45 protein-coding genes and 8 pseudogenes (1 of these 53 cut by a window edge) are annotated in these 56,857 nt (G+C 70.9%); 29 read left to right on the top strand and 24 right to left on the bottom strand.

The genetic code is table 11. From position 1 onward, the window contains the following. Both ACWCP0_RS22025 and ACWCP0_RS22020 read right to left on the bottom strand, forming a co-directional pair. A pseudogene (locus ACWCP0_RS22025) lies at positions 1-5 on the bottom strand (helix-turn-helix domain-containing protein); its annotated part reaches 166 nt to the left of the window's first position; the annotation flags it as partial. Then, a complete protein-coding gene (locus ACWCP0_RS22020; protein ID WP_451080495.1) occupies positions 2-1,918 on the bottom strand; it encodes an AMP-dependent synthetase/ligase in 1,917 nt (638 codons plus the stop codon). The pseudogene ACWCP0_RS22025 and the gene ACWCP0_RS22020, both read right to left, overlap by 4 nt. A 202-nt stretch (positions 1,919-2,120) precedes the next feature. Here ACWCP0_RS22020 and ACWCP0_RS22015 point away from each other — a divergent pair, with 202 nt between their 5' ends. Continuing rightward, positions 2,121-2,378: a hypothetical protein gene (locus tag ACWCP0_RS22015; RefSeq protein WP_351230754.1), complete on the top strand. Its 258-nt coding sequence runs from the start codon at positions 2,121-2,123 to the stop codon at positions 2,376-2,378. Between the two features lie 54 nt (positions 2,379-2,432). On the opposite strand, the gene ACWCP0_RS22010 is transcribed toward ACWCP0_RS22015, so the two are convergent. Further along, positions 2,433-3,386 (bottom strand): GlxA family transcriptional regulator, encoded by a 954-nt coding sequence (locus tag ACWCP0_RS22010; protein WP_451080494.1) that lies wholly within the window; start codon positions 3,384-3,386, stop codon positions 2,433-2,435. Positions 3,387-3,540: 154 nt separating this feature from the next. Between ACWCP0_RS22010 and ACWCP0_RS22005 the strand changes: the two genes are divergently transcribed. Further along, positions 3,541-3,990, top strand: coding sequence for a hypothetical protein (locus ACWCP0_RS22005; protein ID WP_451080493.1), 450 nt, complete (start codon positions 3,541-3,543; stop codon positions 3,988-3,990). Between the two features lie 16 nt (positions 3,991-4,006). On the opposite strand, the gene ACWCP0_RS22000 is transcribed toward ACWCP0_RS22005, so the two are convergent. Beyond that, the gene (locus ACWCP0_RS22000) at positions 4,007-4,930 is read right to left on the bottom strand and encodes a phosphotransferase (protein WP_451080492.1); all 924 of its coding nucleotides are present in this window, start codon (positions 4,928-4,930) and stop codon (positions 4,007-4,009) included. Positions 4,931-5,238: 308 nt separating this feature from the next. On the opposite strand from ACWCP0_RS22000, the gene ACWCP0_RS21995 reads away from it, so the two are divergent. After that, positions 5,239-5,904, top strand: a complete 666-nt coding sequence (locus tag ACWCP0_RS21995; RefSeq protein ID WP_451080491.1) for a GntR family transcriptional regulator — start codon at positions 5,239-5,241, stop codon at positions 5,902-5,904. Positions 5,905-5,956: 52 nt separating this feature from the next. Here the strand turns inward: ACWCP0_RS21995 and ACWCP0_RS21990 are convergent, their stop codons facing one another. Beyond that, positions 5,957-6,382, bottom strand: a complete 426-nt coding sequence (locus tag ACWCP0_RS21990; protein ID WP_451080490.1) for a YchJ family protein — start codon at positions 6,380-6,382, stop codon at positions 5,957-5,959. A 125-nt stretch (positions 6,383-6,507) separates the two neighbouring features. Between ACWCP0_RS21990 and ACWCP0_RS21985 the strand changes: the two genes are divergently transcribed. Further along, positions 6,508-8,274, top strand: a complete 1,767-nt coding sequence (locus ACWCP0_RS21985; RefSeq protein ID WP_451080489.1) for a hydroxysqualene dehydroxylase — start codon at positions 6,508-6,510, stop codon at positions 8,272-8,274. Positions 8,275-8,333: 59 nt separating this feature from the next. Here the strand turns inward: ACWCP0_RS21985 and ACWCP0_RS21980 are convergent. Continuing rightward, positions 8,334-8,447: pseudogene (locus ACWCP0_RS21980) on the bottom strand (beta-galactosidase small subunit-related protein); the annotation flags it as partial. 497 nt (positions 8,448-8,944) lie between these two features. Here ACWCP0_RS21980 and ACWCP0_RS21975 point away from each other — a divergent pair. Then, a pseudogene (locus ACWCP0_RS21975) lies at positions 8,945-9,223 on the top strand (family 4 glycosyl hydrolase); the annotation flags it as partial. A gap of 37 nt (positions 9,224-9,260) precedes the next feature. After that, positions 9,261-12,377 carry an alpha-mannosidase gene (locus tag ACWCP0_RS21970; RefSeq protein WP_451080488.1) on the top strand — a complete coding sequence of 1,039 codons (3,117 nt, stop codon included), beginning with the start codon at positions 9,261-9,263 and terminating at the stop codon, positions 12,375-12,377. 14 nt (positions 12,378-12,391) lie between these two features. Here ACWCP0_RS21970 and ACWCP0_RS21965 read toward each other — a convergent pair whose 3' ends face one another. Continuing rightward, positions 12,392-12,586: a hypothetical protein gene (locus ACWCP0_RS21965; RefSeq protein ID WP_451080487.1), complete on the bottom strand. Its 195-nt coding sequence runs from the start codon at positions 12,584-12,586 to the stop codon at positions 12,392-12,394. Positions 12,587-12,860: 274 nt separating this feature from the next. Between ACWCP0_RS21965 and ACWCP0_RS21960 the strand changes: the two genes are divergently transcribed. The 4 genes from ACWCP0_RS21960 (at position 12,861) to ACWCP0_RS21945 (ending at position 17,241) form a co-directional block, all read left to right on the top strand. After that, a complete protein-coding gene (locus tag ACWCP0_RS21960; protein WP_451080486.1) occupies positions 12,861-13,364 on the top strand; it encodes a DinB family protein in 504 nt (167 codons plus the stop codon). A 53-nt stretch (positions 13,365-13,417) separates the two neighbouring features. Then, positions 13,418-13,927 (top strand): mycothiol transferase, encoded by a 510-nt coding sequence (locus ACWCP0_RS21955; RefSeq protein ID WP_451080485.1) that lies wholly within the window; start codon positions 13,418-13,420, stop codon positions 13,925-13,927. Between the two features lie 53 nt (positions 13,928-13,980). Further along, a complete protein-coding gene (locus ACWCP0_RS21950) occupies positions 13,981-14,970 on the top strand; it encodes a D-cysteine desulfhydrase family protein (RefSeq protein ID WP_451080484.1) in 990 nt (329 codons plus the stop codon). A gap of 360 nt (positions 14,971-15,330) precedes the next feature. Further along, a complete protein-coding gene (locus ACWCP0_RS21945; protein ID WP_451080483.1) occupies positions 15,331-17,241 on the top strand; it encodes a M64 family metallopeptidase in 1,911 nt (636 codons plus the stop codon). Here the strand turns inward: ACWCP0_RS21945 and ACWCP0_RS21940 are convergent. The 3 genes from ACWCP0_RS21940 to ACWCP0_RS21930 all read right to left on the bottom strand — a co-directional run bounded on the left by ACWCP0_RS21940 (position 17,234) and on the right by ACWCP0_RS21930 (position 19,230). After that, positions 17,234-18,043, bottom strand: coding sequence for an SAM-dependent methyltransferase (locus ACWCP0_RS21940; RefSeq protein WP_451080482.1), 810 nt, complete (start codon positions 18,041-18,043; stop codon positions 17,234-17,236). The two genes, ACWCP0_RS21945 and ACWCP0_RS21940, sit on opposite strands and share 8 nt — an antisense overlap. A gap of 89 nt (positions 18,044-18,132) precedes the next feature. Continuing rightward, the gene (locus ACWCP0_RS21935) at positions 18,133-18,369 is read right to left on the bottom strand and encodes a DUF397 domain-containing protein (RefSeq protein ID WP_093657991.1); all 237 of its coding nucleotides are present in this window, start codon (positions 18,367-18,369) and stop codon (positions 18,133-18,135) included. Further along, entirely contained in the window at positions 18,370-19,230 is an 861-nt protein-coding gene (locus ACWCP0_RS21930) for a helix-turn-helix domain-containing protein (protein WP_451080481.1), read from the bottom strand. 212 nt (positions 19,231-19,442) lie between these two features. Between ACWCP0_RS21930 and ACWCP0_RS21925 the strand changes: the two genes are divergently transcribed. From ACWCP0_RS21925 to ACWCP0_RS21915, 3 genes are all read left to right on the top strand, one after another. After that, complete coding sequence (locus ACWCP0_RS21925) at positions 19,443-19,904, top strand: ATP-binding protein (protein WP_451080480.1); 462 nt, start codon at positions 19,443-19,445, stop codon at positions 19,902-19,904. Positions 19,905-19,909: 5 nt separating this feature from the next. Further along, positions 19,910-20,317, top strand: coding sequence for a hypothetical protein (locus ACWCP0_RS21920; protein WP_451080595.1), 408 nt, complete (start codon positions 19,910-19,912; stop codon positions 20,315-20,317). Positions 20,318-20,644: 327 nt separating this feature from the next. Further along, entirely contained in the window at positions 20,645-21,466 is an 822-nt protein-coding gene (locus tag ACWCP0_RS21915; RefSeq protein WP_451080479.1) for a metallophosphoesterase family protein, read from the top strand. 117 nt (positions 21,467-21,583) lie between these two features. On the opposite strand, the gene ACWCP0_RS21910 is transcribed toward ACWCP0_RS21915, so the two are convergent. Then, positions 21,584-22,357 (bottom strand): VOC family protein, encoded by a 774-nt coding sequence (locus ACWCP0_RS21910; RefSeq protein WP_451080478.1) that lies wholly within the window; start codon positions 22,355-22,357, stop codon positions 21,584-21,586. Positions 22,358-22,490: 133 nt separating this feature from the next. On the opposite strand from ACWCP0_RS21910, the gene ACWCP0_RS21905 reads away from it, so the two are divergent. Further along, a complete protein-coding gene (locus ACWCP0_RS21905) occupies positions 22,491-23,057 on the top strand; it encodes a nucleotide triphosphate diphosphatase NUDT15 (RefSeq protein ID WP_451080477.1) in 567 nt (188 codons plus the stop codon). After that, on the top strand, positions 23,054-24,664 hold the full coding sequence (locus tag ACWCP0_RS21900) for a sigma-70 family RNA polymerase sigma factor (protein WP_451080476.1): 1,611 nt from the start codon (positions 23,054-23,056) through the stop codon (positions 24,662-24,664). The genes ACWCP0_RS21905 and ACWCP0_RS21900 overlap by 4 nt, the downstream gene beginning before the upstream one ends. A gap of 6 nt (positions 24,665-24,670) precedes the next feature. Here the strand turns inward: ACWCP0_RS21900 and ACWCP0_RS21895 are convergent, their stop codons facing one another. Beyond that, the gene (locus ACWCP0_RS21895; RefSeq protein WP_451080475.1) at positions 24,671-26,431 is read right to left on the bottom strand and encodes a nuclear transport factor 2 family protein; all 1,761 of its coding nucleotides are present in this window, start codon (positions 26,429-26,431) and stop codon (positions 24,671-24,673) included. Positions 26,432-26,959: 528 nt separating this feature from the next. On the opposite strand from ACWCP0_RS21895, the gene ACWCP0_RS21890 reads away from it, so the two are divergent. The 4 genes from ACWCP0_RS21890 to ACWCP0_RS21875 all read left to right on the top strand — a co-directional run bounded on the left by ACWCP0_RS21890 (position 26,960) and on the right by ACWCP0_RS21875 (position 33,276). After that, the gene (locus ACWCP0_RS21890) at positions 26,960-27,187 is read left to right on the top strand and encodes a type A2 lantipeptide (protein WP_451080594.1); all 228 of its coding nucleotides are present in this window, start codon (positions 26,960-26,962) and stop codon (positions 27,185-27,187) included. A 95-nt stretch (positions 27,188-27,282) separates the two neighbouring features. After that, on the top strand, positions 27,283-28,173 hold the full coding sequence (locus ACWCP0_RS21885) for a hypothetical protein (protein WP_451080474.1): 891 nt from the start codon (positions 27,283-27,285) through the stop codon (positions 28,171-28,173). Further along, positions 28,170-30,407: an NHLP family bacteriocin export ABC transporter peptidase/permease/ATPase subunit gene (locus ACWCP0_RS21880; RefSeq protein WP_451080473.1), complete on the top strand. Its 2,238-nt coding sequence runs from the start codon at positions 28,170-28,172 to the stop codon at positions 30,405-30,407. The genes ACWCP0_RS21885 and ACWCP0_RS21880 overlap by 4 nt, the downstream gene beginning before the upstream one ends. Positions 30,408-30,450: 43 nt before the next feature. After that, positions 30,451-33,276: an NHLP bacteriocin export ABC transporter permease/ATPase subunit gene (locus tag ACWCP0_RS21875; RefSeq protein ID WP_451080593.1), complete on the top strand. Its 2,826-nt coding sequence runs from the start codon at positions 30,451-30,453 to the stop codon at positions 33,274-33,276. 83 nt (positions 33,277-33,359) lie between these two features. Here the strand turns inward: ACWCP0_RS21875 and ACWCP0_RS21870 are convergent. Then, a pseudogene (locus ACWCP0_RS21870) lies at positions 33,360-33,828 on the bottom strand (TSUP family transporter); the annotation flags it as partial. Positions 33,829-34,213: 385 nt separating this feature from the next. On the opposite strand from ACWCP0_RS21870, the gene ACWCP0_RS21865 reads away from it, so the two are divergent. Beyond that, positions 34,214-36,172, top strand: a complete 1,959-nt coding sequence (locus tag ACWCP0_RS21865; RefSeq protein ID WP_451080472.1) for a SpoIIE family protein phosphatase — start codon at positions 34,214-34,216, stop codon at positions 36,170-36,172. A 268-nt stretch (positions 36,173-36,440) separates the two neighbouring features. On the opposite strand, the pseudogene ACWCP0_RS21860 reads toward ACWCP0_RS21865, so the two are convergent. Then, a pseudogene (locus ACWCP0_RS21860) lies at positions 36,441-36,956 on the bottom strand (AMP-binding protein); the annotation flags it as partial. 465 nt (positions 36,957-37,421) lie between these two features. Between ACWCP0_RS21860 and ACWCP0_RS21855 the strand changes: the two are divergent. Then, positions 37,422-38,408, top strand: a complete 987-nt coding sequence (locus ACWCP0_RS21855) for a 3-hydroxyacyl-CoA dehydrogenase NAD-binding domain-containing protein (protein ID WP_451080471.1) — start codon at positions 37,422-37,424, stop codon at positions 38,406-38,408. Further along, positions 38,405-39,292, top strand: coding sequence for a 3-hydroxyacyl-CoA dehydrogenase (locus ACWCP0_RS21850; RefSeq protein WP_451080470.1), 888 nt, complete (start codon positions 38,405-38,407; stop codon positions 39,290-39,292). The genes ACWCP0_RS21855 and ACWCP0_RS21850 overlap by 4 nt, the downstream gene beginning before the upstream one ends. A gap of 81 nt (positions 39,293-39,373) precedes the next feature. Here ACWCP0_RS21850 and ACWCP0_RS21845 read toward each other — a convergent pair. Together ACWCP0_RS21845 and merB are read right to left on the bottom strand one after the other, a co-directional pair. Then, positions 39,374-39,838 (bottom strand): annotated as a pseudogene (locus ACWCP0_RS21845) (DUF5990 family protein); the annotation flags it as partial. An 8-nt stretch (positions 39,839-39,846) separates the two neighbouring features. Next, complete coding sequence (merB, locus tag ACWCP0_RS21840; protein ID WP_451080469.1) at positions 39,847-40,848, bottom strand: organomercurial lyase; 1,002 nt, start codon at positions 40,846-40,848, stop codon at positions 39,847-39,849. An 84-nt stretch (positions 40,849-40,932) separates the two neighbouring features. On the opposite strand from merB, the gene ACWCP0_RS21835 reads away from it, so the two are divergent. Continuing rightward, on the top strand, positions 40,933-41,391 hold the full coding sequence (locus ACWCP0_RS21835) for a heavy metal-responsive transcriptional regulator (protein WP_451080468.1): 459 nt from the start codon (positions 40,933-40,935) through the stop codon (positions 41,389-41,391). 274 nt (positions 41,392-41,665) lie between these two features. On the opposite strand, the pseudogene ACWCP0_RS21830 reads toward ACWCP0_RS21835, so the two are convergent. The 3 genes and pseudogenes from ACWCP0_RS21830 to ACWCP0_RS21820 form a co-directional block, all read right to left on the bottom strand. Continuing rightward, positions 41,666-41,980: pseudogene (locus tag ACWCP0_RS21830) on the bottom strand (transposase); the annotation flags it as partial. Between the two features lie 566 nt (positions 41,981-42,546). Then, positions 42,547-43,053: a hypothetical protein gene (locus ACWCP0_RS21825; RefSeq protein ID WP_451080467.1), complete on the bottom strand. Its 507-nt coding sequence runs from the start codon at positions 43,051-43,053 to the stop codon at positions 42,547-42,549. Next, on the bottom strand, positions 43,050-46,211 hold the full coding sequence (locus ACWCP0_RS21820) for a M36 family metallopeptidase (RefSeq protein ID WP_451080466.1): 3,162 nt from the start codon (positions 46,209-46,211) through the stop codon (positions 43,050-43,052). Before ACWCP0_RS21820 ends, ACWCP0_RS21825 begins: the two co-directional genes overlap by 4 nt. A 272-nt stretch (positions 46,212-46,483) precedes the next feature. Between ACWCP0_RS21820 and ACWCP0_RS21815 the strand changes: the two genes are divergently transcribed. From ACWCP0_RS21815 to ACWCP0_RS21805, 3 genes and pseudogenes are all read left to right on the top strand, one after another. Further along, positions 46,484-47,293 carry an N-formylglutamate amidohydrolase gene (locus tag ACWCP0_RS21815; RefSeq protein ID WP_451080465.1) on the top strand — a complete coding sequence of 270 codons (810 nt, stop codon included), beginning with the start codon at positions 46,484-46,486 and terminating at the stop codon, positions 47,291-47,293. Between the two features lie 98 nt (positions 47,294-47,391). Beyond that, positions 47,392-47,934, top strand: a complete 543-nt coding sequence (locus tag ACWCP0_RS21810; RefSeq protein ID WP_451080464.1) for a nucleotidyltransferase domain-containing protein — start codon at positions 47,392-47,394, stop codon at positions 47,932-47,934. A 74-nt stretch (positions 47,935-48,008) separates the two neighbouring features. After that, positions 48,009-48,137 (top strand): annotated as a pseudogene (locus tag ACWCP0_RS21805) (sensor histidine kinase); the annotation flags it as partial. 61 nt (positions 48,138-48,198) lie between these two features. Here ACWCP0_RS21805 and ACWCP0_RS21800 read toward each other — a convergent pair. Then, positions 48,199-48,798, bottom strand: a complete 600-nt coding sequence (locus ACWCP0_RS21800) for an HD domain-containing protein (protein ID WP_451080463.1) — start codon at positions 48,796-48,798, stop codon at positions 48,199-48,201. A gap of 320 nt (positions 48,799-49,118) precedes the next feature. Between ACWCP0_RS21800 and ACWCP0_RS21795 the strand changes: the two genes are divergently transcribed. Together ACWCP0_RS21795 and ACWCP0_RS21790 are read left to right on the top strand one after the other, a co-directional pair. After that, positions 49,119-50,189, top strand: a complete 1,071-nt coding sequence (locus tag ACWCP0_RS21795) for a Dyp-type peroxidase (protein ID WP_451080462.1) — start codon at positions 49,119-49,121, stop codon at positions 50,187-50,189. Next, positions 50,170-50,988 carry a family 1 encapsulin nanocompartment shell protein gene (locus ACWCP0_RS21790; protein WP_451080461.1) on the top strand — a complete coding sequence of 273 codons (819 nt, stop codon included), beginning with the start codon at positions 50,170-50,172 and terminating at the stop codon, positions 50,986-50,988. The genes ACWCP0_RS21795 and ACWCP0_RS21790 overlap by 20 nt, the downstream gene beginning before the upstream one ends. Positions 50,989-51,099: 111 nt before the next feature. Here ACWCP0_RS21790 and ACWCP0_RS21785 read toward each other — a convergent pair whose 3' ends face one another. Both ACWCP0_RS21785 and ACWCP0_RS21780 read right to left on the bottom strand, forming a co-directional pair. Then, positions 51,100-51,684, bottom strand: a complete 585-nt coding sequence (locus ACWCP0_RS21785; protein ID WP_451080460.1) for a DUF421 domain-containing protein — start codon at positions 51,682-51,684, stop codon at positions 51,100-51,102. A gap of 180 nt (positions 51,685-51,864) precedes the next feature. Beyond that, entirely contained in the window at positions 51,865-52,605 is a 741-nt protein-coding gene (locus tag ACWCP0_RS21780) for a YoaK family protein (protein ID WP_451080459.1), read from the bottom strand. A gap of 479 nt (positions 52,606-53,084) precedes the next feature. Between ACWCP0_RS21780 and ACWCP0_RS21775 the strand changes: the two genes are divergently transcribed. Then, entirely contained in the window at positions 53,085-54,326 is a 1,242-nt protein-coding gene (locus ACWCP0_RS21775) for a ricin-type beta-trefoil lectin domain protein (RefSeq protein WP_451080458.1), read from the top strand. Positions 54,327-54,517: 191 nt separating this feature from the next. On the opposite strand, the gene ACWCP0_RS21770 is transcribed toward ACWCP0_RS21775, so the two are convergent. Both ACWCP0_RS21770 and ACWCP0_RS21765 read right to left on the bottom strand, forming a co-directional pair. Further along, positions 54,518-54,910: a hypothetical protein gene (locus ACWCP0_RS21770; protein ID WP_451080457.1), complete on the bottom strand. Its 393-nt coding sequence runs from the start codon at positions 54,908-54,910 to the stop codon at positions 54,518-54,520. Between the two features lie 926 nt (positions 54,911-55,836). Next, positions 55,837-56,157 (bottom strand): hypothetical protein, encoded by a 321-nt coding sequence (locus ACWCP0_RS21765; protein WP_451080456.1) that lies wholly within the window; start codon positions 56,155-56,157, stop codon positions 55,837-55,839. Positions 56,158-56,857: the final 700 nt, after the last annotated feature.

Below are 56,857 nucleotides of genomic sequence, written 5' to 3'. Positions count from 1 at the left end.
GTCAGCCGTACAGCGCCTCGATCTCCCTCGAGTACGCCGCCGTCACCGCATACCGTTTGATCTTCAGCGAGGGCGTCAGCAGCCCGTTCTCCTCGGTGAACTCCCCCGCCACGAGGCGGAATTCACGGATCGACTCCGCCCTCGACACGGCCTTGTTGGCGTACTCGACGGCCTTACGGACCTCGGCGATCATCGCCGGGTCGTCGCACAGGTCGGCGAGCGGGGTGTCCGCGGGACGTCTGCGGACCGTGAGCCAGTGCTGGACGGCGTCCGGGTCGAGGGTGACGAGCGCGGCGACGAAGGGGCGGTTGTCCCCGACGACGATGCACTGGCCGACGGGCGGGCGGCTGCGCAGCCGGTCCTCGAGCACGGCGGGCGAGACGTTCTTGCCGCCGGAGGTGACGAGGATGTCCTTCTTCCGCCCGGTGATCGTGAGATAGCCGTCCTCGTCCAGTGACCCGAGATCGCCGGTGGCGAACCATTCGTCGTGCAGCACGTCGCCGGTGGCCGCGGGGTTGTTCCAGTACGCGCCGAAGACGATGCCGCCCTTGATCAGCACCTCACCGTCGTCGGCGATCCGCACGGCCGTGCCGGGGACGGGCAGCCCGACGGTACCGGGGCGTGGGCTGAGCGGCGGGGTGATCGTGGCGGCCGCAGTGGTCTCCGTGAGGCCGTACCCCTCGTAGATGATGATCCCGGCGGCGTAGAAGAAGAGGTTGAGACGGCGGTCGAGCGGGGAGCCGCCGCTGATGGCGTACCGCAGTCTGCCGCCGAGCTCCTTGCGGATGCGACGGTAGACGAGCAGGTCGTACAGCGCCCAGCCGAGGTACAGGCCGGGCCCCGGTCCCTTGCCGCGGCCGAGGAACGCGTCGAGGTACGCCTCGCCGAACCGCACGCCGATCCGGTCGGCCCGGTCGAAGGACGAGCCGCGGCCGATCTTCTCCGCGGTGGCCCGGCCGGTGTCGTGGATCTTCTCGAAGAGATACGGCACGCCGACGACGAAGGTCGGCCTGAACCGCTGGAGCTCGGGGCGGAGTTCGTCGGGCTTGATGCTCGGGCAGTGGCCGAGTTCGATGCGCGCGAGGAGGCAGGCGATCTGGAGGGTGCGCCCGAGGATGTGCGCGAGCGGAAGGAAGAGGAGGGTGGCCGCCGTCTGGCCGGTGACCTCCTTGAAGACCGGGTGCAGCAGCTCGACGGTGTTCGCGGCCTCGGCGTGGAGATTGCCGTGGGTGAGCACGCAGCCCTTGGGGCGGCCGGTCGTGCCCGAGGTGTAGCAGAGGGTGGCGATGGTGTCGGGAGTGAGCGCGGCCCGGCGCTTGGTGACCTCGTCGTCCGGTACGTCGCGGCCGAGCGCGGCGAGGTCCCGCAGCGCGCCGCTGTCGATGCGCCACTCACGAGGCGGTTCGGGGAGCTGCTGGGCGGCTTCGGCGACGGTCGCGGCGTTGTCGTCGTTCTCCACGACGACGAAGCGGGCGCCGGAGTCGCGCAGGATCCAGGCGATCTGCTCGGCGGACGAGGTGGCGTACACGGGCACGGACTGTCCGCCCGCGGCCCAGACGGCGAAGTCGAGGACGGTCCACTCGTAGCGGGTGCGCGACATCAGGGCGACCCGGCCGCCGGGCTCCTGACCGGACGCGATCAGGCCTTTCGCCACGGCCGTGACCTCCTGGGCGAAGGCGGCCGCCGTGACGGGCCGCCAGCTGCCGGCCTCCTTGCGCCTGAGGACGACCGCGTCGGGCGCCTCCTCGGCATGGGCGTAAGGTATGTCGGCGGTGGACCCGGAGGCCACTGGCCCGACGAGCGGCGCGGCCCGCACCTCCCGAACGGTTCCGTCCTGGTCCCTGATCAGCTCGACCACGGTGCGTTCCGCCAGGTCGGAGCGGTGTTTGGCCTTCTTGAGATCCTTGCGCACGCCCATGGTCGGCTCCCGTTCGCGGACTTGGAGCTTACTGCGGAGTCAACTTACTCCCGCGTAACGAGAAATCAACGGGCAGTTCCGAACGGTTGCAGCACAGAGACATCCCGGCGGGCGAACCGTGAAGCCCATCCGGTACCTATAGAGGACAACACACCCCACATGCCCGGCGACCCCGGAGCAAGCAGCAGCGAAGGACCTCACCGTGACCGCGTCGAACCTCGTCCCCGTCCCGATCCCCGATGGCGTAGCAGCCCTGATCGGGTCCTGCATGCCGCTCGGCATCCTCCAGGCGGAGATCGACGCCGAATGCGCCGCCCGCGAGGCCCGTCGCTTCCGCGCGCCCTTCTGCCCCGAGGACCAGGCGGACCGCGAGCACGCGCTCGCGGCGCTGGCCAGGGCGAACAAGGTCCTGGCAGCGTACAACCCAGGCCTGGTGCTGCGGCACGGCAGGGGGTTCTGACGGTCGGTCCCGCGTGATCCACAAAGGCCGGACGGGCTCGGAACGAGGCGCCGCCTAGGACGCCCCGGTGCCGCGAAAGGCGCGGCGGTAGGCGTGCGGACTGGTCCCGACCTGGCGTTTGAAGCGGTCACGGAAGGACGTCGAAGACCCGAAGCCCACCTGCGTGGCGATGCGGTCGACCGGGTGGGCGGTCGTTTCCAGCAGGTGCTGGGCCTGGCGGATACGGGCCCGGTGGAGCCACTGCAGCGGAGTCGTGCCGGTCTGCTCGCGAAAGCGACGGTTGACCGTGCGCGCGCTCATCCCGGCGTGCTCGGCGATGTCGGCGAGGGCGAGCTCACGACCGGCGTTCTCCTCCATCCAGAGCAGCAACGGCTCGAGTGTGGCGCCGGCCGGAGCCGGAGGCTGTTCATGGACGATGAACTGGGCCTGGCCGCCCTCGCGTTCGAGGGGCATGACCGAGAGGCGGGCCGCGTCCGCGGCGACCGCCGAGCCGTAGTCACGGCGGATCATGTGCAGGCACAGATCGAGTCCCGCGGCCGACCCCGCCGAGGTGAGGAACTGGCCGTTGTCGACATAGAGCACGTCCGGGTCGACCTGGATCTTCGGATACATACGGGCGAGAGCCTCGGTGCCCAGCCAGTGCGTGGTGGCCCTCAGGCCGTCGAGCAGCCCGGTCGCGGCGAGGATGAAGGAGCCCACGCAGATCGAGGCGATCCGGGTGCCGTCCGCCGCGGCCTGCCGCAGGGCGTCGATCACCTCGCCCGTCACCTGCGTCGCCGGGTCGGCACAGCCGGGCAGCATGATCGTGTCCGCCTCGGTGAGCGCGTCGAGGCCCCACGGTGCGCGCAGCGTGAAGGCACCCGCGTCGATCTCGTCGGCCGGCGAGCAGACCTTCACCCGGTAGGCGGGCCGGCCGTCGGGCAGCCGGGCGCGCCCCATGGCATCGATGGGGGTGGACAGATCGAAGGGGATGACGCCGTCGAGGGCGAGTACGGCCACGGTGTGCATGGCCACAACGTACGCCGTCACCGTGTTCCGGCCAACAGCGGTGAGCTGCCACGCAGCGCTCGGATGTCGCACCGTACCGCCCTGGCGAGAATCCGTTGGTACATGGCATGACCGCCACTGGTCCCCTCTCGCCGCCCCTCGCTAGCGTCCCCCCGTGACCAAGTTCCTCCTCATCGTCCATGTCCTGGCCGCGATCATCGCCATCGGTCCCGTCACCGTGGCCGCCAGCATGTTCCCGGCGGCCGCCCGCCATGTCCTCGCCGAGCCGGACGACGAGCGGGCCCGCGCCGTGCTCCAGAACCTCCACCGCGTGTGCCGGGTGTACGCCGTCGTCGGCGTCGTCGTCCCCGTCTTCGGTCTCGCGACCGCGAACAGCCTCCACGTCCTGGGCGACACCTGGCTGATCGTCTCGATGGTGCTCACCGCCGTCGCGGCCGCCGTGCTCGCGGCGCTGGTGCTGCCACGGCAGAGCGCGGTCCTGGAAGGCCCGGCCGAGGTCGCGGACACCAGGCGGCTCGCGATGTACACCGGCATGTTCAACCTCCTCTGGGCCACGGTCACCGTGCTGATGATCGTGCGGCCCGGGTCGACGACGAGCGTCTGATCCCGTCGGGCGGGCGTCAGGCGGTGGCGAACCAGGACTCCGCAAGCGACTCCAGGGTGCCCTCCGACAGCGAAGCGGGCAGCTCCCGCAGGTACCAGGGGAGGTTGCTGTACACGTGGAGCAGCGTGTACGCGAGGAGCTCGGACGGCTCGAAGGCGCGGCCGTACGCCGTGCACAGCCGGCCCAGCAGCCGAGCGTCGCGCGTGACGAACAGTCCGGCCCCGACGAAGTCGTACGCCCGGTCGCCGATCATCGCGGGCTCGAAGTCGAAGAGGCCGGTGAGCCGCCACCCGTCCGGATCGACGAGCAGATGCTGACGCATGAACTCGGTGTGCAGCAGGACGGGTTGCGGGTCCGGCGTCAGTGGCACGGCGTCGAGGAATCCGGGGATCTGTTCCAGCCAGAACTCCGGCAGTCCGCGCTCCCGTTGCTGCTCGACGGCGCCCGCACGCTGTCGGTCGACGAAGCCGCCCCAGTCGCCGGGGCCGAGCACGTCGGCGAGCGGCCGCGGGTCGAGGGCGTGCAGGGCGGCGAGGGCCTCGCCGGCCTCGGTGACGATCCGCTCCCGGCCGGCCTGCGGAATGCGCTCCCAGGCGACGGCCAGGCCCTCGCCCGGGAGGCGTGACATCAGGACGTACTGCCAGCCGTTCTCGTACGGCCCGAAGGACCTCACCTGCGGGGTCGGGATCGGCAGCCGCCCTTCGAGGTGGGTCAGGACCCGCCCCTCGGCGATGCCGTCCTGCGCCGCGGCCCCGGGGAAGAGCTTCAGCACGTGCTCGTCACCGACCGCGTAGACCGGCTGGGAGCCTTCGGTGTACCGGACCAGCGAGGCTCCGGCGAGGCCGAGGCGGGCGCAGAGGTCCTGTGCCCCGGGGCGCATCACCGTCTCGTCGGGAACGACGGCGTCCCACTGTTCGTCCGTTTCCACCTCGGGCAGCATGACCGCAACCGTAGGACGTCGGGCGTCCGGCAACAACTGATCAAGAGAGCCCGGCAGTAGGCGTGCGTGGGCAGTTGACGGCGGGATCACCTTCCGGGTGTCACGCCTGTTCGCGAACGCCGGGGCCGCGCGGGCGCCGGTGAGAAGGGGAATCTGCCGGGACAACGGTCGAGCCCTCTCACCGCCAGGGGTGTCGTGCCTGACGGGCGTACGACCCTGGACCACGATCCGTTCTCGCGTTCATAATCTCCCCCACGCCGGGTGACGTCCGTAGATTGACGGAACAAGAGAGGTCAGTGGAGGCCGACATGCTGTTCAACGGGCTGCCGCAAGGATCAGTGCCCAAACTGGAGCGCCCGGCACCGCTGCGCGAGCGGGTGTACGAGGCTCTGCTGGAGCTGATCAGTTCACAGTCGCTGCACCCTGGCCAGCACCTGGTGGAGGGCGAGCTCGCGAGCCACCTCGGGGTCTCCCGCCAGCCCGTACGCGAGGCGCTGCAGCGGCTGAACACGGAAGGGTGGGTGGACCTCCGCCCCGACCAGGGTGCATTCGTCCACGAACCGACCGGGGACGAGACCGACCAGCTCTTCGTCGTCCGCACTCTGCTGGAGACCGAGGCGGCGCGCCTGGCCGCGGTCGGCCCCTCGGCCGAGGGACTTGAGCGGCTGGACGAGCTGTGCGCGACGGGCGAGGCCGCGGTCGCCGCCGACGACGTGGAGACGGTGGTGATCGCGAACGCCACGTTCCACGCTTGTGTCATGGAACTGGCCGGGAACGCGGTTCTCGCGGAGCTGGCCGCGCATGTCGAGCACAGGGTGCGCCGGTACTACACACCCATCGTCCACCAGGCTTGGGTGGAGCACCGCGAGCTGATCGCGGCCATCGCCGCCCGCGATGACGCACGCGCCCAGCAGGTCATGCGCGCCCACACCGAGGACGCGAGGACACGCTTCCCCCCGAGGCCGCGTGGTTGACGTATTCACGCTGATAGCGAGGGAGCCGGAGATCCCGGCACTTCACTGCCGCTCACTCCTCGAACGTGCCGTCCACATACACCCAGGCGCCTTCGTGGCGTGCGAAGCGGCTGCGCTCGCGCAGTGCGCCGGGCTCTCCGCCGTGGGTGTAGCGGGCGACGAAGGTGACGGTGCCGGTGGTGTGGAACACGCTGCCGTCGGTGGTGTCCAGGATCTCCAGACCGCTCCAGCGCATGCCGGGGTCGAAGTCCACGGACGGCGGCCGGGTGGCGGGGTGCCAGGTGCGCAGCAGATACGCCTCGTCGCGGACGACGAAGGCGCTGTAGCGGGACCGCATCAGCAGCTCGGCGGTCGGGGCCGCGGACCGGCCCGTGTGGAAGCGGCCGCAGCATGCGCCGTACGAGGCGGGCAGCCCACAGGGACAGGGCGATTCGGCGGTGACGGTGGGCCGGGCGGGGCGGGTGGTGCGTCGGGGCATGGCCTCATTGTGTCGCGCGCCGTGTCGCGCTGGGTGAATGGGCCCGCGCACGGCTTCCGGGTCGCGGGGGTCGTCCGTATGCTCCTGCGCCGGACGTGACAGTTACCGCTGAGTAGGGGCTGGACATGGATCGGTCGGGAACCACACGGCGCACCTTCATCGCAGGAGCCGCGGCGGCCGGGTCCGCCGCGGCACTCACCACGGGAGGCGGGGCGTCGGCGGCGCCCCGCTCGGCTTCCCCGTCCGTCGCCGTCCTGGGCGGCGGTGTCGCGGGTCTCACCGCGGCGCATGAACTCGCGGAGCGCGGCTTACGCGTGACGGTGTACGAGAGAAGGGCCCTGGGCGGCAAGGCCCGCAGCATGGACGTACCCGGCACGGGGAAGGGCGGCCGCAGGCCCCTGCCCGCCGAGCACGGCTTCCGCTTCATCCCCGGCATCTACCACAACCTGCCGGACACGATGCGGCGCATCCCCTTCCCCGGAAATCCGAACGGCGTCTGGGACAACCTCGTCGCCCCGCCCGAGATGTCCTTCGCCCGCACCGGGCGCGAGGACCTGCGGATCCCGCTGCCCTGGCCGGGCCACCGTCCCGCCGAGCTCACCCTGGACGAGATCCGCCGCGCCCTCACCGCGTTCTTCGACACGGCCGCGGGCATCCCGCCGCACGAGACGGCGTACTTCGTGAACCGCGGACTCGTCTTCCTCACCAGCTGCGACGAGCGGCGCAACGAGGCTTGGGAGCGCACGCCCTGGTGGGACTTCATCCGGGCCGAGGAGATGTCGTACGACTACCAGCGCATCCTCGCCGTCGGCCTGACCCGCAACATCGTGGCGACGAAGGCCGAGGAGGCGAGTACCCGGACGGTCGCCACGCTGCTGGAGGCGTTCGTCTTCAACGCGCTGGGCCGCGGTGCGGACGGTCCCCTGGACCGGATCCTCAACGCCCCGACCAACGAGGCCTGGATCGACCCCTGGGTCGATCATCTGCGCTCGCTGGGCGTGGAGTTCAAGGTCGGCTGGACACTGCGCGAGCTCGCGTACGGCTCGGGCCGGATCACGGAGGCGGTGTTGGAGGACCCGGCCGGGGCACGGCGGTCCGTCACCGCCGACCACTACATCTCGGCCATTCCGGTGGAGCACGCCCGGCGCACCTGGGGCGCGGCGCTGCGGGCCGCCGATCCTCAGCTCGCGCGGTGCGACAGGCTGGAGACGGACTGGATGACGGGCATCCAGTTCTATCTGAGCGAGCGGGCGCCGTTGCTCCACGGGCATCTCAACTGCATCGACTCGCCCTGGTCGCTGACCGCCATCCAGCAGGCCGGCCACTGGCCGCACCGCGACTTCCCGCAGGACTACGGCGACGGGGCCGCGGTCGACTGCGTCTCCGTGGACATCTCCGAGTGGGACAGGCCGGGCATCCTGTACGGGAAGACGGCCAAGCAGTGCACGCGCGAGCAGGTCGCCCGCGAGGTGTGGGCCCAGCTCAAGGCGGCCCTCAACGACACGGGCCGTACGGTCCTCAAGGACAGCGCCCTGCACTCCTGGTTCCTGGACCCGGGCGTCGACGGCCTCGGCACGCCGCACCCCACGAACGACGACGAGCTCCTCATCCACCCCGTGGGCACCTTCCACAACCGGCCGACGGCCGCGACCAGGGTGCCGAACCTCTTCCTCTCCGGGGACTACGTCGCCGTCGACATCGACCTGGCGACGATGGAGGGCGCCAACGCCTCGGCCCGCGCCGCGGTCAACGCGCTCCTCGATCGCATCGGTTCACCGGCCGGGCGCTGCACGATCACGCCCCTGTTCCGTGCCCCGGAGCTCGATCACCTCAAGCGCCACGACCGCACGCGCCACCGGCTGGGGATGCGGAACGTGTTCGACCTCGGATAGGCGTACCCGACCGGGATCCCGACCGATCCGCGGCGCGGGGAAGGAGTTCTCCAGGGAGCGATGGTCCTGGCCCAGCGATGGGTTCCGGGCGTGATCAGGTACGGGGACAGGGTGTCCGGGCCGCAGGAGGCGGTGCCGAGGCCCCGGTGGGCCGCGTCGATGTGGACGACGCACTCGGAGGTCATCGGGGCCCTCTCGGCCGGTCGGCAGTCATCCTGCGGGTGGCGACAGGGAGATCCTACAGAAACGCACAGAATCCAACGGCCGGGGGTGAAGAACCTGCCGCCGACCAGGCGCTGTCGGGGAGTCCTCGCTTCTCGCGGGTACGACACAGAAGTGACAGCGTGGTGGCAGGACACGACACGCGGGACCGCGCGGGGCTCGGCACCTCACCGCGCCGCACCACGCTGCACGGCACCTCACCGCGCCGCACCACGCTGCACGGCACCGCGCTGCACGTCCCGGCACCAGGTATCGGAGGCCCACGTCATGAGGACGGTCGCGTCATGAGGCCGGCGATTCTCGGCGGCGGAGGATTCCGGGTGCCGCTCGGGTACGGCGCGCTCCTCGGCGACCACGGCGAAGGCCGGGTACCCACGTCACCCTCCAGGACCTCGAGGCCGCCCGGCTCGGCGTCGTCGCCAAGGTGCTCGCCGAGCAGGCCGCCGGAATCCGGGACGCGCCCGCGGTCGCCGTCACGACCGGCCTTGAGGACGCCGGCGGCGCCCACCCGTGCGGGGTCGATCCGCTGCCGTACCACGCGACCGGCCCGGTCACCTCGGTCAAGGCCGTCGAACGCGAGGTCCTCGCCGCCGCGGACAGCGGCTCGCGCGCCACCGCCGTCAAGGCCTTCGCCCTGCACCCCCTGGTCGACTCCGCCACGGTCGCCCGCCGTCCGCTCGACGGCCGCACGGGCGAGCATCCCGGCCTCGTCCATCTCAACCGGAAATACTCGCCTATCTCAACCGGAAGTAGGTGTCTGTCACATGCACGACGAACGCCGCAGGATCGAGCAGCGGGTCGAGCGCGTACTGGAGCAGCGGATCCGGCCGCTGATCCACTCCGCCGCCGTGCCGCTGACGGTGGAGGCCTGGCAGGTCCCGGACGAGCCCGTGCCGTTCGCCGAGGCGCGGGCGGCGGCGTACGAGCCGTTCGCGATGGGCACGCCGTGGGGGCCGCCGTGGGGCACGACCTGGTTCCGCGCGCGCGGCGAGGTGCCGGCCGACTGGGCGGGGCGGAGGGTGGAGGCCTGGTTCGATCTCGGGTTCGTCAGCAGCTGGCCGGGCAACCAGGCCGAGGCGCTCGTGCATCTGCCGGACGGCACCCCGCTCAAGGCCGTCAATCCGCAGAATCAGTACGTCCCCGTCGCCTCCCCCGCCGCCGGAGGCGAGCAGGTGGCGTTCCTCGTCGAGGCCGCCTCCAACCCGGACATCCTCGCCGACCACTTCCGCCGCCCGACACCGATGGGCGACAAGCGCACGGCGGGCGCCGAACCGCTCTACACGTTCGCGCGCGCCGATCTCGCCGTACTCGACGAGGAGGTCTGGCACCTGTCGCTGGACCTGCAGGTGCTGCGCGAGCTGATGCTGGAGCTGGGCGAGGGCGAACCGCGCCGTCACGAGATCCTGCACACGCTGGAGCGGGCACTGGACGCACTGGACCTCGACGACGTCCCGGGGACCGCGGAAGCAGCGCGCGGCGTCCTGGCCGCCGCGCTCGCGCGTCCCGCACACGCCGGCGCGCACACCCTGTCGGCGGTCGGGCACGCGCACATCGACACCGCCTGGCTGTGGCCGATCCGTGAGACCAGGCGCAAGACGGCCCGGACGTTCGCCAACGTCACGGCACTGGCGAAGGAGTACCCGGAGTTCGTCTTCGCCTGCTCGCAGGCGCAGCAGTACGCATGGGTGCGCGACACCCACCCGCAGGTGTGGGCCCGTATCCAGGAGGCGGTGAAGAGCGGGCAGTGGGCGCCGGTCGGCGGCATGTGGGTGGAGGCCGACGGCAATCTGCCCGGTGGCGAGGCGCTGGCCCGCCAGCTGGTGCACGGCCAGCGCTTCTTCCTCGACGCGTTCGGGATCGAGACGGAGGGGGTGTGGCTGCCGGACTCCTTCGGGTACACGGCCGCCTATCCGCAGCTGGCAAAACTCGCCGGGATGAAGTGGTTCCTCACCCAGAAGCTGTCCTGGAACCAGACCAACGCCTTCCCCCACCACACCTTCTGGTGGGAGGGCATCGACGGCTCCCGGGTCTTCACGCACTTCCCGCCGGTTGACACGTACAACGTGGTCTTCTCCGGGCGGGAGATGGCGCACGCAGTGCGCAACTACCGGGAGAAGGGCGGCGGTACGAGGTCGCTGGCGCCGTTCGGGCACGGTGACGGCGGGGGCGGGCCCACGCGGGAGATGCTGGAGCGGGCACGGCGGCTGGCCGACCTCGAGGGCTCGGCCAAGGTCGTGATCGAGCATCCGAACGCCTTCTTCGCGGCGGCCCGGGCGGAGTACCCGGACGCTCCCGTGTGGTCGGGCGAGCTCTACCTGGAGCTGCACCGGGCGACGTACACCTCGCAGGCGCGCACCAAGCAGGGCAATCGTCGCAGTGAACACGCCCTGCGGGAGGCGGAGTTGTGGGCGACGGCTGCGGCGCTGCACGTCCCCGGTTACGCCTATCCGTACCAGGAGCTCGACGAGTTGTGGAAGACGGTGCTGCTGCACCAGTTCCACGACATCCTGCCGGGCTCCTCGATCGCCTGGGTGCACCGGGAGGCGGAGGCGGAGTACGCGCGGGTCGCGGCGGAGCTGGAGGCGCTGACCGCGCAGGCGCTGGAGGCCGTGGGCGGGGCGGGACCGGTCGAGCCGTGGGTGTACAACGCCGGTCCTCGCGACCGGGCGGAGGTCGTGCGCGTACCGGCGACGCTGGCCGGCATCCTCGATCCGGGACTGCCGCGGCTCTCGGACGGTTCGGCGGCCGTGTTCGTGGAGGTGCCCCCGTCGGGCTGCGCGCCCGTCGCGTCCGACGCGCCGGCGCAGCGGCCGGTGAGGGTCACCAACCGGGCCCTCGACAACCGTCTCGTACGGGTCGAGCTGGCGGACGACGGCACCTTCGCGTCGGTCCGGGACCTGGTGGCCGACCGCGAGGTGCTGGCGCCCGGCGGCCAGGGCAATCTGCTCCGGCTGCACAGCGATCTGCCCAACTACTGGGACGCCTGGGACATCGACAAGCACTACCGCCACCGCTGGACCGACCTGCTGGAGGGCGCGACCATCAGGATCGCCGAGGACGACGCTCTGCTCGGCGCGCTGCGGGTGGAGCGGAGCTTCGGCAAGGGGTCGCGGATCGTCCAGACCGTCACCGTCAGGGCCGGCAGCCGGCGGATCGACATCGCGACCGAGATCGACTGGCACGAGGCCGAGAAGATCCTCAAGGCCGCCTTTCCGGTCGACGTGCACGCCGACCGGTCCACCGCCGAGATCCAGTTCGGCCACGTCCACCGGCCGACACACACCAACACCAGCTGGGAGGCGGCCCGGTTCGAGGTCTACGGCCACCGCTGGGTGCACGTCGGTGAGCCCGGTTACGGCGTCGCGGTCGTCAACGACTCCACGTACGGCCACGACGTCTCGCGCACGACGCGAGAGGACGGCGGCACGACCACGACGGTACGGCTCAGCCTGGTGCGCGCGCCCCGGGTGCCAGACCCCGAGGCCGACCAGGGGCTGCACCGCTTCACCTACTCCCTGCTGCCGGGCGCGACGATCGAGGACGCGGTGGCGGAGGGGTACGCGCTGAATCTGCCGCTGCGGGTCGGGCCCGCAGGGGCGCAGGTGCCGTCGGTGGTGACGACGGACGGTCCCGCGGTCGTGGTGGAGGCGGTGAAACTCGCGGACGACGGTTCCGGCGATGTGGTCGTGCGCCTCTACGAGTCGCTGGGCGGCCGGGCGGCAACGACGCTGCGCACCGGGTTCCACACGGCCGGAGCAGTGCTCACGGATCTCCTGGAGCGCCCCCTGCCGGACCGGACGCCGCTCGCCGTCGAACGCGACGGCGTTGCGCTGACTCTGCGGCCGTTCCAGATCGTGACGGTGCGGCTGACCCGCGGATAGTCCTCACGGACCTTTCACGGCACGGCGCGAGCAGGGAGGAGCGCGATCCTCGCCGTAGCGTCGGTGACTTGCGAGTACTCGTCACTGGAGGCGCGGGCTTCATCGGGACGCAGGTCGTCGCGTCCTCGCCGCGCGGCCACGAGCCGGTCGTGCTCGACCTCGATGCCGGATCGGTCGATGCCCGGTCGGCCCGCGGCGAATCCTTGCACGGCGAATCCGTCCTGGGCGATGCCCTGATCGTCGAGGCGGCCCGGCCGACGTCGACGAGCGGGTGTACATCCTGGTGGTCGACGGCGGCGGAGCCCTCGGCGGCGCCTTCCCGTGGGCCCGGGTGGGCCTTGGCTTTCCCACCCTGGTCGGCCACGCGGCGGCCGCGGGCCGGCCGCGCGCCCTGCCGTGGACGGCCGCCGGGCGTACGTTCATGCGCCTGTCCTGGAACCCGGCCCCGACGCCGTTGTCATCGGCGGCTGTTACGTTCCCGGCATGACGAAGTATGTGCCCTACACCGGGGGCGAGAAGGAAAGTCTCCACGCCAGTCTGGACCGCCACCGCGACGCCGTGCTCTGGAAGCTCGACGGGCTCGACGACGAGGCCCTGCGCCGCCCGCTCACTCCGTCCGGGACGAATCTCTTGGGTCTGGTCAAGCACCTGGCGTCCGTCGAGTACGGCTGGTTCTGCGAGACGTTCGGCCGCGCGGGCGAGCCTCTCTGGTTCGACCCGTTCGAGAACGAGGACATGGTGGTCGCGCCCGGCGAGTCGACCTCGGACATCGTCGAGTTCTACGGCCGGGCACGCGCCGCGGCCGACAAGGCGATCACCGAGCTCGACCTGGACGCGCTCGGCACGTCGTGGAACGGCGCGACGGTGTCGATGCGCTGGACCCTGATCCACATGATCGAGGACACCGCCAGGCACGCCGGCCACATGGACATCCTGCGCGAACTGATCGACGGCGCGACGGGCGACCATCCGGGCTCGGGCAACTGAATCCCCGCCGTGTCGGACCCCGCCGCGGGAGAGGCGCACGGTTCACTCGCCGTATGAACGCCGCAGATGTGCTTGCCGACGCATTCGGACGGATCCAGGAGGTGGTGCACGAGGCGGTCGAAGGGCTCTCGGTCGACGATCTCCACGCCCGGCTCGACCCCGGTGCGAACACCATCGCCTGGCTGGTGTGGCACCTGACGCGCATCCAGGACGACCACGTGGCCGATGCGGCCGGGCGTGAGCAGGTCTGGGTCTCCCAGGACTGGGTGGGCCGCTTCGGGCTGCCGTTCACGGGGGGTGCGACCGGCTACGGGCACTCGCGCAAGGAGGTCGCGGCGCTCCGGATCGACTCTGCGGAGCTGCTCCTCGGCTACTTCGACGCCGTCCACGAGGAGTCCGTCGCGTTCGTGGGCGGCCTGAAGGGCACGGCCCTGAACAGGATCGTGGACGACTCGTGGTCGCCGCCCGTGACGCTCGGCGTCCGGCTGGTGAGCGTCATCGCCGATGATCTCCAGCACGCCGGACAGGCCGCCTTCGTGCGGGGCTCGCTCGAGCGGCGCTGAGATACCTTCGTCCTCGTCCTCGCTTTCACCTTCAGGAGAGCAGCACCGCAACGATGACGTCCGACAGCACCGCCCCGCGCCGGGCCGCCCTCGGCACCTGGCCGACCCCGCTCGAGCCCATGCCGCGGCTGTCCCGTGCGCTCGGGCTCGGCCCGGACGACCTGTGGCTCAAGCGCGACGACCTCATCGGCCTGGGCGGCGGCGGGAACAAGATCCGCAAGCTCGAGTGGCTCTGCGGCGCGGCTCTCGCCGACGGCGCCACCGTGCTGGTGACCACGGGTGCGCCGCAGAGCAACCACGCCCGGCTGACCGCGGCCGCCGGGGCCCGGCTGGGGCTGGACGTCGTGCTGGTGCTCGCCGGCACGCCCGGATCCTCGGCCTCCGGCAATCTCGCGCTCGACGGCCTCTTCGGCGCCGAGGTCGTGTGGGCGGGTGACGTCGGCGGCGCGGCGCTCGGACCCGAGGCCGAGCGGACGGCCGAGCGGCTGCGGCGTCAGGGCGCCGTCCCTGCGGTGATCCCCTTCGGCGGTTCCAGCGTGCTCGGTGCCCGCGGCTACGTCGAGTGCGGCCGCGAACTCCTCGTCCAGGCCCCCGATCTGGCCACGGTCGTCGTCGCGCTCGGCTCCGGCGGGACCATGGCCGGCCTTGTCGACGCACTGGGTCCGGCGCGTGTGCTCGGCGTCCACTGCGGAGCCGTCGGCGATCCCGCCCGGACCGTGTCCGATCTGGTCTCCGGCCTCTCCGGCACGGCCTGCCCGCCGGAGAGCCTGAGGCTGAGGCTCGATCAGGTCGGCGACAGCTACGGAGCGTTGACCGAACCGGTCATGGCCGCCATGACCCTGGCGGCCCGCTCGGAGGGCATCGTGTTCGACCCGATCTACACCGGGCGCGCGATGGCCGGCCTGGTCCAGGCGGTCGAGGACGGCGACATCGTGCCCGGGCAGCGCACGGTCCTCCTGCACTCGGGCGGGCTGCCCGGGCTCTTCGGCCACCCGGAGACGCTCGCCAGGGCGGAGGCCGCGCTCGAGGCCTCACAGGCCTAGGGCTTCCCGGCGTCGGGCCTGCCCGCGTCGCGCTTTCCGACCTCCGCCGCGCGTGCCTTCTCCGCACGACGAGCCCGCCGCCGCTCCGGCCATCCCGACACCCTGCGCGCGCCGCCCTGGGCAGGCGCCGCCCGGTCGTGGCGGTTCGTGTCCAGGGGCCGATCGTGCCTTCGTCGACGCGGGTCTCATCGCGGGCTCCCGCGGCACAGGACCGGCGCTCCACCGGCGTGATGCCCGGTCGAGGAACATCGGGTCGACGGCCCCGAAGACGGCACGTGGTCCGGCCGTCCCCCGCGGTCGCTGCATGGCCAACTCGGCTGTCTTTACGTCCCGTTCGGCGCCGCCCTACGCTCGCGCCCCATGGACACCTCCGGCACACGTCTTCCCAGAGCCGCGGCGCTCGCCACCGCGGGCGCCCTGCTCCTCTCCGGTCTCATCGGCGCCACGCCCTCGGCGTCGGCGACCGCGGCCCCGTCACCGGCCGAGAGCGCCACCGTCGTTCCCGTCCAGACCACAGGCCCGGCCGACAAGCGCTTCAACCTGGTCCTGCTCGGCGACGGATACACCGCCGCCGGCATGGACGAGTTCCGCGCGGACGTCGACAAGCACCTCAATGTGCTGTGGAGCATCGAGCCGTTCGCCTCGTACCGCTCGTACATCAACGTCTGGATGGTCGAGGTGCCGTCCCCCGAATCGGGTGTGGACTGCGACCCGTCGCTGGACGCGCCGCGCCGGGAAACCCCGCTGAACATGGGCTTCTGGGGCGGCTGCAACCCGAACAGCGTGCAGCGCCTGCTCACCGTCGACAGCGGTGCCGCGACCGCGCTCGCCGATCTCGTCACCGGTACGACGAGCGCCAACCGCCAGATCGTGGCGCTCGCGAACAGCGACACGTACGGCGGCGCCGGTGGTACGTACGCCACCGCGTCCGGCGGCAACGCCCTGTCCTCGCTCATCACCCCGCACGAGATAGGCCACTCGCTGGGCAAGCTCCAGGACGAGTACGACTACTACGGCCGCGGCGTCCCCGGCGGCACGTACGCCGGGGGTGAGCCCGCCTCCGTGCACCACACCCTCCTCACCGAGCAGCAGATGCGGGACCAGCGGGCGAAGTGGTGGCGCTGGCTGGGCGAGAAGAGCGAGTCCGGCGGGGTCATCGGCCGCTACGAGGGCGGGATGTACAGCACCAAGGGTGTCTGGCGGCCCAGCAAGCACTCGATCATGAAGACCCTGGGCTACGCCTTCGACCAGGTCGAACGGGAGGTGATGGTCCACTCCATCTCGGCGAAGGTGAACCTGGTCCAGGACCACACCCCGGCCACCGCCCCGATCGGGGCCGACCGGACGGTGTGGGTGGACACCCTCCACCCCGTCGGCGGCGAACTCGACGTCGTCTGGCGGCTCGACGGCCGCCGGCTGCGGCAGGCCGACGGCGCCCGCACGCTCGATCTGCGCCGTCTCGGCATCGACCGCGGCACGCACACCCTCACCGCCGCGGTCAGCGACCCGACTCCGTTCGTGCGCGACCCCGCGATCCGCGCATCGGCCGCGCTGACCCGCACCGTGAGCTGGACGGTCGACACCTCCGTACGGACCACGCACACGCCGGTCGCGGCCGCGTTCACGGGCCACACCGCCACCGCCACACCCGTAGCGTCCACGTCCGTCGTGTACGCGGACACGACCCACCCCGGCGACCGGACGTACGCCGTCCGCTGGTCCCTCGACGGCCGCCCGCTCCCGAACCCCGGCAACGACCGCGATCTGGACCTCGGCGCACTGCGGCTGAGCCCGGGCGCGCACACGCTCACGGCCCGGATCGCCGGTTCGTCCGCCGTGCTGCGCTGGACGGTGGACGCGTCCCCGGCCGCCGGGTCCTACGAACTGTCCGAGCCGCTGCGGACGGTGCACCGGCCGGGCCGGCCGCCCGAGTACGTCTACGACGGCCCGTTCACGATGAAGCTGACCGCGCGAGACGACCGACCGGGCACCGTCGTCTCGCAGTTCCGGGTGGACGGCGACGGCTGGTACACGTACTACGGCTGGCCGACCGACGCGGACGCGCCGTTCCGCTTCACGCCGAGCGGCACCGTGATCGACGATCTCGTCTACGGCAAGCTGGGTACCCCGCGTGCCGTGCCGTGGGACGACGCCACACCGGACTACGGGACCCACACCGTCGAGCACCGCACCATCGACGCGGCCGGAAACGTCAGCAGGGCGACGAGTTTCCTCGTCACCCTGCTGCCTGCCGGAGGGAGCGTCAGCTGACGCGCGCGACGCCCGCGTAGCCCGGAATCGGATCGTCGCCCGGCACCTCGATGACCTCACCGAGCTCCGGGTGCCAGTCGGCGGTCAGCGAGACGCCGGGCTCGACGAGCTCGAGCCCGTCGAAGAAGCGCGTGAACTCCTCGCGGGAGCGGGTGCGCAGGGTCAGCCCGCGGGCCTTGTACATCGCGCGGGCCTCTGCCGCCTTCTCGGGGTCGAAGTCGCCCGTCGTGTGGGAGAGCACGAGGTAGCTGCCGGGTGCGAGCTGCTGGACCAGCCGGTCCACCAGCTCGTACGCCCCGTCCTCGTCGTCCACGAAGTGCAGCAGCGCGAGCAGTGACAGGGCGATCGGCTGTGAGAAGTCGAGGACCTTGCCGGCCGCCTCCAGGATCGTCTCGGGGCGGCGGGCGTCGGCCTGGATGTACTCGGTGGCGCCTTCCGGGGTGCTGCGCAGCAGCGCCTCGGCGTGGGCGAGCACGATCGGGTCGTTGTCGCAGTAGACGACGCGGGACTCGGGTGCCACCTCCTGGGCTATCTGGTGGAGATTGGGCTCGGTGGGAATGCCGGTGCCGATGTCGAGGTACTGGCGTATGCCGTTCCCGCCGAGCCAGCGCGTGGCGCGGTGCATGTAGGCCCGGTTGACGCGCGCCATGTCCCGTCCGCGGGCGTCGAGGGCGAGGAGTTGCTTGGCCATCTCCTCGTCCACCGGGTAGTTGTCCTTGCCGCCGAGGAACCAGTCGTACATCCGGGCCGGGTGCGGCTTGCTGGTGTCGATGCGTACGGCGGCGGGGTCTTGCCCGGTCATCTGGCGTCTCCAAGGGTCTGCGGGTGAGCGACAAGTGGACGAACGGAACAGCGCGTACTGCACGGGCGGTTGAGCCCGGGTCAGGCCGGTCAGGTCAGGAGAAAGTCTGCCTGACCCGACTTGGCGCCCTGGATGAAAGCGGCGATCTCGCCGTGCGTGTAGATGAGTGCGGGGCCGTCAGGGTCGGCGGACTGGCGCACCGCGACCCTGCCGTCGGCCAGCTTCATGGCCTCGATGCAGTTGCCGCCGTTGCCGCCGCTCCACGGCTTGTGCCATCCCTCGGAGCCGAGCTCACGGGCAGGCATGCCGTTGTATATGCGATCCATTCACAGCTCCTTGCGGACGCCCCGGAGGATGTCCTTCGTGCGTTGTGCGGTGGCGGCCTGGGCCGCCATGCGGTCCATGACCTCCAGGTGCGAGGCCACCTCGGGGCGCGCGTCGAGATAGACGGCACCGGTCAGGTACTCGCTGTAGACCATGTCGGGCAGTTCGGGCACCGCGAACCGGAAGAGCACGAAGGGTCCGTACGTGCCGGGGTGCGGTCCGGCCGCGAACTCCGCGATCTGCAGGGTGACGTTCGGCAGCGCGGTGGCCTCGAGCAACCGGTCGATCTGGGCCCGCATCGCCTTCGGGCCGCCCGCCGGTCTGCGGAGCACCGTCTCGTCGACGATCGCCCAGAATCTGGGGGCCTCGGCCCTGGTGAGCAGTGCCTGCCGTTCCATCCGGAGGGCGACGTGCCGCTCGATGTCGTCGGCGCTGGTGTCGCCGAGGGCGCCGCTGCGCATGACGGCGCGTGCGTAGTCCTCCGTCTGCAGCAGACCGGGGACGAAATGGGGCTCGTACGCCCGGATGAGGCTGGCGGCACCCTCCAGGCTGACGTACATGCTGAACCAGCCGGGCAGGACGTCGTGGAAGCGCTGCCACCAGCCCGGCCTGTTGGCTTCCTCGGTGAGTTGGACGAAGCCCTCGGCCTCGTCGTCGGCGATGCCGTACGCCCTGAGCAGCAGCTGCACGTAGGGGATCTTCAGCGCGACCTCGGCCGTTTCCATCCGGCGGATGGTGGCGGGGGCGACGCGGAGCACCTTGGCGGCCTCCTCGCGCTTCAGGCCGGCCCGCTCCCGCAGATCCTGCAGTCGCTTGCCGAGTACGACCTGTCCCACAGTGGGGGCGGATCGCGGCTCGCTCACTACAGACCTCCCCAGCGCCCTGTTCTCGATGTCACGACGAGTGTGCCATGCCACTGTCCCCCAGAACTCGGCACTCTGCAATTTTCAGAGTGCCTCTTGCCAAGTGTCGTCGCCGGGTGGAGAGTGACTCGGTGAACCAGTTCACGAGGCTGCCGCGCCGTGCCCGGGGAGAGGCATGTCCGGCACTGCTTCCCCACCGTGAAGGATTGGTCGTGGCACCTGGTAACGCGCTCAGCCCCCAGCTCGTCGATCCGTACGCCCCGGTGTCGACGGTCCGCCGCTTCGGGTTCGAGCTGCCCGGCCGGACCGATTCCGTGGCACGGGCCCGGCGGCTGATACAGGAGCGGATGCAGCGCTGGGGCATCGGCGGGGACCCCCTGGACACGGTTGCACTGGTCGCCTCCGAACTCTTCACGAACGCCGTCGTGCACACCGTCAGCGAGCGGGTCCTGTGCGAACTGCGCGACACCGAGGGCCAGTTGCGCATAGCGGTGCAGGACCAGGGCTGGCCGCCCGGCGAGCCGCGCCTGCGCCGGGCATCCGAGGACGAGCGCGGCCGCGGGCTGCTGCTGGTGGACGCGGTGAGCAGCGCCTGGGGAGCGCACGACGCCAAGCCGGGTCCCGGCCGTATCGTCTGGGCCGAGCTGGCGCTCGACGCGGGGCGTCCGTGCTGAGGACGATGGCCGGGCTGCTCTCGCGCAGGCGGGACCAGGGCGGGGACGGCTGCCCGCAGCTGGACGTACCGGCCGGTCTGCCGGCCACCCTGGGTTACGACGCGGTGGGGGTGCCCGCGCGGCACGGGCGGCGGATGCTGACGCGCCTGCCGCACACGGGCTGTGTCTACTCGGACACGGACTGGTGGTGGTGGATCGTGCCGGCGGGCTCCGACGTGGAGCTGACCTGGCCGTTTCCCTCCTACTACTCCCGCGGGGCGTACGTGCCGACCTCGGCGGCGCGGCTGATCCACTGGCCCGACGACACCAGCCCGTACACGCCGCCGATCCCGCTCTACCTCGTGATCTGCCAGATCACGGGTACGGCGCCGGCGTGGGCGAGCTACGGCCTCCGCAGCCCGCAGGGAGCCTGAGCGCGGCAGCGGCGGCCGTTGCGGCGGGCCCCCGGCACACACCGAGCCCGTCCGGCGTTCGCGGACGGACGCCCCGGCACGCCGACCGGTATCCGGCACACCGACGGGGCCCGGGGGTCGGCCCCGGTTCGGGAAGGGGGAGGGCGGGGACAGAGCCCGCCGCCACCGCCACCCCACCTCACTCCCCCTCACTCCCCCTCACTCCCCCTCACTCCGCCCCTGCCCGGTCCGCCCCGCGCAACGGGGTGACGGTGGCGGACAGTTGGCACCCCGCAATGGGATGATCGGCGCAACGTGTCCGGTCGGCCGTCCATTCACGGGGGTTAGATGTCTCTGCTCGCCATCAGTGATCTGCACGTCAACCACCCGGAGAACCGCAAGCACGTCGAGGCCCTGCGCCCGGACTCCGACGACGACTGGCTGCTGGTCGCGGGCGACATCGGCGACCTCGTGCAGGATGTGGAGTGGGCCCTGCGGCTGCTGCGCGACCGGTTCGCCACGGTCGTCTGGGCGCCGGGGAACCACGAGCTGTGGACCGTGTCCGCCGACCCGGTGCAGGCACGCGGCATGGAGCGGTACGACCTGCTCGTGGAGATGTGCCGGCAGCTCGGTGTCGTGACGCCGGAGGATCCGTATCCGCTCTGGACGGGCGAGGACGGACAGTCCGTCGCGATCGCCCCGCTGTTCCTGCTGTACGACTACACCTTCCGCCCCGAGGGCACGGCCACCAAGGACGAGGCCCTGGCCCAGGCGCACCGCGCGCATGTCGTCTGCACCGACGAGCACCTGCTGCACCCGGACCCGTATCCGAGCCTCGACGCCTGGTGCCGGGCGCGACTGGAGCTGACCGGGCCGCGGCTGGCCGAGGTGCCGGCGGAGCTGTCGACGGTGCTGGTCAACCACTATCCGCTGGTGCGCGAGCCGACGCGGGTGCTGCGGTACCCGGAGTTCGCGCTGTGGTGCGGGACGGAACAGACGGCCGACTGGCACGTCCGGTACCGGGCGCGGGCGATGGTCTACGGACATCTGCACCTTCCCCGGACGACCCTGCACGACGGGGTGCCGTTCCACGAGGTGTCCGTGGGCTATCCCCGCGAGTGGCGGCCACGCGGTGGTGGGCCGGCCCGGCCCACGACCGTGCTGCGCTGACCCGCGGTCAGCAGACAGCACGTCAGCAGACAGCACGTCGGCACGTCAGCACGTCAGCACGTCAGCACCTCGGCACCTCGGCACCTCGGCACCTCGACACCTCGGCAGATCAGCCGGTCAGACCTTCGCCGTCAGCGGCGGCTTGTGCACCCCGAACGCCGCACCCTGCGGATCGTGCAGCACCGCGAACCGCAGCCCGTCCTCCATGTCCATCGGCTCCAGGAGTACGCCACCCCCCGCATCGGTCGCCGTGTGCGCGGTCGCGTCGACGTCCGTCACCTCGAAGTACGGCAGCCAGTGGGCGGGTACCTCGGGCGGGAAGCGTTCGTCGTGCATCTTCACCATGCCGCCGAAGTCGTCGCCGCCGATACCCCACTGGGTGTAGTGCTCAGACACGTGCACGGTCCAGCCGAAGACCATCCTGTAGAACCGTTTCGCCTCGGCCGGATCGCGTGTCAGCAGCTCGACCCAGCCCAGCGCACCCGGCGCGTCGAGCATCTCGGCGCCGGCGAAGTTGCGGCCCTGCCAGAGCGAGAAGACGGCGCCCTCTGTGTCCGCGACCACGGCGAACCGGCCTTCCTCGAAGACGTCCATCGGCCCGGTGAGCAGCGTGCCGCCCGCGTCGGTGACCGCTGTGGCGGTGGCGTCCGCGTTCTTCGTGGCGAAGGAGACGGTCCAGGCCGTGGGTTGCTCCGCCTGGTAGAGGGGTGTGAGTGCGGCGACGGCCGCGTCGCCGCGGCGCGCCATGGTGTAGCCGCCGGCCTCGGCCCGCGGGTCGGTCACCATGCGCCAGCCCAGGACGCTGCCGTAGAAGGTCTGGGCTGCCAGCATGTCGCCGGTGCCGAGTTCGGCCCAGCAGGGTCCGCCGATGACGGGCCTGGACGTCTTCATGGTCGTACCTCCAGCGGTCGGGTCCACCGCAAGCACGCTATGCCGGGTGCATCACAGCGGCCACCCGTGTGTCCACCGTACGATCGGGCACCGCCGTGCCCGGCCGGGTGCGGCGCGACCGCACGAAGGGCCGATGGTGACCCACTCCCCGAGCCGCACACCGGGCGAACATCCCGCGCGGGCGTTCCCCACCGCCAACGGAATGACCGGTATCGGCGTGATCGTCGTCGACCCGCGCGGCCGGATCCTCCTCGGCCTCGCCCACACCGGCCGCTGGGAGCTCCCCGGCGGCAAGGTCGACCCGGGTGAGAGCTTCGAGCAGGCCGGGGCCCGTGAGCTGACCGAGGAGACGGGGCTGCGGGTGCGGGCCGGCGATGTGCGGATCGTCGCGGTGGTGCTGGACGGAGAGCGGGGCATGCCCCGGATCTCTGCGGCGGGCCTGGCCACGGGCGTCGAGGGCGAGCCGGAGGTCACCGAACCGGACAAGATCGTGCGCTGGGCGTGGCACCGGCCGGACGCACTGCCCGCCGAACTGTTCTTCCCCTCGGCCGCGGTGCTGCGGGCATGGCGGTCCGATCTAACACTTCCGGAGGTTCCTGCGTACTCCTATCCGGTTTCTGTTATCGGAGCGGAGGCAGGACGTCTCCCCTTCGTCGGAGGAGACACGGCCCAGCCCAGGAAGAGAGTGGACACAGCGTGAGCAGCGAACGCGAAGCCGCGATGATCATGGCCGCGCAGGCCGGCGACCAGCATGCGCAGGACCGGCTCGTCGCCGCGTACCTTCCCCTCGTCTACAACATCGTCGGCCGGGCCCTGAACGGCCATGCGGACATGGACGACGTGGTGCAGGAGACCATGCTCCGCGTCCTCGGCGGCCTGGACGGGCTGCGCAGCCCGGACAGCTTCCGCAGCTGGCTGGTCGCCATCACCATGAACCAGATACGCGGCCACTGGCGGGAGCGCCGGTCCGGGGCGATATCCGTCGGCGGCGGTCTGGAGGACGCGTACGAAGTCGTCGACCCCGGCGCCGACTTCGTGGATCTGACGATCACCCGCCTCGGACTCTCCGGCCAGCGCCGCGAGACCGCCGAGGCCACCCGCTGGCTGGACGAGGACGACCGGGCGCTGCTGTCCCTGTGGTGGCTGGAGGCCGCGGGGGAGCTTTCCCGGGCCGAGGTCGCCGCCGCGCTGGAGCTGACGCCGCAGCACACGGCGGTACGGGTGCAGCGCATGAAGGCGCAGTTGGAGACGGCGCGCGTCGTGGTCCGCGCCCTGTCCGCCGACCCGCGCTGTGTGCTCCTGGGGCAGATAGCCGCCGGCTGGGACGGCATGCCGTCGGCCCTCTGGCGCAAGCGACTGGCCCGCCACGCCCGCGACTGCACGGTCTGCGCGGGCCACTGGTCCGGGCTGGTCCCCGCAGAGGGCCTCCTGGTGGGCCTCACGCTCGTCCCGGTGGCAGCGTCGCTCGGCGCGTTCGCCTCGGCGCCCGACATGGTCGCCACGGCCTCCGCGTACGCGCCCGCCTCCCAGCACGCCTCCGCCTCCGCCGCGGCCCACGCCTCCGCTCACCCCTCCGCCAGGACCCGGGCCCGCCAGGAGCGGGCACGGCGCCGCCGCCGCACCGCGGCCGTGGCCGCCGCGGTCGCCGCCCTGGTCACCGGCGGCGGTGCGGTCCACCTCCTCACGGGCCCCGACACGGACGAGGAGGCGCCGTCCACGGCGGCCGCCCCGGCCTCCCCCACGCTGCCGTCCGCCTCGCAGAGCCCGTCGCCTTCCCCGTCGCTGTCCGCCTCACCCTCCCCGTCGCCGACGCCCACCCCCAGCAGGACGACGGCCAAGCCGACCCCGAAACCGACCCCGAGCAAGGCCAAGCCGAAGCCGAAGCCCACCACGAAGGCGCCGGACCCCGCGCCGCCCACCCCGAGCGGCGCCGCCCAGCAGGTCCTCGCCCTGGTCAACGCCGAGCGCTCCAAGGCCGGCTGCGGGCCGCTCAGCTCCAACAACAAGCTCGCCACGGCGGCCCGCAACCACTCCGCCGACATGGCCGCCCGCGACTACTTCGACCACACCAACCCGGACGGCGACGACCCCGGCGACCGCATCACGGAGGCCGGCTACCGCTGGAGCACGTACGGCGAGAACATCGCGAGGGGCCAGCAGACCCCGGCCTCGGTGATGGACTCGTGGATGAACAGCCCCGGCCACCGCGCGAACATCCTCAACTGCTCCTTCAAGGAGCTCGGCGTGGGCATCCACGACGCGTCGGGCGGGCCGTGGTGGACGCAGGCGTTCGGAACGGCCCTCTGACGAGGGCTACGCCCTGCCGCCGGCCATCAGCTCGTTGAGCGGACCGTCGGTCAGCGTCGCGCGCTGGTCGCTCACCACGGGCAGCCGCGACAGCGTGCCGGAGTCGATGAGTCCGGTCTGGGCGAGGACCGATGCCTGGTCCCAGTAGATGTGTTCGCCCGAGATGAGGGAGCCGTCGAAGGAAACGACGGCGATGACGGCGATGCTGACGGGCCGCCCGGTCGGGGGGACCGCCGGCAGGACCCAGGGCACCTCGACGTCATGGGTGAAGGAGACGAGCATCTCGTCGACGATGCGCCCGGGACCGGTGGTGCGGGTCAGGGTCGTGAGCGTGAAGTCCTCGGGGTTGTGCCCGATGAAATAGCGCCGGTAGAAGTCGCGGACGGCCGCCCGGCCGCGGGCGCCCATGGCCGTGGGCACGTGCAGCACCTCGGGGGCGTCCGTCATCGTGGCCATGGTGGCATCGACGTCGAGCGTGGCGAACTCACTGCTGGTGTGGAGTTCCCAGACGCGTTCCAGTTCCGCAGGGTCGTGCCTGGTTGTCATGCGGTGCCTCCTCGGGCTCCGTCGAGAACGGTGTCCAGCCAGTCGGACGCGCTGGTCGAAGAGAGAGCGGTTCCACGCCTGGCAGTGGCCCGCGGCTCCGTCCTCGGCCCTGAACCGGACGAGCGCCTTCGGGCCCGTGAGCGCGTCATGGAGCAGGTGCGCCTGGGCGGAGAGCGGGTCGGAGTCGTTGGCGACGACGAGCGTCGGGCAGGCGATGCGCGCGGCGACGCCCGACAGGCGGTACCGGTCCATGTCGACGACGTACTCGCCCAGGGAGTCGAGACCGTGCACCCACAGGGCGCGCTGGATCAAGAGCCATCGCATGAGGGGATCGTTCGCGACAGGGGCCAGGAACTCGTCGATCGCCCGGGGGTCGACGTCGGGGAGCCGGTCCCGCACCTCCTTGGGCAACGGCATGGCGTCGAGGGGGTCCCACTGGCCGGGGTCCGCGATCAGTGCGGCGACCCGCTCGTCCCCGGAGACGCCGCGCGGAGCGAGATAGCCGCCGAAGCTCCACCCCATGACGGCGATGCGTGAGGCGTCGACCTCCGGCCTGCCGACCGCGTAGTCCATGACCGGGCGCAGCACGGTCTCCCAGTCGGGGCGCATCCTCAGTCCCTGCTCCACCAGCGCGCGGCCCTGGCCCGGGCCGTCCACGAGCAGACAGGCGTAGCCGCGGCGCACCGCGGGCAGGGCGTGGGACCAGTACATCTCGTGGATGTCGGAGTCGTAGCCGTTGACCCCGACCACGGTCGGCCGGGCGACGGTCCTGTCGTCGTCGGGCAGGCAGAGGCAGCCGGGGAGCGTCGTGCCCTCGAAGGGGATCTCCACGAGTTCGACCGGCCGGTCGGCCAGAGCGGCGTGGCGGGCGAAGCACGCGCTCTCCCGTGCGAAGGACTCGGCGAGCCGCGGATCCACGGGAGAGCCGAACAGGGGCTGGTACGCGATGCGGTGGTACGTCGTCGCCCGCCAGAACCCCTCGGCCGCGCTCACCCGGTGCCCGTGCGCGGCGCTGTTCTCGGCCGCGGCGGCCACCCGGGAGGCCGTCGCCGACCACGCGCTGTGCCAGGTGTCGCGGTCACCGGCCGGGATCCGTCCGGCGGTCGCCGCGCACTCGCCGTACTCCGCGCCGCCGCGGCTCGTCAGTGCCAGCGCCCGCTCGGCGAACTTCTGGAACAGCGGGTCGTCGAAGAGCTGCGGGGCGAACACTCGGTCGTTCACGGAACCGATCCTTCACCGCCCTGCGCCGGCATCGCCGAGGCGCGCCGCGCGGGGAGCCGACCGGGCCCTGGTCGCGACGCCGTCGCCGCATCTCCCGCTGCACTGGAACGCTATCTTCCGCAAACCTGCACACCGAACACTCAACCGATGCACGACAGCTGACCGTCCCTCATCTTCGGCGGCCTGGTTGGCGGCATGGCAGGCCATTGGGGCGGGAGTGTCCGATTCGGGTCCGCGCCGATCGTCCGCCCAAAGGGAATTCGGCCGGTGAAGCTTGTGAAGATGTCGACACGGAGGCGTGGACGCACCTGCACGGGAACTTAATTCCGTGACCGATGAGGCCCTGTCCCGGAGTTGTCCGATTGGCTGAGCGGTGCTCCGGCGTGCTTTGATCCTGCGCACCGCGGGAGTTGCACGAAGGGTTCCCGATTTATCGGGCATCCGAACGCCCGCTCACGCGGCCGGATCGTTTTCCGGCGGGACCGGCCGCCGCCTTTGAGGAATATCCACATGAAGGGAAGCTTCATCATGAACTTCACCCCCCAGGTCGAGACCGCTGAGATCTCCGACGCCGACCTCGACAACGTCTCCGGCGGTCTGCACAGCGCCGTTGCCGCCGGTGCGCTGTCCGGCGTGACCTCCACCGTCGACGGCATCGTCCCGGTCTCCGGCCTGGTCGGCTCGGTCGTCGGCACCGTTGAGGGCGCCACCGGCCTCAACACCGGCGCCGTCACGGGCCTCGTCGCCGGTCTCTGAGACCTGCATGAGTGAGCCCCGGAACGGTCAAGGTTCCGGGGCTCACCGCATCATCGTACCCTGACACGGACATGTGCAGTCGAGGGAAGAGTTACGTGCAGTTCCGCCAAAAGGCCCTTTCCAAGCTGCAATCGCCCGAAGAAATAGATTTGCCGGTACGTTTCGCCCGGCCGCAGGGCTGGCTCGTGCTGGCCGTCACCGTTGTCGTCATGGCCGTCGCGTGTTTCTGGGCCGCGACCGGTTCCGTTTCGTCCACTCTCAGGGCACCCGGCATTCTTACGCACGGACAGGGCAGTTATGTCCTGCAGAGTCCGGTCGCGGGCCAGGTCACCGAAGTCCTCGCCGAGGAGGGCAAGCGCCTGCCCGCCGGCGCGCCGCTGCTGAAGGTCCGCACACCACAGGCGGAGCAGACCGAGCAGACGGACGGCACCGGACAGACGGAGCAGTCGGACCAGGGCAAGGACGAGGGCGAAGGCGAGGGCGAGGGCGACACCGTCGTCCGCACCATCGCCGCGGGCCGTCTGACCTCGCTCGTCGCCACGATCGGCGCCGTCGTCACCACCGGTTCCGATGTGGCGGTCGTCGAGCGGGTGGACGACGCCGACGCCCCCCTGACCGTGATGCTCTACCTCCCGGCCGAGAACGGCTCGACCGTCCCCGTCGGGGCCCGCGTCGATCTCACCGTGCAGTCCGTGCCGGCGCAGCAGTACGGCGTGCTGCGCGGCCGGGTCAAGGCCGTCGGCCGGACCTCGCAGACCGCCCGCCAGATCGCCGGCTTCCTCGGTGACGGCCAGCTCGCCGAGCAGTTCTCGAAGCAGGGCCGGCCGGTGCCGGTCCTCGTGCAGCTCGAGCGTTCCTCCCGTACGAAGTCCGGTTACGCGTGGTCGTCGCAGGACGGGCCGCCGTACGCGATCGGCTCCATGACCCTGGCCACCGGTGCCGTCCATCTGGCCGACCAGCGTCCGATCGATTGGCTGCTGCCGTGACCGCCCCGTCCCCCACCCGGCGCCGCGCCCGCGCACCGCAGTCGAATCCGAGGCGCGCGCCGAAGCCGCAGAAGCCCGCGAGGCAGAAGTCCGTCCGCACCCCCACCGTGCTCCAGATGGAGGCGGTGGAGTGCGGCGCCGCCACGCTCGCCATGGTCCTCGGGCACTACGGCAGGCACGTGCCCCTCGAAGAGCTGCGCATCGCCTGCGGGGTCTCCCGCGACGGCTCACGGGCCAGCAACATCCTCAAGGCCGCCCGCAGCTACGGCCTGCAGGCCAAAGGCATGCAGATGGAGCCGGCCGCGCTCGCCGGAGTGCAGGCGCCCGCCGTCCTCTTCTGGGAGTTCAACCACTACGTCGTCTACGACGGCATGGGGCGCCGCTTCGGCCGCCGGGGCGTGCACATCAACGACCCCGACAAGGGCCGCCGCTTCGTGTCGACGGAGGATTTCGACACCAGCTTCACCGGCGTGGTCCTGGTCTTCGAACCCGGCACCGGATTCCGCAGGGGCGGCCGCCGGCCCGGAGTTCTGCGCTCGGTCCCCGCCCGGCTCCGCGGCACCACCGGCACGATGCTCGCCGCGCTCCTCGCCAGCCTGCTGCTCGTCGCGGTCGGGGCGGCGCTGCCCGCGCTGAGCCGTACGTACATCGACATGTTCCTGGTGGGGCGTCAGACATCGCTGCTCGGTGTCCTCTTCGCGTCGATGGCCGCGATGGTCGCCCTGACGGCCGTGCTGACCGGGCTGCAGCAGGCGAATCTGCTGCGGGGGCGCATCATCTCGTCGACGCTGGGCAGCGCCCGCTTCTTCCGGCACCTGCTGCGGCTCCCGGTGACGTTCTTCGCCCAGCGCAGCCCGGCCGACCTCGTGCAGCGCCTGCAGTCCAACGACGCGGTGGCCGAGACCCTGGCCCGGGACCTCACCGCGTTCGGTGTGGACGGGATCGTGGTGATCCTCTACGCGGTCCTGCTGTGGACCTACGATCCCCAGCTGACGGTCATCGGAGTGCTGATCGCGCTGCTCAACGTGGTCGCGATGCGCGTGGTCGTACGGCTGCGGGCGACCCGTACGCAGAAGCTGCGCGCGGACAGCGCGCGGCTGACGAACACCTCCTACACCGGTATCCAGCTGATCGAGACGATGAAGGCCACCGGCGGCGAGAACGGCTACTTCCGCCGCTGGGCCGGGCAGCACGCGACCACGCTCGAGGAGCAGCAGCGGCTCGGCGTGCCGAGCGCGGCTCTCGCCGTCGTCGCCCCGACCCTCGCGACGCTCAACAGCGCGCTGATCCTGTGGATCGGCGGGCTGCGCGCCGTGGAGGGGCACATCTCGATCGGTCTGCTCGTCGCCTTCCAGGCCCTGGTGACCCGTTTCACGGCGCCGATCACGCGGCTCAACGGGATGGCGGGCCGGATCCAGGACTTCGCGGCCGACGTGGCCCGGCTCAAGGACGTCGAGAACTTCCCCGCGGACTCGCTGTACACGCGCCGCGAGCCGCCCGCGAGCACCCGCAGGCTCATGGGCCACGTCACGCTCGAGAACATCACCTTCGGCTACAGCCCGCTCGACAAGCCGCTGCTCACCGGCTTCTCACTGGCGGTCGGTCCGGGGCAGCAGGTCGCCCTCGTCGGCGGTTCGGGCAGCGGCAAGTCCACGGTCTCGCGCCTGATCGCCGGGCTCTACAGCCCGTGGGAGGGGACGATCCGGATCGACGGGCAGCGCCTCGACGAGATCCCGCGCGGCGCGCTCGCGGCCTCGGTGTCCTTCGTCGACCAGGAGGTCTTCCTCTTCGAGGGCACGGTGCGGGACAACGTGGCGCTGTGGGATCCGTCGGTCCCGGACGAGGCCGTGGCCGACGCCCTCAAGGACGCGGCACTGTACGACGTCGTCTCCCGGCGGCCGGGGGGCATCCACGGGCGGGTCGAGCAGGACGGCCGCAACTTCTCCGGCGGGCAGCGGCAGCGCCTGGAGATCGCGCGGGCGCTGGTGCGCCGGCCCAGTGTGCTCGTCCTCGACGAGGTGACCAGCGCCCTGGACGCCGAGACCGAGCAGCTCATCATCGACAACTTGCGCCGGCGCGGCTGCGCCTGCGTGGTGATCGCCCACCGGCTGAGCACCGTCCGCGACAGCGACGAGATCGTGGTCCTCGACCACGGCACGGTCGTGGAGCGCGGGCGGCACGAGGAGCTGGTCGCGCGCGGGGGCGCGTACGCCGACCTGGTCAAGGAGCACTGAGGTGATCCCCGTTCAGCACCCTGCGCCCACGGGTCCCGACGACATGGTGCTCGCGGCGCTCGGCGGCCTCGGCGCACCGGTCGACTGCACGGGCCTGCGGAGCCTGTCGCTGGAGGGGCCGCAGGTGCTGTGGCTCGTCGTGGGCGGGGCGCTCGACCTGTTCGCGGTCGACGCGGTCCAGCAGGGGCACTGGCACTTCCTCGGCCGCCTGGAGACGGGCACGCTGCTGCTCGGACCCGTCGAGGGGCCTCAGCACACGCTCGTCGGCAGGCCGTTGCAGGGGTGCGCGCTGCGCCGGATCCCGCTGCGGGAGCTGTACCGGCCGCAGGAGTACGCCGACCCGTGGTCGTACCAGAGCGCGTACCAGAGCCAGTACGACAGCCAGGACGGGACGCTGAGCCTGCTGGAGCACGCCTTCGCGCTCGGCGTCGGCCGCGGCCAGCGGGTGCTGTTCGAAGCCCCGCTGGACGGGCGGACGACGGACGAGGGAGCGGTCGCGGACGACGACATCCTGTGGCTGCCCGTCTTCCCCGGGAGTGTGCAGTACGGCGCCGCATTCAGCGCGGAGGCGGCTGCCGACCTGCTCGTCGACGGCGCGCTGTGGCAGCAGATGGTCAACCAGCAGTTCCGGCTGCTGTCGGGGCTCGACCGCTGGATCGAGCGCCTCGAACGCGCCCACGAGGACCGGGCGGCGGCAGGCCTGAAGGCGGGCGAGGCGGTGCGCGCGGGCGCCGACCAGGCGCTGCTCGCGTCGATCGGCCGCTCCCGCAGGTCGTCCTCCGCCCGGCCGGCGGGAGGGGCCGCCGCGTCCGACGACGCCGTCTACGCGGTGTGTCGCCTGGTCGCCTCGGCGGCCGGGATCACACTCGCGGAGCCGACGTCGGGCGGGCCGGTGAACGAGCGCATCGGCCCCGTCGAACGCATCGCGCTCACCTCACGCATCCGTACCCGCGCGGTCCGTCTCGACGGAAGCTGGTGGCGGGAGTACTCCGGTCCACTGGTCGGTCACCGGGCCAAGTCCGGGGCACCGGTCGCGCTGCTGTGGCGGCGCGGCGGCTACGAGGCGGTCAACCCGGCCACCGGCTCACGGATCCGGATCGACGACGACAACGCGGAGGACGTCGAGCCGCGTGCCGTCATGTTCTACCGGCCGCTGCCCGAGCGCCCGCTGAACGCCTGGCGGCTGTTGCGCTTCAGCCTCCGCGGCACCCGCCCCGATGTGCGCAACCTCGCGATCGCGGGCCTGGTTACCGTCATCCTGGGCGCGCTGGTGCCGATCGCCACCGGCCAGGTGCTCGGCGTGTACGTGCCCAATGCGGAGACCAGCCTCATCGTGCAGGTGGCCGTGGCGGTCATGGTCGCCGGCGTGGTCTCGGCCGCCTTCATGCTGCTGCAGAACCTCACGATCCTGCGCATGGAGGGCCGGATCGAGAGCACGCTGCAACCCGCCGTGTGGGACCGGCTGCTGAGGCTGCCGACGAAGTTCTTCGCCGAGCGCTCCACCGGGGAGCTGGCGAGCGCGGCGATGGGCATCAGCGCGATCCGCCGGCTGCTGTCGGGGGTCGGGCCCGTGGTCGTCCAGGCGAGCACGGTCGGAACGATGAACCTGGTGCTGCTGCTCGCCTACAGCGTTCCGCTCGCCCTCGCGGCAATCGGGATGCTGTGCGTCATCGGTGTGGTGTTCCTGGGCCTCGGCCTCTGGCAGCTGCGCTGGCAGCGGCGCCTCGTCGAGCTCGGCAACAAGCTCAACAACCAGGCGTTCCAGACCCTGCGCGGACTGCCCAAGCTCCGGGTGGCCGCGGCCGAGAGCTTCGCGTACGCGGCCTGGGCGAAGCAGTTCGCCCGCAGCCGTGAACTCCAGCGGCGCGCGGGCCGGATCCGCAATCTGACCACGGTCCTCGACGCCGTCTACCTGCCACTGTGCGCCCTCATCATGTTCATGCTGCTGGCGGGTCCGGCGCGCGGCAGCCTCACGGCCGGCGAGTTCCTGACCTTCCACACCGCCGTGACGATGATGCTCGCGTCGGTGACGCAGCTGACGGGCGCGCTCGTCTCGGCCGCCTCCGTACTCCCCATGTTCGAACAGGTCAAGCCGCTGCTGGACGAGGCGCCCGAGGTCCGCGGAGCCAGCACCCAGCCGGGGGACCTGTCCGGGGCGATCGAGGCCCGGAAGCTGTCCTTCCGTTACGCCGACGACGGCCCGCTCGTCCTCGACGACGTGTCCCTGACCGTGCAACCTGGCGAGTTCGTCGCGATCGTCGGCCCGAGCGGCTGCGGCAAGTCCACCCTGCTGCGCCTGCTGATCGGCTTCGACAAACCGCTGTCGGGCGGCGTCCTGTACGACGGCCAGGACCTCGCCGCTCTCGACCAGGCTGCCGTGCGCCGCCAGTGCGGTGTGGTCCTGCAGAACGCCCAGCCGTTCACCGGCTCGATCCTCGACTGCATCTGCGGCGCCGAACCCTTCACCCAGGAAGAGGCGTGGGAGGCGGCGGAGATGGCGGGCCTCGCCGAAGACATCCGCCGCATGCCGATGGGCATGCAGACCATGATCGCCGGTTCGGGTGCGATCTCCGGGGGCCAGCGCCAGCGCCTGATGATCGCGCAGGCGCTGATCCGGCGTCCCCGTGTGCTGTTCTTCGACGAGGCGACGAGCGCGCTGGACAACGCGACCCAGCGGATCGTCACCGAGAGCACGCGCGCGCTGCGGGCGACGCGGATCGTCATCGCCCACCGGCTGTCGACGGTCATGGACGCCGACCGCGTCGTGGTGATGTCGGACGGCCGGGTGGTCCAGGAGGGGCCACCGGCGCAGCTGCTCGCGGACACGACGGGGCGGCTGCACGAGCTGGTCCGACGCCAGATGATGTGACTTGCCGGAGCCCCGCATGGCGTGCCGGCTGATGGCGGCGCGGCGTTTCGGCAGCGGCCCAGCGCCGGGGCCTGAGCGCGCGGTCAGTGCAGGATGTCAACGGCGTAGAGCGCGCCGATGCCGGCAGCGAAGGTGCCGAGCAGGAGCCGACGCGCGGTCTCGGGCAGGTAGGGCTGGAGATGGGCGCCGAGGTATCCGCCGACCGGGCCCCCAGCCCCCACAGGACAGGCCGGGTAGCCGATGGGGGGCGACGTCACCCGTGGCGGCCAGGGAGAGCAGCGCGTGGGTAACCGCACCGACGATGGACGTCACGAAGGTGGAGGCCAGAGCGGCGGGTGCCACGTGGCGACCGGCACTCCGCGGCAGACGAGGATCGGGCCGAGCATGAAACCTGCGCCGATCCCGTAGATGCCCCCGACAACGCCGACGGCCCAGGGCCGGCGCGGTTGTGGCGCGGGGCGAGGGCCGGCGGGTGGCGCGGGCCGGTGCCGGGCGCAGGGTGCGCAGCCACAGCCGCAGTCCGAGCGGCAGCAGTGGTGCGGCGACGAAGACGTGTCCGTATCGCGTGCAGAGCCGCCGGGCGATGCGCTCCACCACCGCGCCGATGTCCCGCAGTGGGGGCGTCGCGGAACCCACGGCGTGTATCGAAAGTGCAGGTCACAGCCACTCGTTGATGGCGGCGATGAGGACGGTCGCCTCGTAGCGGACCGGCCCGGCGAGGGCACAGGGCCGGGCTGATCACCAGCCGCTGACTGCGCTTCGTTTCGATCGCCTCCAGACGACGGCAGGCCCGGCAGGTGTCGGAACAAAATGAAAAGAGCAGGTCAGACAGGTTTCATCATCCGTGACCCCAAAGCGCTGACCGGGCGATGAAATGGCTGGAATGCGATTATTGGACCACGAGGGTGATCGCTCGACGATCGCGAGGGAGCGACAGGTGGACGCCTCGGACGAACTCCTTCGAAGGGCTGAACCGTCGGCTCTCTTGTACCCGGACGGCATCATCCGCTCCCTGAACGCCGAGATGGCTACGGCGCTCGGCAGGCCGGCGGAACAGTGTGTGGGCCGATACGCATGGGAGCTGGTGCCCGAAAGCCAGCGGAGCGTGGTCGAGCGCATCGTGGCCCACGCGAGCAGGCAGAGGCTGGCGATGCGGGTGCTGGAGCTTCCCAGTCCGGGCGGGGCGTCTCTGGTCTTCCTCGTCGAGGCGCGGCCGGTAACTACCGCCGGGGGCGAGCAGGTGGTATGGGTGCACTCCCTGAACGCGCACAAGGACCTCGGCAGCCTGCTGATGCCGTTCCGGTTGTCGGCTAAGTCCACCGGCCTCGGCTTGTGCATCTACCACCCTGAGGTGCAGCAGCTCGAGTGGCTGGGAGGCGCAGCCACCGTGGGCGCACTGTTCCCGGAGGCCTCGGTGTCCTTGCCCTGGGTGGTCCGGCACATCCACCCCGACGATCGGAATTCCCTGCGACGGCTCCTGGCCCCGGACACCCCCCAGCGCACCTGGACCAAATTGCGGTTCCATACCGACCACGGTGACCGGTGCGTCCTGGCCTGCCAGACCCGTCGGATCCAGCTGGAGTTCGAGGGCCCCGAGCAGGTCTTCGGGATGATCCGCGACGACACCCAGCACGAGGCCCGCCGCAAGGAAATGCTGGCCGCGCTGGGGGCCGAACGGCGCCGCGCCAACGAGATCACCGAATTCTCCTCCGCCCTCATCCGCACAGCCACCGAACAGGAACTGCAGCAGGTCGTTCTGACCCGGCTCGCCGCGACCTTCGACGGCACCGGCGCGGCGCTCGCGCTCGTCGACAACGGGTACCTCTGCGTCTCCTCGGATGCCGGGCTGCCCACGTGGCAGGGCGACGCCCTGCATTGCGTGTCGCTGGACGAGCAGCTCCCGATGACCCAGGCGATCCGCACCGGCGAGCCACAATTCATCTCCAATCAGGAGGAATTTCTCCGCCGCTGGCCGCACGGGGGCGCAGCGCCCTTGCCGTGGCCCGGCCCCGACGTCGCCATGTCGATCACTCCCCTCGGCCCCGCCGACGACGGGCCGCTCGGGGCTTGGGTGGTGACCTACGGCAAAGGGCACCACCCACCCCCGGACGAGAGTGCATTCTTGATCACGCTGGCCGAGCTTGCAGGCCAGGCGCTGGGGCGCATCAGATCGCACCAGGCCCGCCTCGAGCTGGCCACGGCGGTCCAACAGCACATGCTGCCGACGCTGCCCGAACGTCTACCGGGCCTGGAGGTCGCCGCCCGCTACCGGCCCTGCTCTGTCGGGCTCGACATCGGCGGAGACTGGTACGACGCCTTCCTCACGCCCGACGGTGCGGTGGCTCTGGAGATCGGCGACGCCCAAGGGCACGACGTGGCTGCGGCCGCCTTCATGGGACAGGTCCGCGGCTCCATGCGCGCGATCGCCGCCCGCGAGCCGGACCCCGGAACCGTGCTGACGCACACCAATCAGCTACTCGTCACGATGGACGCACCACGCTTCGCCAGCTGCACCATGCTGCATATCGATCCGCGCAGCGGACAGGTCACCGGCGCCAGCGCCGGCCACGTGCCCCTGCTGTGTGCACACGACGACGGCAGCCATGACATCCGCCTGCTGCCGGGCGGCCCGGTCCTGGGAATCCTGCCGGACGCCGAGTACCCGCAGGAGGCCTTCACGCTGGACAAGGGCACCGCGCTTGTCATGGTCACCGACGGCTTGGTCGAAGCGCGGGACCTCTCGCTGGACGCCGGACTGAAGCAAACCGGAACACTGGCCGCCCAAGCCCTCCACGACGGACTGAGCGCCGAGGAGACCGCTGACCGAGTCCTCGACGCCGCAATCGCGATGAACCACCGCGACGACCTCGCCGTGTTGATCGTCCGGCGCACATGATGGCGCTCGACTCGCTCATTTGGACCCCACCGACCGCGGTCCGGGACGACCCGCGCTCAGTCATCGGATGAGGGTGCGCAGGACCGGGATGCTGGTACCTGTACGCACGATCGAGGACGCGACCATGGTTGCCTGCCCGGCGCTGCGCCGACCACGCTCCATGTCTGCGCAGAGGTGTGGGTCGGCCTCCAACGCCGCCCGGTCCCAGCCGTGCAACTCGGCGGTTGCCGGTGAGCTGGAGCAGATCGGTGGCCACGATGTCGCAGTTGCGGGTGAGGTTGGCGTGGGTCAGTTCGGCGCCCTTCGGCTGACCGGTCGTTCCCGAGGTGTAGAGAATCACCGCGGTGTCGTCCTCGTGCCGCTCGGCCAGGTCCTGGACGGATAGGGCGGACACCAGCAGCTCGTCGAATGCGCCGGGACCGACGACACGACCGCCTCGGCCTCGGCCTGCTGCGCACCGGTCCGTGCCTCGTCGGCGAAGGCGTGCCAGGCGAACAGGAGCCGGGCACCTGAGTCGCCGAGGTAGTAGGCGGACCTCGCGCGACTTCAGCAGGGGGTTCATCGGGACGACGATGCCGCCGGCCCGGAGTACGCCGAAGTACACGAGGGCGAACTCGGGCACGTTGGGCAGCATGATCGCAACTCGGTCCCCGGGCTTCACGCCGCGGTCGCGGAGCAGTCCGGCCATGCGGGCACTGCCCTGGTCGAGCCTGCGATAGGAGACAGCGGCGTCCCCGAGACGGAGCGCGGCGCGATCCGGATGAATCCTGGCGCTGTTCACCATGTGGGATGCGAGGTTCGTGTCAGCTCCTCTCCTCGACTCTCTGGGGCTTTCGGCCACGCAGCCCCAGCGGGGTCGGGAGGGATGCCCGCTGGACGAACGCCAGATCCAGATCCAGAGCACGCTGCCGGCCCACCACGACGGTGCTGCCGCGCTCCTCCGGGAACAGCGCTGACAAGTGCCCTGTACCGCGATACCAAGGAAACGCTCGAATGCTGGGCGCGCAGCCCGATGCGCCGACATTCCCGCTGGCCGAGAATTGCCTCATGAACACCGCACAACCCGCCGCACGCATCGACGTCCACCAGCGCTCACGAGCGGGCTGATGGCGAGCGAGGACGCGCGGGAAGGCGCGCGGGCGTTCGCCGAGAAACGCGCCCCTGTCTGGCACGGCCGCTGATGCCGGCCAGCTCAGCCGCCTCCCTCCCTCACAGCCCGTGTCAAACTTTCAGGAGCAGGTGACCAGCCATGAAATCCCACAGGCCCGTCCACCGCGTGGCGATCGTCGGGACCGGCACCATCGGTGCGAGCTGGGCGACGCACTATCTCGTCCGCGGCTTCGACGTCACCGCGACCGATCCCGCCCCTACCGCCGAGACGGCCCTGCGTTCGTACGTGGAGGCGGCTTGGGACGCCGCCGCCTCGATCGGGCTCGCGCCCGAAGCCTCGCTCGAGCGCCTGAGCTTCACCGCGGACCTGCGTCAGGCCGTCGCGGACGCCGATTTCGTACAGGAGAACGCACCTGAGCGTCCGGAGCTCAAGGTCAAGCTGTTCGCCGATATCGACGACGCGTCGCCACCGGACGCGATCATCGCGTCGAGTTCGTCGGGCATCACGATGAGCGTCATCCAGGCCGAGTGCCGGCGTCCGGAGCGGACCGTCATCGGTCATCCCTTCAACCCCCCGCACATCGTCCCGCTGGTCGAGGTCGTCGGCGGGACAAGGACCGCTCCGGACACGATCCAGGACGTCATGTCGTTCTACGCCGCGGTCGGCAAGAAGCCGGTTCACCTCAAAAAGGAACTGCCCGGGCATGTCGCCAACCGTATCCAGGCCGCGCTGTACCGCGAGGTCGTGTACCTGGTCCAGGAGGGAGTGCTCGACGTGGCGGACTCCGACACCGCGGTGTCCTGGGGGCCGGGGCTCAGATGGGGCGTCATGGGCCCCCATCTGCTGTGGCATCTCGGCGGAGGAGAGGGCGGCATCCAGCACTTCATGGACACCCTCATGCCGCGGATGGTGGCGTCCTGGCAGCAACTGGGCACCCCCGAGTTCACGCCCGAGCTCGAGGAGACGATCGTCAACGGTGTCCTGAAAGAGGCGAACAACCACTCGGTCGACGAGCTGGCCGCCCGGCGCGACGCGATGCTCTCGGCCCTGCTGGCCGTGCGCGCCCAGCACGACCCGTCCGGCCCGAGCGCCGCAGCCGGCCCCGAGACGAAGGAGGAACCGTGACGCAGCGCCAGGAAAGACTGTTCGTGCTCGAGGCCAGCGGTGGCGGTCGCCTGTTCTCCGTGAACCCCGACGGCTCCGACAAGAAGGTCGTCGTCACCGGGTGCAGGCTCCCCGACGGGGTCGCCGTCGATGCCGTGGCCGGGCACATCTACTGGACGAACATGGGCCTTCCGCCGGAGAACGACGGCTCGATCGAACGCGTGGACCTGGACGGAGGCAACCGAACGACGATCGTCCCGAGCGGCGTCACGCACACGCCGAAGCAGCTGTATCTCGAGGGCGCCGGCCGGAAGCTGTACTGGGGTGACCGCGAGGGCATGCGCGTGATGCGCTGCGACCTCGACGGCTCGCACGTCGAGACCCTCGTGCAGACGGGACAGGGAGAGGACGACTGCCGCGACGAGACCCGGTGGTGCGTGGGAGTCGCCGTCGACCCGGTTGGCGGACACCTCTACTGGAGCCAGAAGGGCCCCAGTGACGCGGGGCTCGGGAAGATCCTGCGGGCCGGAATCAACCTGCCCGCCGGGGAGACAGCGGCCGAACGCAGCGACATCGAGGTGCTGTTCGAGGGGCTGCCGGAGCCGATCGACCTGGACCTCGACCTCGCGGAGCGCAAGCTGTACTGGACGGATCGCGGGGACCCGCCGCGGGGCAACAGCGTGAACCGCTCGCCGATGCACCCGCAGGACGGGCAGCGGACGCCGGAGATCCTCTTCACCCACCTCATGGAAGGCATCGGCATCGCCCTCGATCCGGACGGCGGCCGCATGTACGTGACCGACCTGGGCGGAAGCGTCTACGCCGCCGATCTCGACGGATCGAACCGGAGGGAGATCCTCGCCGCGCAGGGCAACCTCACCGGCATCGCCCGCGTGCCGTGCTGACCGGAACGAGGGTCTAGGTGTATTGACCTGCAGCGTTGTTCACACGGCTGATCGGTGGATTGCCGCCGAGTGCGGTGTGGCAGCGTTTCCGGCAGCCCATGTGATGGCCGGGGGCACGACTCGCGCGCACAGGGGTGCACCGCACGCGTCGGTCAGGCCGAGGCGCCCGACCAGCAGGCCGCTCCGTGCGGCGGCATCGAGTTCTTTGGCCGGTACGGAGTCGAGCATGAGCTTGGCGCGGCGGAACATGGTGAAGGCGCCCGCGTCGTCGACCGTACCCCATGACAGGTAGATGAACCGGCCGCCCGAACGTCCCTGTACGTAGGGTCCTTTCACATCGATGCCGGTCGCCGTGACGGTCGTGGTGCATTCCAGGTTCCACGTAGCGGACGTGGCGTCGCCAGGGTGCGGGGCGAGGAGTTCGGCACGGCGGTCGCGGCGCTGCACCGCGACGTGGATGTTGTGGTACGCCGCGCTGTCGTCGGCTGATGCCCCAGGTGGGCAGGTGAGGCCGGGCAGGTCGACGGCGTCGATGCGGATGCGCATGCCGGCCATCATCCCTGTACTGCTTGTGAGTCCGGTGATGTTCCGGCTGGCTCCGGTGCTGTCAGCAGGGAGCCGAAGATGGACCGTCCCAGGGCTTCAGCGCGGTCCTGGTCGACGGCGTTGCCGGTGTAGTCGGGGTGCTGCTCGGCCCACGTGTGGGCGGTGCGGCGGCTGGTGAAGAAGTTCAGGGCCCCGCAGGTGACATCGGCAGCGGCGCCGGTGCAGGAGCGTTGGCCGACGTAGACCACTGCGGTGGCAGGCTGCCAGGTCATGCTGCCCCGGGTGGAGGTGACGGTGACGCTCTCGCCGGTGATCGGGTCGGCGGAGGTGATCACGGCGTCGGAACCGAGCATGTCCGGGATGCCCAGCGCGTCCACCGCGCACATCGACCACACCTCGATACCACTGGCGAGACGGACCCGGTGGCCCGTGGGCACAGCGGAGAACGGGTACGCGGCCCGGATGCGGCCGTGGTCGTCGAGGGTGAGGAAGTCCTCCACCGCCAGGTCGGCCAGAACCTCTGCGGCGCCGCGGCCGTGTGCGGCGGCCGCGGCTTCCAGTTCGCCCGCCGTAGGTGCGCCTCCGGTGGCCGCGAAATGGCGGAGCACGGCTTGCTGGACGGCGCGCAGCCCGCCGGCCACCGGCGCGAGGCGGCCCTGGCCGCCGCGGCCGGCCGCATCCATCGGCGGGCACTCGCATTCCCCGGTGGTGTTCACGGCATCCAGCACATGCCGCAGTTCGACGACGCTCGGCGCGCCCTCGACCCGGCCGTCCGCCCCCCGGTACAGGCGGCAGGACAGGGAGGCGGGTGCGCCCGGCACGGCGAACGGGTCCACGCCGTCGATCAGGACGGTGGGCGAGCCGGTCATCCCGAGCCGGGCCGCCTGCTCCTGATCAGCGACCTCGACCAGCTCCACCTTCACACTGCGGCCCGCGGCCGCGCGGGCGATCCGTTCCTCGATCACCGGGGCGTTGGGGCAGTCGGGCACGGTCAGCACGGTGATGCGCATGGCATCGTCCTCCCAGATCAGAACCTGTGGGACCGACGCTAGACCTTCCAGTGCACTGGAAGGTCAAGGCGTAACCTCGGCGGTATGCGCACCGGAGAACTGGCCGCCGCGAGCGGACTGACGGCCAAGACCATCCGCTTCTACGAGGACGCCGGGCTGCTGCCCGAGCCGCCGCGCACACCGGGCGGCTACCGCGACTACCCGCCGCAGGCCGCGCATCGGCTCGCCTTCATCCGCGACGCCCAGTCGGCCGGGCTCACCCTCGCAGAGATCCGCTCCATCCTGGCCCTGCGTGATTCCGGCGAGGCGCCCTGCGCCCACGTCACGGACCTGATCGAGCAGCATCTCGCGGACATCGAGCGCCGCATGACCGAACTGCGCAAGACCCGCACCGCCCTGCGGGGCCTGGGCGAACGGGCCGCCGTCATCGACCCGAGCAGCTGCACGGAGGCGGACATCTGCCGCATCATCGGCGCCCCCGCACCGAGTGACAACGAGGGATTGTCACAGGGGGTGACTGACAACCTACGGTTGTCATCATGAGCCCAGATCCGCGGCCGCGACCTGGAATCCGCACTGGGCGCCGCACTGGGCGCCGCACTGGGCGCCGCCGAGGCCGGCACCGAACACCCGCGCCACACCCGGTGGTGTCGGCCGATGCGCTCACGGGTGAACGGAGCCGACCATGAAAACGTCCGCGGCCCGGTACTCGTCGCTCCCCGCCTGTAGGTGCTGTCAGGCGCCGTAGTGCCGCAGCATCTGCCCCATCGCGGCCAGCGCGGAGGGTTCAACCCGGTAGTACACCCCCAGGTACCCCGCGGCCCTCACGTTGCCGCAGCTGTCGCCTCAGCAGACTGTTGAGCTGGTCGAAGACGCCCTCCTCCTACCGGCGGGCGAAGTAGGCGTAGACGGTGGGCCAGGGCGGACAGTCGTGCGGGAGGTAGCGCCAGGGGATGCCGGTGCGGTTCACATAGAGGACCGCGTCCAGCAGGATCCGCAGGTCGTGGTCGGGCGGCCGGCCGATGTCCAGCCCCCGGCCGCGACGCTCGGACCGCCACGTGGTCAGGACCGGTTCGACCAACGCCCAACGGGCATCGGACAGATCACTGGGACAGCGGCGACGCTCAGCCATGATCCTGCAGAACCGCGCAGCCTGTCGGCCGGCCCGGGCGCGAGGACCCCGCACCAGAAGCGAAGGGCGCACATCGGCGCATCCTGGGATGAGACAGGAGCAGCTTTGCCAATACGGCGTCGTCACCGCGACTCCTGCACCACCATCCCCACCCAGCTCAGCAGTCCCGAACCGACCGAAGCGCAGATCGACACAAACAGCTGCAATAGAGAGCTAAACGCCCTCCGAGTGTCCCTAACGACCCCTGCGCGCACCCGGGTGGCGCACCCGTGAGGGCTGACCCCGGTGGCTTGTACCACCCACCGGGCCGCAGTCGGGGGTCGGCGGGGGCGGGGCCGTGCAGGGTCGCCCCCGCAGAAATCGGGCGGTGGTGCCGGGTGACGCCGTACCCACCGATTTCGAGGAGGCGAGCCCGGAGGGGCCCCGACCCCCACCCACCGACAGCAGCCGCACCCAGCCCGTCTGGGGGTCCCCCACGCCACAGGGCGTAGGGGGCACTTGAGGACGGACACACCGGACGCCCGTCACGGCACCGGCCAGCACCGCACCCCGCGCCGCCTGGACGGTCAGCCCCTCACGCGGACGGTGATGCGCAGCTCCCGCGTACCGGACCGGCCCGTGCCGGTCGTGCGTACGACAGTCTCGCCCGGGCGCTCGGCGCGGAGCTCCCACTCGCGGTAGCCGGGGTCGGACTCGTACGCGACGGGTACGAGCGTGACGGCGCTGCCGTCGGTCGAAGGGGTCTCCCACCGCAGGCGGCTGTCGAGTCGCAGCGGCACCACTGCTCCCACCGTGAGCGTGAAGGTCAGCCCGCTGTCGGCCTCGGTGAGAACGGTCGGCGGCGGGGCGGCTGACGACGGAGAAGGCGGATCCGAGGGCGAGCCCGGCGGCGAACCCGAATCCGAAGGGGACGGCGGGACTGCCGTCGGCGAAGGCGTCGACGCGTCGGAGGTCGGCCGCACGGAGGTGCTGCCCTGAGCCGGGTCGTCCGGGGACCGGCTCGTGCAGGCGGTCGCCGCCACCCCCAGGAGCAGGGCGGCGGCGACCGCACACAGCGCGCGTGCCTTCGTCATACGAGCGGCACGTTGATGCAGGTCAGGATGGATGCCTGCCTGGCGAGTGCGGCACTGGTCGCGTTCGGGTCCAGGCGTACCTTCTCGGCGTTCTGCACCGCCTCCAGGAACGGGGTGTCCGCCTTCAGATCACCGTCGGTGTCGACCAGCTCGTCGGCGTCGAAGGCACCGTTGGCGAAGTTCAGCCAGGCGGCGAGCAGCTGGCGGTCGAGGGCGCGCTTGGGGTTCAGCAGCGTGAGGAAGAGCGTGCTCGCCGCCTTCTCCTGCGTGGACACGTCGACGACCTCCGAGAAGACCGCGCTCGAGTGCTCGACGATCTTCAGATAGCAGTCGAGCCGCTCCTTGCCGAGCCCGGTGAGGTCCCCGGTCAGGTACTTGACGTACCAGATGTCGGCGAGGAGGGACAGCGGCGCGTTGCCCTGCACGATCAGCGGGACGCCGTCGGAGGCGGTGCCTGCGTCGTCGTCGCGGGCGGTGAACGACAGCTGGTACAGGCACGCCTTGTCGTACGTGTGTGCCTGGGAGTCCGTCACATCGCGCGGCTGGACGCTCGGGCTGCGGGCCGGGTCGGGGTTCGGCGGGTTGACCAGCGAGGTGGTCGCGGTGTTCGGCGAGCCGTCGCCCCACGACCAGGTCATGGTCTCGTCGTCGCTGCCGGGGTCGGTCACTCGCGCGGCGTACGTCTTCTCCTCGCCGGCGTGCACGACGAGCGTCCTGCCTCCGGCCAGTTGAACGGCCTCCGACGTGTCGATCGCCGCCTTCGGGTCGACGTTCGCCACGGTGATCTCGGCGTCGCGGCAGGTCGTGCTGTCGTCGTCGCTGCCGCACACCTTCACGGTGAAGGTGCCGTTGTCGCCGAAGACGATCTGCCGGCTGAAGGTCAAGGTGGCGTCCGGCCGGTCGTTCTCCAACTGCCCCGGCAGGGGTACGGGCTTGCCGTCACCGGGATCGATGGTGGCGGTGAGCGGGTCGAGCCAGCCGGGGTCGGTGACGGTGCCGCTGACCGTGAGCTTCCCGCCCTCCTCGCGCGGCCCGGCGACGGTGAAGCTGATCGCGGGCGCGACATTGGTGACGGTCACGGTGGCGGTGTCCGTGCCGGCTCCGGCGGCGTTGGAGACCCGCAGGCCCACGGTGTAGGTGCCGTCCCGGCCGACGCGGTCGAACACCGGGTTGACGCCCGTGGCGTCGTCGTAGGCGCCGTCGCCGTCGAAGTCCCAGGCATACGCCCCGCCTCCACCGGGGCTGGTGCTGCCGCTCGCGTCGAGCCGTACGTCCGTGCCCTCCCGGGTGGTGTACGGGCCGCCCGCGTCGGCGGTGGGCCGGCAGCCGGCGGGGAAGTCGGTGGCCGGATCGGCCTGGTCCTGGCTGGGCGACGTGGCGCTCGCGCCCATGCCACGCCGGGCGAAGACGCCCCACAGCAGACACTGGTCGGCGCCGCCGTACGTGGCGCGGTCCGCGGCGAGGATGCCGTCGCGGGCGTCGAGGAAGTCCGGTGCGGACGGGGTCAGCTTCATCCCGTCGACCATGAGCTGTTCGTGCCGCTGCTTGCCACCCGCCGCGCCGTGGGCCCCGATCAGCGCGGTACGCATGTCCCACATGGCGGTGGCCCAGATCTCGCCGTCGTCGTGGACCTGGCACGAGCCGTCGTCGCACAGGTCGCCGTAGGTGAGCGTGCTGTTGTCGTAGGCGACACGGCGCACACCCGTCGGCTCGCCGTTGTTGTACTCGCCGTAGACCGGGTCGCTCCACATCGACGTGGCAACCGCGTCGCTCCAGCCCTCCCCGAGGGCTCCGGTCTGCTCGCCGTCGCCCATGTCGCCGCCGCCGACGAGCCGGTTCGACAGTCCGTGGCTGTACTCGTGGGCGACGGTGTCGCCGTTCATCCCGCGATGCGTGTTGTGGTTGCCGCACGAGGCCCGGCCGACGAAGAGCCGCATGGTCGGGTTCTGGCCGTCCGCCGGGGTGCCGAAGTTCGCGTTGCAGGCGTCGTCCCCGTTGGCGTTGAAGTCGACGTACACCTGGACACGGTCGCCGCCGGCGCCGCCCTGCCCGAGGTTGTCCTCCTGGAAGTTGCCGGATGCCTCGTCGAACCCGAGCCCGTAGAGGAAGTCGTGCATGCGGTTGGTGTAGTAGAAGGCCTGCGTGACGACCGCGTCCCGGTCCGTCGTGAGGTCCGTGCCCCCGCTGCTGCGGAACGCGTCGGTGAAGGTGTAGGTGAAGTGCTGGTACGCCGGGTCGCCCGCGGCCGGGGTCTGCGGCTGGTAGCCGAGTGACTCCTGCCCGTCCGGATTGTGTGACACCTCGGCGTTGTTGCCGGTGGTGACCCGCCCGGACACCCAGGACCGGCCGAGCCCGCTGAAAGGCACGACGGTGGCGGCTCCCGTCGTCGGGTTCTGCCCGGTGAAGACGCGGCCCTCCGGCCCCTCGTTGTGCGTGAGGTCGTTGCGGAGCAGGATCCTGCCGTCCGCGGCGTCGACGACCGTGTCGTACAGATGCCCGTTCCGGGCGGTGAGCGTGGTCCGCCAGGCAGGCCGGGCAGTGCCGTCCGCGAGCGGGAAGGTGACGCGCACTGCGGTGACGGTCCCTCGCGGCTCCTCCGTACCGACGGCGCCCGCGGCGCGCTTCACGGCAGCGCCCTTGTCCAGCCCGGCGGTTGCGCCGGCGCGCGCCCCGGGAACGAGGCTGCCGGTGGCGGTGAGGATCCGGCCGTCCTTGTCGACCGCGACCTGGAGGCGGGCACCGTGCACGGGGACGCCCCGGTCGGTCTGCCCGATGAACACGTGCCGTACCCCGTTGTGCTTGGTACGGTACGACTTGACGATCTCCAGGCCTTCGAGGTCGGACGCGGAGAGCCCGTACAGGCCTGCGTGCTCACGGAGATACGCGAGGGCGAGGGCCTGCGGGTCACCGCTCCTGGCGGCGCCGAGCGCCTTGTCCTTCCCGAGCGGCGACACCGTTCGCGGCGTGCCGTACCGGCCCCAGCGCACGGCGGCCCCGTCCAACTCCTGCGCCGCGAGCAGCTGTGCGGCCTCGGGCGGGACGCGGGTGTCTCCGCGTACGTCGATGTTGGGATACGGCCGGTCCTGCCGCTCGTCGCCGTGCCCGAGCGTGTCTCTCTCCTGGCTCACCCCTTCCGCGTCGGCCGTGACCGCGGCCACCGGCACCACCGTTGTCGCAGGCAGCGCCAGTAACGCCGCCCCTAGGATGAGTGCCCGTGCCCTTGCCCGGGCCCCCCTTGCGCGCATGGACAGCATCGCCCTTCCCCCGTTCCCCCGTTGTCCGCATCCACTGGCAGTGGACCCCGGCCACGGTAAGTGGACATGACAATCCACGGAAGGGCCCGGCGAAGGGTGGCCTGAATACGACTCGGACGAGAATTCGACTACAGAACCAGCAGCCGCATCGCGCCAAGAAGAGGACACCACCACCCATGAACGAGACGCCCCGGCCCTTCCACCTGCTCCCCGGCGCCGACGACTCCCCCGTCCTCCTCCATGTCCCGCACTCCTCCCGGGCCGTCCCCGAGGCGGTCCGCCGAGGAATCGTCCTGGACGACCGAGCGCTGGAACGCGAACTGGACCACATCACCGACGCCCACACCGCCGAACTCGCCGCCGCGGCCGCCGAGGCCGCACCGCTCACGCCCTGGCGGTTCGTCAATGGCCTCTCGCGCCTCGTCGTCGACCCCGAGCGATTCCCCGACGAGCGCGAGGAGATGCTCGCCGTCGGCATGGGCGCGGTGTACACCCGGACCACGCACCGCCGGCCGCTCCGGTCCGCAGACACCGACCCGCAGCCCCTGATCGACCGCTACTTCCGTCCGTACGCCGACGCGATGACGGCGGCGGTGGCCGACCGGCTCGCCGCCACCGGCCGAGCAGTGGTCATCGACGTCCACTCGTATCCGACCGAGCCGCTGCCGTACGAACTCCACGGCGAAGGACCGCGCCCGCCGATCTGCCTCGGAACCGACCCCTTCCACACACCGGCCTCCCTTCTCGGCCTCGCCGAAAAGGCGTTCGCGGGCTTCGGCGGCACGGGCATCGACAGCCCTTTCGCGGGCACCTACGTGCCGCTGGAGCACTACGGCATGGACCACCGGGTCAGCGCGCTGATGATCGAGATCCGCCGCGACGTCTATATGCACGAGCCCGGCGGCCCCGCGGGTCCCGGCATCACCGCGCTGGCCGCGGCGCTCACGGAACTGGTCACCGCGGCGACCCGGCCGGCGACGCGGTAGAAACCGCCCGGCGAACGGCCCGATGCGGCGGTGGTGCCACTGCTCACATCGGTCATGGGCTCGACGCCCCGCGCGGCCGCCGCATAGCCTGCTCGGCTGTGGACGTGACACGCGCCGACCGGCAGCTGCGCCTCATCTCCGAGGTGACGCAGTTGGCCGATGCCCTCGGTGTCGCCGTGTGGCTGCGCGGGGGCTGGGCCATGGACTTCTACCTCGGCGAGATCACTCGCGACCACGAGGACATCGACTGGTTCGTCCGGGCGGAGCACGCCGCCGAGTTGACCGACGGACTGCTGCGGCGCGGCTTCGAACCGGTGCCCGGGCCACCCCCGGATCTGCAGGTCGACTTCGCCAAGGACGGCCTGGACAGCAGCTTCACGTTCGTCGCCGAGGACGTGACGGGGCGCCCGGTGGTCGCGGGAGGCCCCTGGGCCGGTGCGCCCTGGCCGGAGGGAATGCTCGACGCGGAGCCCGGGCGTATCGGTGCGCTGCGGTGTGCCGTCGTCAGCCCCGAGGCCCAGATCGAGATCAAGAAGATGATGCCGGTGTGGGTTCCCGGCCTGCCGAGGCGGGCCAAGGATGCCGAGGACATCGCCCGGCTGAGGACCGCGCTGGGCGAACCGGGCGCACGGCCGCAGTAGGCCGGGGCCGGCCGCCCGGGCGGCGCGGGCGCGAACCCGTGTGTGTACCGTCGCCCAGCCTGCAGATGCTGTGACGAACCGCCGACCGCACCCGGGACGCGGACCTGGCGACCGCACGCCGCCATGTCCGCACCGCCGAGTCGATCGCCGAACAGAGCCTCGCCGAGGCCCGCCGCTTCGCCCACGACCTGGCACCGGCCGACCCGGTCGGGGTCCCGGGCGGCACTGCCGGGCACGGTCGTCGCCGTCCGGATGCCCCGAGCCTCAGGCGCGCACCGGGAACGACGCCTGGAAGGCCAGCCGCTGGTCCGCGCCCTCACCGATGGCGCCCAGCAGTTCGTCGAGGGCGAGGTACTCCTCCCAGCGCGCCCGGCCGGTCGACTCGGCGAGCCGTGCGATCACCAGGTCTTCGAGATCCGGGACCCGTTTGTTCTTCCATATCTTGTCGGCCGTGCTGACCAGCAGGTCCTCGAGGGTCGCATCCGGGGCCGTCCACGACGCGTGCGTCCCGGCGAACCGGGCCAGGTGCGGGGCGAAGCCGTGGTCCAGGAGCAGTTGCCGCCCGGCTTCCTCGTGCAGGGCTCCGGGTCCGGAGAGTTCGGCGATGTGCACGGTCTTGCCGATGTCGTGCGTGGCCGCCCCGAAGAGCACGGCCTCGCGGTCGACGTCGAGGTGCGGATACCGGTCGGCCACCCACACGACGAGTCGGTGCGCGACATCGTGGACGGCCCGCAGATGGGCGGCCAGGCGCGGCGGTGCCTGCACGCGGTACAGGAGCTGCTCCGCGGGCCGGGGCAGCGGCCGCAACGGCGGATCGCCGGGATGGCCCAGGGCTCGGCAGAGCGGATCGGGTGGCGCGGTCATCGCGCCACGCTACTACCCCGGCCCGCACCCCGTTTCCCGCACCGTTTCGCGCACCTGGGTCGGCAGTGGCGTGCCGCGGCGCCGCCGCCTTCAGGGCCACCGTTCGGGCTCGCCCGACGCGTACGGACAACGGCAGGCCCGGGCTGCGGTGGCAGGTGCCGGAGTACCCGTCTTACAGTGAAAGGGGCGTTTCCCTTCGGGTTCCTCCACGTCGTCGACCGAGGTATGTGCACCGGGGCGGTGGGGAGCGCGAGGGGACATGCGCCGACTTCGACCGTGCCGGCGGGCCCCGCTCGCGACGACCGGGAAGAGGTGTGGCCATGGCCGGACTCCCCGAGGAGCCGGTTCCCCAGACTGTGCTGTCCCCCCTGACGGCTGCGGCGATCTTTCTGGTGATGACGGTCGATCCAGGGGGCGAGCCCGCGGTGCGGAAGCTGCTGTCCGACCTGACGGGACTGCAGCGGGCCGTCGGCTTCCGGGCAACCAACGGGAAGCTCAGCTGTGTCGCCGGCATCGGATCACAGGTGTGGGGGCGCCTGTTCGCCGGGCCGCGCCCGGCGGAGCTGCACACCTTTCGGGAACTGGTCGGAGCCAGGCACCGCGCGGTGTCGACGCCCGGTGACCTGCTCTTCCATATCCGTGCCGAGCGGCTGGATCTGTGCTTCGGCCTGGCCGCCGAGATCATGGATCGTCTTCAGGGCGCCGTCACGGTGCGCGACGAGGTGCAGGGGTTCATGTACTTCGACATGCGTGACCTGCTCGGATTCGTCGACGGAACCGAGAACCCGGTGGGGCCGGCGGCGAGCGCGGCGGTCCTGGTCGGCAACGAGGACCCGCAGTTCACCGGAGGCAGTTATGTGATCGTGCAGAAGTACCTCCACGATCTGCAGGCGTGGAACGCCCTGCCGGTGGAAGCGCAGGAGATGGCGATCGGCCGGAGGAAGCTGTCCGACATCGAACTGGACGACGAGATCAAACCGGCCAATTCCCATGTCGCGCTGACCACTGTCGTCGATCCCGATGGGACGAAGCACGAGATCCTTCGGGACAACATGCCCTTCGGGAGCGTCGGACAGGGCGAATTCGGTACGTACTTCATCGGGTACGCCCATACCCCGGCAGTGACCGAGACGATGCTGGAGCGCATGTTCCTGGGCGAGCCGCCGGCGTCCCACGACCGCATCCTGGACTTCTCCACCCCGGTCACCGGTTCGCTGTTCTACGTGCCGACCACCGACTTCCTCGACAATCTTCCCGATCCGCCCGGCACGGGCGCGTACTCCGAGGCCCACACGGCGACGGTGTCCGACGCCGGAGCGCGCCCCTCGGACGTTTCCCTGAGGATCGGCGACATGAAGGCGAGCACCGCCGATGAACAACCTGCACCGTGAACTGGCGCCCATCTCCACTGCCGCCTGGGCCGACTTGGAGGAGGAGGCGCGACGTACGTTCAAGCGCCATGTGGCCGGGCGACGGATCGTCGACGTTCCCGAGCAGGGCGGCCTCGAGCTGTCCGCGGTGGGCACCGGGCATCTGGATGGCGTGGACGCACCGGCCGAGGGGGTCATCGCCCACGTCCGCTGCGCGCAGCCGATCGTGGAGCTCCGCGTTCCCTTCACCGTCGATCGCCGACAGGTCGACGACGTCGCACGCGGGGCCAAGGACGCGGACTGGCAGCCGGTCAAGGACGCTGCCCGGCAGATTGCGTTCGCCGAGGACCGTGCGGTGTTCGAAGGTTATGCCGCCGCGGGCATCGCCGGCCTGCGCGAGAGCTCCTCGAACCCCGCCCTGACCCTGCCGGCCGAGGTACGCGAGTACCCGAACGCCATCAGCCAGGCCATGACCGCACTGCGGCTGGCGGGTGTCGGCGGCGAGTACATGCTGGCGCTCAGCGCCGAGGCGTACACCGCAGTCAGCGAGACCTCCGACTACGGTTACCCCATCATCAAGCACCTCGCGCGGCTGCTGGACGGCGAGATCATCTGGGCGCCCGCCATCGACGGGGCCTTTCTGGTGTCCACGCGGGGCGGCGACTTCGAGCTGTGCCTCGGCCAGGACGTGTCCATCGGCTACGTATCGCACGACGACAGGAGCATACGGCTGTACTTCCAGGAGACGCTGACCTTCCTGGTGTACACGAGTGAGGCCGTGGTGGCCCTGGAGACGTCGTCACCGCCGGCCGCCGGGTGACGTCCGGAGGCGGACCGGGGTGAATCCGGTGCCACCCTCGTGGTGATCCCCGCGAGGGTCGGTGAGAACGCCGGGGCGCACCCGCCCGCACCCGGGTCCGGGAGTTGAAGGTCAATGCCCACTTCCCTGCGTGCCGCCGGGGTGCGAGCGCAGGAGCTGTTCCATCGCGGCCAGCCGTGTGTCGAGAGAGGCGATGTCCGCACGGGTCACCCTCTCCTCCTCCGGCCGCAGTGCGATGAGGAGACGTCCGTCGGGTTCCAGGCGGCCGAGCGCCACACTGCTGATGGTGGTGCCGGTCTGGCCACGCACGGCATGGTCGAGTTCTCCTGCCCTGAGACCGAGGTGTCTGGCGGCACTCGGGACGATCCTGCCGTCCTTGATGACGGTCGTCGACGTCCCCTCCAACAGGCGGGCGGCCCGTTCGCTCGTGGCCAGCAGTCGGTTGAGTGCGGCGTTGACCGTGACGAGAGTGACCGCACCCACCACTCCGCCCAGAACGCTGTTGTCAGGGCCGATGATCGCGTTCTGGACGACGTTCGACAGCAGGAAGATCACGACGAAGTCGAACGTGCTCAGGTTGGCGAGGCCCCGCTTCCCCGTGAACCGGAACAGCAGGACGATGAGCGCGTATACCAGGACGGTCCTCAGCACCTTCTCCGCGATCGGCACCTGGACCGTCAGCATGTCGTGCCACATGGCGCACTCCCCTTGAGGGTTTCACCTGTCGAGTGCAAGAAAAGTAACCGGGGCAGGGACGGACACGGCGCACGAAGGCGCCGTGTGCCCAAGCGGTCCGCCGACGTGCGCCGCGGGTGGCGGTCCGGGTGGTGCGGGGCGGTGTTCCGCATCGGTGTCCACAGGAACCGCTCCTGCTGATCAGCCGCGCTCCTCCACCCGTTCACGAATGAATGCCGTTGCGGTCACCACGACGGCGGCGACCAGCACCATCGGCAGGACCGGCGCCCACAAGGGCGCGAACCGCAGCAGCAGGGCGCCGGCCGTGGCGCCGCACAGGAACGCCGCCAACCGGGCGGCGGCCGCGGCGGCGAACCGGTGCGGCTCGCCGCCGAGGGCGCGGGCGAGACCCGTCAACGTACCGGTCAGGTAGGTGGTCGACGCCCCCCGCACACCGGAGCTGTTCGTCACCGCGCTCTGCACTCCCATCGCGGCGCCGGCCGCCGCGAGAAGGAGCATGGTGGCGTCGGCGCCGGGGTGCCCGTCGGTGGCCGGCCACCCGCCGGCCACACCGGCGAGCAGTGCCAGCTCGGCCGTCACGATCAGGCTTGTTCGCCGGTACCAGCCCGCACCGCGACGGCCCAGCCCTGCAGTGGCGGCCGCAACGCCCAGGGCGTAGCACCCGACCGCCACCGTCGCGCCCGCCGCCAGTCGGCCGTCCAGGGCCACGAGGGCACGACCGAGTTGCACGAGGTTGCCGGTGATGACGCTGGCGAACACCCCGTCAAGCCCCGCCACGCACACGGCATCCAGGCTGCCGGCCGCCGCCGTGAGCACCGCGAGGAGGCGTACGACCTGTTTCTCGGGCAGCACCGCCGCACCCGGCTCCGCCGGTGTGTCGACGGGTCGGCCGCCTGTCGACTCATCGTTTCGTCGATTCATCGTTCACGGTGTTCCGGGAGGGGCGGTCCGTCGCTCACCTGCGCCTGTCGCATGCCGCATCTCCCTCTCATGACGTCCCCTTCGCGGCCGTCCCGACGAGTCTGCACTCCAGGTGCCCGGCCACGGCGGACGACACCGGGCATCGCCCGGGTCCGTGGCGCCGGATTCGCCCGCCTTCGGTTGCCTCTGTGGGGTGGGGGCGGTACACCACCTCCGGAGAGCGCTCTCAGCACGTCGCCCACGACTGCGCGGGGAGCTCGGCTGCCCGGACCTTTCGCCGACGCGTACACCTCGCCGCACGCGTTGACAGGGCCCCATCAAGAGGGTTCACTCCCTGAAGGCTGGTACAGACCAGCGCCGGAATTCCCGCCAACCAGTGCACGACCGCCAACCACCGCTCCCCCGGCCCGGTTGGCGTCCCCACACCAGGAATCGAGGCACCCCCCATGTCACTCCGCATACACAGGCGCCCGTTACGGATGCACAGGCGCCCGTTCCGCGCCATCGCCCTGACGGTCGCGGCGCTGACCGCCGCACTGAGCTGGGCGCCCAGCTCAACGGCGGCTCCCACCCCCACGATTCAGGCCGTGAACTTCGAGGACAACTTCGACGGTCCCGCCGGAGCCGCCGTCGACGGCTCCAAGTGGCAGATCGAGACCGGCGACAACGTTGCCAACCACGAGCGCCAGTACTACACCGCGGGCAACGCCAACGCCGCGCTCAACGGCCAGGGCCAGCTGGTCATCACGGCCCGCCGCGAGAACCCCGGCAACTACCCGTGCTGGTACGGCCGGTGCGAGTACACCTCCGCCCGGCTGAACACGGCGGGCCGCTTCACCCAGACCTACGGGCACGTCGAGGCCCGGATGAAGGTCCCGCGCGGCCAAGGCATGTGGCCCGCGTTCTGGATGCTCGGCAGCGACATCGGCGATGTCGGCTGGCCGAACAGCGGCGAGATCGACATCATGGAGAACGTCGGCTTCGAGCCGGGCACCGTGCACGGCACCCTCCACGGCCCCGGCTACTTCGGCAGCGGCGGCATCGGCGCCGCCTACTCCCTGCCCGGCGGCCAGGCCTTCGCCGACGCCTTCCACACCTTCGCCGTCGACTGGACACCCGACTCCATCACCTGGTCCGTGGACGGCAACGTCTACCAGCGCCGCACCCCCGCCGACCTCGGCGGCCGGCAGTGGGTCTTCAACAAGCCCTTCTTCCTCATCCTCAACCTCGCCGTCGGCGGCTACTGGCCCGGCGACCCGGACGGCTCGACCGTCTTCCCCCAGCAGCTCGTCGTCGACTACGTACGCGTCACCACCTCCGACGGCGGCGGGGGCACGAGCGGAACGCTCAGGGGCCTCGCGGGCAAATGCCTGGACGTCGCCGGCGCCAACGCCGCCAACGGCACGCCGGTGCAGCTCTACGGCTGCAACGGCACCGCTGCCCAACGCTGGACGGTGGGCACCGACGGCACCGTCCGGGCGCTCGGCAAGTGCCTCGACGCGGCGGCCGCGGGCACGGCGGACGGCACCCGCGTCCAGCTGTGGGACTGCAACGGCACGGGCGCACAGAGATGGGCGTACAACGCGTCGACCAACGACGTGGTCAATCTGGCGGCGAACAAGTGCCTGGACGTGCTGGACAACAATCCGGCGGACGGGACGCCGACGCAGATCTGGACCTGCACGGGCGCCGGCAACCAGAAGTGGTCGCTGGTCACCTAGGGCCACCGGGCGACATTGCGCGATGCCCGTGCGGTCACCTGCCGTACGGGCATCCAGCGTGGACGTACGCGGCGCGCCGCCACCCGCGGCCGGCGCCGGATCGACCCGTACGGCCGACGCGGTAGCGGAGACAGGTACGCGGCGGTGTGGACTCGGTACGACACCGGGACCAACCAACCGCGGTGTGTGCACTACGCCGTGGTCCGGGCCTTCTGCCAGCGAGCGGCGTTGACCTCGTCCAGGCGGTAGAATGCCTCGGCCTCGTACGTGGAGTCCGGGTCGGTGCCCCACTCCCACTTCATCGGCCAGTTGCCACGCTCGTAGTGCGCGTGCAGGTGCCGAGTGAAGGCAGACAGTGCCCCCTTGATCTGGCCGCGGTCGAAATTGAGGCGCTCCACGACGGCGGTAGTGCTGTACGACTGCTCCGGTTCCGCAGCGAGCATGTCGAGCATCGCCGCGACGCGCTGCACGGAAGGCAGGTCCGTCGCGATCAGAGACTTGAAGTCCTCAACGGACCACTCGACCACTGGCCAGGTGCCGTCCGGGTCGGCACCCTGAGTGCCACCGGGCAGTGGGTTTGTCATCTCGCCCTCCTTCAGGTCGAGTTGGGCGAGGAGAGCGTAGACGCGAGTGACGTGCTGGGCTGGTACGGGCACGTGGATGAACTGCTGGCCCTGAGCCACGATCTTCCCTAACTCTGTTCAGTGCACGGTCCGTTGGTGTGAATCACCCTGACACGCCACAACCTGACTGTCTAGTCAACAAGAGACTCTGTCTTCTTTCCGAGACTCCCAGGCGGGAGGCGAGGCGACCCTCGCTCGAACGGAGGGAGGCGGCACGCTGGCGACCGTACGACAGCCGGGGCACCGACGTTGCCGCCCGAGGCGCTGTGATCAACGGCGCTGGCGGTCGTGCTTGAGCACAAGGCCGACGAACGCGGCGATGCTGACGCCGAATTCACCGGCCGCGACGGCGGGGCGGCATGGTCAGCATCTGATCAGCGGGTTCTGGCACGCGCGGGGGGTGCTGCAGGATCGCCGACCACCGCCGGCGGGGCTGGAGACTCCTCCAGCTTCTGCGGGTTCGTCATCGTCCCCGGCGGGCCTGGAGACAGCAATGTTTCGACCCCTCGACAGTTCCGGACGCATCATCCGGTGTCTCCGGCCCCGGCACTGGGGACCATGCGACCGGTGGCGGCACCTCGCTCCGGCTGAACGGCGTGAACGGCGTCTCGGGTGCCGGAGGTGAGTCCTGCATGGGCCACGGCGGGAACGGGCGGGCGGGCGAGGCGCCCGGAAGCGCCACGCGTGGATATGGCGGAGGCGCGGGCGGCGCACTGTCGTTCGGCGGGGCAATGCCTGGCGAGGCGGGCGGCGGAGGGTTGGTGGTCATCGAGCTCTACGGATAGCGCGCGGGCAGCAGGGGTCGCCACCACGCTTGACACGGCAGCATGCGTGAACCCCGCCGCCCTCAGTTCGGACAGCAGGGTTCACGTTGCGGTGTCGTTCACCTACGGGCAGGTGGCCGCCGAGTCGATCCTGATGCCGGTCACAGTCACCGACGAAGAGAACTGGACACTCTGGTTCGGCGGGAGGCAGTAGTACTGGGTTGTACCGTTGTAGACCCAGCGGATATACGCCCGATCGTCGTTGCGGGTGTTCTGTATGAAGTCTGCGCCCCGGCTGCCGGAGCCGAGGTTCTGGTAGTAGCTGGTGACGTCCTGGTACGCGGCGGTGGGTGCTCCAGCGTTCCAGTTGCTGGCGGTGAGGTAGAAGCAGACCCGAGGGTAAAGGCATCCGTTGGCGGACGTAGCGGATGCTGAGGGGGTCATGACAGTCATTGTGCCGACGAGGGCAGCGGTTGCCGTGCCTATCGTGGCCAGCTTCCTGGGCATCTTCATGGATCACGAGGCTCGTGGCGGGACTCGCAGCTCACAAGAGGGATTCCAGCCAGGTGGTTTCTCGCCAATGCCCACTTGTTGGACCCTCGTAGGGTTCACGTATACCTCAACCACGCGGGACCCGGTTAAGAGGGAGGGCTACACCCCTGAGCTGCCGCTGGTTGTGGGCCGGGCCAAGACCTCCGAAGTACCGGAGTTGATCACCGCGGGCGGCCGTCGTGGTGCTGTGGCACCGCCGGTCTGGCGTTCCCTGTCAAGTCAGCATGTTGAAACTCTGCGCCTGCCTGCAATGAGTTGGGGATCTGCGACTATGCGCCTCACTTGGCCCTTTAGCGCTTGAGTTGGCCCCGCTGAGCGTCGGAGTTGGCCCGCAGTGCGACTTTTCGAGATAGGTGACACCTCATCTTGGTGGTTGACACCACCCTGAGAAACGCCGAAGCCATAGCGGATTTCTGCTGCGCCCGTTCCCGCGGCCCGCACAGCGCTAGTGTCCTGCGCCAGTAGTTGATCGTTAGTTGTGGTGTGACTTCTGCTGCTAGGGACTGTGCCGAGTTGAGATCTTCATGTGAGGCTGCGGAGCCAGATGACGGCGCCGCGTAAGTGGAGTCCGGCGAGGTAGCTGGCCGGGGTC

The organism is Streptomyces sp. NPDC001970, from assembly GCF_053594115.1.
The sequence above is the reverse complement of the archived record's forward strand: the minus strand, read 5'-3'. Positions and strand labels throughout refer to the sequence as shown.

Excerpts from the sequence above, each read along its gene's own strand:
- ACWCP0_RS22000 (WP_451080492.1), bottom strand. The coding sequence starts at position 4,930 with ATGCTGCCCGAGGTGGAAACGGACGAACAGTGGGACGCCGTCGTTCCC.
- ACWCP0_RS21905 (WP_451080477.1), top strand. The coding sequence starts at position 22,491 with ATGGTGACCCACTCCCCGAGCCGCACACCGGGCGAACATCCCGCGCGG.
- ACWCP0_RS21960 (WP_451080486.1), top strand. The coding sequence starts at position 12,861 with ATGACGAAGTATGTGCCCTACACCGGGGGCGAGAAGGAAAGTCTCCAC.
- merB (WP_451080469.1), bottom strand. The coding sequence starts at position 40,848 with ATGCGCATCACCGTGCTGACCGTGCCCGACTGCCCCAACGCCCCGGTG.
- ACWCP0_RS21765 (WP_451080456.1), bottom strand. The coding sequence starts at position 56,157 with ATGACCCCCTCAGCATCCGCTACGTCCGCCAACGGATGCCTTTACCCT.
- ACWCP0_RS21955 (WP_451080485.1), top strand. The coding sequence starts at position 13,418 with ATGAACGCCGCAGATGTGCTTGCCGACGCATTCGGACGGATCCAGGAG.
- ACWCP0_RS21770 (WP_451080457.1), bottom strand. The coding sequence starts at position 54,910 with ATGACAAACCCACTGCCCGGTGGCACTCAGGGTGCCGACCCGGACGGC.
- ACWCP0_RS21775 (WP_451080458.1), top strand. The coding sequence starts at position 53,085 with ATGCACAGGCGCCCGTTCCGCGCCATCGCCCTGACGGTCGCGGCGCTG.
- ACWCP0_RS22010 (WP_451080494.1), bottom strand. The coding sequence starts at position 3,386 with ATGCACACCGTGGCCGTACTCGCCCTCGACGGCGTCATCCCCTTCGAT.
- ACWCP0_RS21995 (WP_451080491.1), top strand. The coding sequence starts at position 5,239 with ATGCTGTTCAACGGGCTGCCGCAAGGATCAGTGCCCAAACTGGAGCGC.
- ACWCP0_RS21780 (WP_451080459.1), bottom strand. The coding sequence starts at position 52,605 with ATGAATCGACGAAACGATGAGTCGACAGGCGGCCGACCCGTCGACACA.
- ACWCP0_RS21945 (WP_451080483.1), top strand. The coding sequence starts at position 15,331 with ATGGACACCTCCGGCACACGTCTTCCCAGAGCCGCGGCGCTCGCCACC.
- ACWCP0_RS21915 (WP_451080479.1), top strand. The coding sequence starts at position 20,645 with ATGTCTCTGCTCGCCATCAGTGATCTGCACGTCAACCACCCGGAGAAC.
- ACWCP0_RS21825 (WP_451080467.1), bottom strand. The coding sequence starts at position 43,053 with ATGACGAAGGCACGCGCGCTGTGTGCGGTCGCCGCCGCCCTGCTCCTG.
- ACWCP0_RS21890 (WP_451080594.1), top strand. The coding sequence starts at position 26,960 with ATGAACTTCACCCCCCAGGTCGAGACCGCTGAGATCTCCGACGCCGAC.
- ACWCP0_RS21875 (WP_451080593.1), top strand. The coding sequence starts at position 30,451 with ATGGTGCTCGCGGCGCTCGGCGGCCTCGGCGCACCGGTCGACTGCACG.
- ACWCP0_RS21985 (WP_451080489.1), top strand. The coding sequence starts at position 6,508 with ATGGATCGGTCGGGAACCACACGGCGCACCTTCATCGCAGGAGCCGCG.
- ACWCP0_RS22020 (WP_451080495.1), bottom strand. The coding sequence starts at position 1,918 with ATGGGCGTGCGCAAGGATCTCAAGAAGGCCAAACACCGCTCCGACCTG.
- ACWCP0_RS21800 (WP_451080463.1), bottom strand. The coding sequence starts at position 48,798 with ATGACCGCGCCACCCGATCCGCTCTGCCGAGCCCTGGGCCATCCCGGC.
- ACWCP0_RS21940 (WP_451080482.1), bottom strand. The coding sequence starts at position 18,043 with ATGACCGGGCAAGACCCCGCCGCCGTACGCATCGACACCAGCAAGCCG.
- ACWCP0_RS21970 (WP_451080488.1), top strand. The coding sequence starts at position 9,261 with ATGCACGACGAACGCCGCAGGATCGAGCAGCGGGTCGAGCGCGTACTG.
- ACWCP0_RS21785 (WP_451080460.1), bottom strand. The coding sequence starts at position 51,684 with ATGTGGCACGACATGCTGACGGTCCAGGTGCCGATCGCGGAGAAGGTG.
- ACWCP0_RS21815 (WP_451080465.1), top strand. The coding sequence starts at position 46,484 with ATGAACGAGACGCCCCGGCCCTTCCACCTGCTCCCCGGCGCCGACGAC.
- ACWCP0_RS21795 (WP_451080462.1), top strand. The coding sequence starts at position 49,119 with ATGGCCGGACTCCCCGAGGAGCCGGTTCCCCAGACTGTGCTGTCCCCC.
- ACWCP0_RS21950 (WP_451080484.1), top strand. The coding sequence starts at position 13,981 with ATGACGTCCGACAGCACCGCCCCGCGCCGGGCCGCCCTCGGCACCTGG.
- ACWCP0_RS21835 (WP_451080468.1), top strand. The coding sequence starts at position 40,933 with ATGCGCACCGGAGAACTGGCCGCCGCGAGCGGACTGACGGCCAAGACC.
- ACWCP0_RS21935 (WP_093657991.1), bottom strand. The coding sequence starts at position 18,369 with ATGGATCGCATATACAACGGCATGCCTGCCCGTGAGCTCGGCTCCGAG.
- ACWCP0_RS21920 (WP_451080595.1), top strand. The coding sequence starts at position 19,910 with ATGGCCGGGCTGCTCTCGCGCAGGCGGGACCAGGGCGGGGACGGCTGC.
- ACWCP0_RS21790 (WP_451080461.1), top strand. The coding sequence starts at position 50,170 with ATGAACAACCTGCACCGTGAACTGGCGCCCATCTCCACTGCCGCCTGG.
- ACWCP0_RS21990 (WP_451080490.1), bottom strand. The coding sequence starts at position 6,382 with ATGCCCCGACGCACCACCCGCCCCGCCCGGCCCACCGTCACCGCCGAA.
- ACWCP0_RS21910 (WP_451080478.1), bottom strand. The coding sequence starts at position 22,357 with ATGAAGACGTCCAGGCCCGTCATCGGCGGACCCTGCTGGGCCGAACTC.
- ACWCP0_RS21855 (WP_451080471.1), top strand. The coding sequence starts at position 37,422 with ATGAAATCCCACAGGCCCGTCCACCGCGTGGCGATCGTCGGGACCGGC.